This window comes from Klebsiella sp. AqSCr, from assembly GCF_008452795.1.
In the GTDB taxonomy this organism is placed as follows: domain Bacteria; phylum Pseudomonadota; class Gammaproteobacteria; order Enterobacterales; family Enterobacteriaceae; genus Klebsiella; species Klebsiella pneumoniae.
Genome location: NZ_MJDM01000004.1, coordinates 1 through 54,980, shown reverse-complemented (window position 1 = coordinate 54,980; position 54,980 = coordinate 1). Strand labels below are relative to the sequence as shown.

The 54,980-nt window shown below is 59.6% G+C and carries 58 protein-coding genes (1 of these 58 running past the window's edge); 28 read left to right on the top strand and 30 right to left on the bottom strand.

The features are described 5' to 3' along the window. Together sbcD and sbcC are read left to right on the top strand one after the other, a co-directional pair. On the top strand, positions 1-289 hold the 3' end of the coding sequence (sbcD, locus tag BHE81_RS02840; protein ID WP_023284724.1) for an exonuclease subunit SbcD. The gene continues 917 nt to the left of window position 1, outside the view; the window shows 289 of its 1,206 coding nt (coding positions 918-1,206); its start codon lies off the left edge, out of view; the stop codon is at positions 287-289. Further along, positions 286-3,423, top strand: a complete 3,138-nt coding sequence (gene sbcC / locus BHE81_RS02835) for an exonuclease subunit SbcC (RefSeq protein ID WP_023342975.1) — start codon at positions 286-288, stop codon at positions 3,421-3,423. Before sbcD ends, sbcC begins: the two co-directional genes overlap by 4 nt. A gap of 73 nt (positions 3,424-3,496) precedes the next feature. On the opposite strand, the gene mak is transcribed toward sbcC, so the two are convergent. Beyond that, complete coding sequence (gene mak / locus BHE81_RS02830) at positions 3,497-4,411, bottom strand: fructokinase (protein WP_023342976.1); 915 nt, start codon at positions 4,409-4,411, stop codon at positions 3,497-3,499. Positions 4,412-4,502: 91 nt separating this feature from the next. Between mak and rdgC the strand changes: the two genes are divergently transcribed. Continuing rightward, positions 4,503-5,414, top strand: coding sequence for a recombination-associated protein RdgC (rdgC, locus tag BHE81_RS02825; RefSeq protein ID WP_023342977.1), 912 nt, complete (start codon positions 4,503-4,505; stop codon positions 5,412-5,414). 71 nt (positions 5,415-5,485) lie between these two features. On the opposite strand, the gene ppnP is transcribed toward rdgC, so the two are convergent. The 4 genes from ppnP to aroL all read right to left on the bottom strand — a co-directional run bounded on the left by ppnP (position 5,486) and on the right by aroL (position 7,575). Further along, positions 5,486-5,770, bottom strand: a complete 285-nt coding sequence (ppnP, locus tag BHE81_RS02820) for a pyrimidine/purine nucleoside phosphorylase (protein WP_002890284.1) — start codon at positions 5,768-5,770, stop codon at positions 5,486-5,488. A 77-nt stretch (positions 5,771-5,847) separates the two neighbouring features. Then, positions 5,848-6,528, bottom strand: a complete 681-nt coding sequence (locus BHE81_RS02815) for an AroM family protein (RefSeq protein ID WP_072196906.1) — start codon at positions 6,526-6,528, stop codon at positions 5,848-5,850. A 250-nt stretch (positions 6,529-6,778) separates the two neighbouring features. Continuing rightward, positions 6,779-6,970: a YaiA family protein gene (locus tag BHE81_RS02810; protein ID WP_002890278.1), complete on the bottom strand. Its 192-nt coding sequence runs from the start codon at positions 6,968-6,970 to the stop codon at positions 6,779-6,781. A 71-nt stretch (positions 6,971-7,041) separates the two neighbouring features. Further along, complete coding sequence (aroL, locus tag BHE81_RS02805; protein WP_016946570.1) at positions 7,042-7,575, bottom strand: shikimate kinase AroL; 534 nt, start codon at positions 7,573-7,575, stop codon at positions 7,042-7,044. Positions 7,576-7,903: 328 nt separating this feature from the next. On the opposite strand from aroL, the gene BHE81_RS02800 reads away from it, so the two are divergent. Then, positions 7,904-8,614: a DUF2076 domain-containing protein gene (locus BHE81_RS02800; RefSeq protein ID WP_002890273.1), complete on the top strand. Its 711-nt coding sequence runs from the start codon at positions 7,904-7,906 to the stop codon at positions 8,612-8,614. On the opposite strand, the gene BHE81_RS02795 is transcribed toward BHE81_RS02800, so the two are convergent. Beyond that, positions 8,611-9,069, bottom strand: coding sequence for a YaiI/YqxD family protein (locus BHE81_RS02795; protein ID WP_023302244.1), 459 nt, complete (start codon positions 9,067-9,069; stop codon positions 8,611-8,613). The two genes, BHE81_RS02800 and BHE81_RS02795, sit on opposite strands and share 4 nt — an antisense overlap. A gap of 116 nt (positions 9,070-9,185) precedes the next feature. Here BHE81_RS02795 and proC point away from each other — a divergent pair, with 116 nt between their 5' ends. Beyond that, entirely contained in the window at positions 9,186-9,995 is an 810-nt protein-coding gene (gene proC, locus BHE81_RS02790; RefSeq protein WP_004177276.1) for a pyrroline-5-carboxylate reductase, read from the top strand. A 67-nt stretch (positions 9,996-10,062) separates the two neighbouring features. On the opposite strand, the gene BHE81_RS02785 is transcribed toward proC, so the two are convergent. The 5 genes from BHE81_RS02785 to BHE81_RS02765 form a co-directional block, all read right to left on the bottom strand. After that, a complete protein-coding gene (locus BHE81_RS02785; protein WP_002890225.1) occupies positions 10,063-10,380 on the bottom strand; it encodes a PsiF family protein in 318 nt (105 codons plus the stop codon). Between the two features lie 91 nt (positions 10,381-10,471). Beyond that, the gene (phoA, locus tag BHE81_RS02780; protein ID WP_024622895.1) at positions 10,472-11,902 is read right to left on the bottom strand and encodes an alkaline phosphatase; all 1,431 of its coding nucleotides are present in this window, start codon (positions 11,900-11,902) and stop codon (positions 10,472-10,474) included. Between the two features lie 89 nt (positions 11,903-11,991). Then, positions 11,992-12,252 carry an anti-adapter protein IraP gene (gene iraP, locus BHE81_RS02775; RefSeq protein ID WP_002890221.1) on the bottom strand — a complete coding sequence of 87 codons (261 nt, stop codon included), beginning with the start codon at positions 12,250-12,252 and terminating at the stop codon, positions 11,992-11,994. Positions 12,253-12,551: 299 nt separating this feature from the next. After that, positions 12,552-13,751 (bottom strand): multidrug efflux MFS transporter, encoded by a 1,200-nt coding sequence (locus BHE81_RS02770; RefSeq protein ID WP_110246389.1) that lies wholly within the window; start codon positions 13,749-13,751, stop codon positions 12,552-12,554. Positions 13,752-13,920: 169 nt separating this feature from the next. Continuing rightward, positions 13,921-14,604 (bottom strand): extensin family protein, encoded by a 684-nt coding sequence (locus BHE81_RS02765; RefSeq protein ID WP_004151347.1) that lies wholly within the window; start codon positions 14,602-14,604, stop codon positions 13,921-13,923. 99 nt (positions 14,605-14,703) lie between these two features. Here BHE81_RS02765 and ddlA point away from each other — a divergent pair, with 99 nt between their 5' ends. Further along, positions 14,704-15,801 (top strand): D-alanine--D-alanine ligase, encoded by a 1,098-nt coding sequence (gene ddlA / locus BHE81_RS02760; RefSeq protein ID WP_004151348.1) that lies wholly within the window; start codon positions 14,704-14,706, stop codon positions 15,799-15,801. Between the two features lie 32 nt (positions 15,802-15,833). Here the strand turns inward: ddlA and BHE81_RS02755 are convergent, their stop codons facing one another. Beyond that, a complete protein-coding gene (locus BHE81_RS02755) occupies positions 15,834-16,037 on the bottom strand; it encodes a DUF2754 family protein (RefSeq protein WP_002890215.1) in 204 nt (67 codons plus the stop codon). 252 nt (positions 16,038-16,289) lie between these two features. Here BHE81_RS02755 and BHE81_RS02750 point away from each other — a divergent pair, with 252 nt between their 5' ends. Next, entirely contained in the window at positions 16,290-16,592 is a 303-nt protein-coding gene (locus tag BHE81_RS02750) for a YaiY family protein (protein ID WP_002890210.1), read from the top strand. Here BHE81_RS02750 and BHE81_RS02745 read toward each other — a convergent pair. From BHE81_RS02745 to BHE81_RS02735, 3 genes are all read right to left on the bottom strand, one after another. Then, positions 16,589-17,695, bottom strand: coding sequence for a DUF1615 domain-containing protein (locus BHE81_RS02745; RefSeq protein ID WP_002890207.1), 1,107 nt, complete (start codon positions 17,693-17,695; stop codon positions 16,589-16,591). The two genes, BHE81_RS02750 and BHE81_RS02745, sit on opposite strands and share 4 nt — an antisense overlap. An 18-nt stretch (positions 17,696-17,713) precedes the next feature. Further along, positions 17,714-18,934, bottom strand: coding sequence for a peptide antibiotic transporter SbmA (sbmA, locus tag BHE81_RS02740; protein ID WP_004178724.1), 1,221 nt, complete (start codon positions 18,932-18,934; stop codon positions 17,714-17,716). A 117-nt stretch (positions 18,935-19,051) separates the two neighbouring features. Further along, complete coding sequence (locus tag BHE81_RS02735; RefSeq protein ID WP_072145332.1) at positions 19,052-19,564, bottom strand: isochorismatase family protein; 513 nt, start codon at positions 19,562-19,564, stop codon at positions 19,052-19,054. Between the two features lie 218 nt (positions 19,565-19,782). Between BHE81_RS02735 and ampH the strand changes: the two genes are divergently transcribed. The 4 genes from ampH (at position 19,783) to BHE81_RS02715 (ending at position 24,670) form a co-directional block, all read left to right on the top strand. Then, positions 19,783-20,943 carry a D-alanyl-D-alanine-carboxypeptidase/endopeptidase AmpH gene (gene ampH / locus BHE81_RS02730; protein WP_004147279.1) on the top strand — a complete coding sequence of 387 codons (1,161 nt, stop codon included), beginning with the start codon at positions 19,783-19,785 and terminating at the stop codon, positions 20,941-20,943. A gap of 106 nt (positions 20,944-21,049) precedes the next feature. Beyond that, on the top strand, positions 21,050-22,024 hold the full coding sequence (gene hemB, locus BHE81_RS02725; RefSeq protein ID WP_002890201.1) for a porphobilinogen synthase: 975 nt from the start codon (positions 21,050-21,052) through the stop codon (positions 22,022-22,024). 255 nt (positions 22,025-22,279) lie between these two features. Continuing rightward, the gene (locus BHE81_RS02720) at positions 22,280-22,771 is read left to right on the top strand and encodes an REP-associated tyrosine transposase (protein WP_004178721.1); all 492 of its coding nucleotides are present in this window, start codon (positions 22,280-22,282) and stop codon (positions 22,769-22,771) included. Between the two features lie 180 nt (positions 22,772-22,951). After that, positions 22,952-24,670, top strand: coding sequence for a lysophospholipid acyltransferase family protein (locus BHE81_RS02715; protein WP_020802619.1), 1,719 nt, complete (start codon positions 22,952-22,954; stop codon positions 24,668-24,670). A gap of 174 nt (positions 24,671-24,844) precedes the next feature. On the opposite strand, the gene tauD is transcribed toward BHE81_RS02715, so the two are convergent. The 7 genes from tauD to BHE81_RS28010 all read right to left on the bottom strand — a co-directional run bounded on the left by tauD (position 24,845) and on the right by BHE81_RS28010 (position 31,037). Continuing rightward, positions 24,845-25,696, bottom strand: a complete 852-nt coding sequence (tauD, locus tag BHE81_RS02710) for a taurine dioxygenase (RefSeq protein WP_019725514.1) — start codon at positions 25,694-25,696, stop codon at positions 24,845-24,847. Then, the gene (gene tauC / locus BHE81_RS02705) at positions 25,693-26,520 is read right to left on the bottom strand and encodes a taurine ABC transporter permease TauC (protein ID WP_004144603.1); all 828 of its coding nucleotides are present in this window, start codon (positions 26,518-26,520) and stop codon (positions 25,693-25,695) included. The genes tauD and tauC overlap by 4 nt, the downstream gene beginning before the upstream one ends. Beyond that, positions 26,517-27,284: a taurine ABC transporter ATP-binding subunit gene (tauB, locus tag BHE81_RS02700; protein ID WP_002890194.1), complete on the bottom strand. Its 768-nt coding sequence runs from the start codon at positions 27,282-27,284 to the stop codon at positions 26,517-26,519. Before tauB ends, tauC begins: the two co-directional genes overlap by 4 nt. 11 nt (positions 27,285-27,295) lie before the next feature. Next, entirely contained in the window at positions 27,296-28,258 is a 963-nt protein-coding gene (gene tauA, locus BHE81_RS02695) for a taurine ABC transporter substrate-binding protein (protein WP_002890192.1), read from the bottom strand. Positions 28,259-28,497: 239 nt separating this feature from the next. Further along, positions 28,498-29,430 carry a homocysteine S-methyltransferase gene (mmuM, locus tag BHE81_RS02690; RefSeq protein WP_004144601.1) on the bottom strand — a complete coding sequence of 311 codons (933 nt, stop codon included), beginning with the start codon at positions 29,428-29,430 and terminating at the stop codon, positions 28,498-28,500. After that, entirely contained in the window at positions 29,417-30,826 is a 1,410-nt protein-coding gene (mmuP, locus tag BHE81_RS02685) for an S-methylmethionine permease (protein ID WP_023302248.1), read from the bottom strand. Before mmuP ends, mmuM begins: the two co-directional genes overlap by 14 nt. A gap of 82 nt (positions 30,827-30,908) precedes the next feature. Further along, positions 30,909-31,037: a hypothetical protein gene (locus tag BHE81_RS28010; RefSeq protein ID WP_004217023.1), complete on the bottom strand. Its 129-nt coding sequence runs from the start codon at positions 31,035-31,037 to the stop codon at positions 30,909-30,911. A 62-nt stretch (positions 31,038-31,099) separates the two neighbouring features. On the opposite strand from BHE81_RS28010, the gene eat reads away from it, so the two are divergent. The 3 genes from eat to eutC are packed head-to-tail and all read left to right on the top strand — an operon-like array spanning position 31,100 to position 34,650. Continuing rightward, on the top strand, positions 31,100-32,479 hold the full coding sequence (gene eat, locus BHE81_RS02680; RefSeq protein WP_004177284.1) for an ethanolamine permease: 1,380 nt from the start codon (positions 31,100-31,102) through the stop codon (positions 32,477-32,479). A 9-nt stretch (positions 32,480-32,488) separates the two neighbouring features. Continuing rightward, on the top strand, positions 32,489-33,877 hold the full coding sequence (locus tag BHE81_RS02675) for an ethanolamine ammonia-lyase subunit EutB (RefSeq protein ID WP_004183139.1): 1,389 nt from the start codon (positions 32,489-32,491) through the stop codon (positions 33,875-33,877). Further along, positions 33,874-34,650, top strand: a complete 777-nt coding sequence (gene eutC, locus BHE81_RS02670) for an ethanolamine ammonia-lyase subunit EutC (RefSeq protein WP_023302249.1) — start codon at positions 33,874-33,876, stop codon at positions 34,648-34,650. Before BHE81_RS02675 ends, eutC begins: the two co-directional genes overlap by 4 nt. A gap of 439 nt (positions 34,651-35,089) precedes the next feature. On the opposite strand, the gene BHE81_RS28005 is transcribed toward eutC, so the two are convergent. Further along, on the bottom strand, positions 35,090-35,233 hold the full coding sequence (locus BHE81_RS28005) for a hypothetical protein (protein WP_004144596.1): 144 nt from the start codon (positions 35,231-35,233) through the stop codon (positions 35,090-35,092). Here BHE81_RS28005 and BHE81_RS02665 point away from each other — a divergent pair. The 5 genes from BHE81_RS02665 to BHE81_RS02645 are packed head-to-tail and all read left to right on the top strand — an operon-like array spanning position 35,226 to position 39,757. After that, complete coding sequence (locus BHE81_RS02665; RefSeq protein WP_004147267.1) at positions 35,226-36,332, top strand: ABC transporter substrate-binding protein; 1,107 nt, start codon at positions 35,226-35,228, stop codon at positions 36,330-36,332. The genes BHE81_RS28005 and BHE81_RS02665 overlap by 8 nt on opposite strands. Before the next feature lie 19 nt (positions 36,333-36,351). Continuing rightward, positions 36,352-37,251 (top strand): branched-chain amino acid ABC transporter permease, encoded by a 900-nt coding sequence (locus BHE81_RS02660; RefSeq protein ID WP_002890128.1) that lies wholly within the window; start codon positions 36,352-36,354, stop codon positions 37,249-37,251. Continuing rightward, on the top strand, positions 37,251-38,300 hold the full coding sequence (locus tag BHE81_RS02655) for a branched-chain amino acid ABC transporter permease (RefSeq protein WP_004144594.1): 1,050 nt from the start codon (positions 37,251-37,253) through the stop codon (positions 38,298-38,300). Before BHE81_RS02660 ends, BHE81_RS02655 begins: the two co-directional genes overlap by 1 nt. Continuing rightward, complete coding sequence (locus BHE81_RS02650; RefSeq protein ID WP_004151354.1) at positions 38,287-39,069, top strand: ABC transporter ATP-binding protein; 783 nt, start codon at positions 38,287-38,289, stop codon at positions 39,067-39,069. The genes BHE81_RS02655 and BHE81_RS02650 overlap by 14 nt, the downstream gene beginning before the upstream one ends. Then, positions 39,062-39,757: an ABC transporter ATP-binding protein gene (locus BHE81_RS02645; protein ID WP_002890126.1), complete on the top strand. Its 696-nt coding sequence runs from the start codon at positions 39,062-39,064 to the stop codon at positions 39,755-39,757. Before BHE81_RS02650 ends, BHE81_RS02645 begins: the two co-directional genes overlap by 8 nt. A gap of 116 nt (positions 39,758-39,873) precedes the next feature. On the opposite strand, the gene BHE81_RS02640 is transcribed toward BHE81_RS02645, so the two are convergent. After that, the gene (locus BHE81_RS02640; RefSeq protein ID WP_002890108.1) at positions 39,874-40,044 is read right to left on the bottom strand and encodes a hypothetical protein; all 171 of its coding nucleotides are present in this window, start codon (positions 40,042-40,044) and stop codon (positions 39,874-39,876) included. A 334-nt stretch (positions 40,045-40,378) separates the two neighbouring features. On the opposite strand from BHE81_RS02640, the gene BHE81_RS02630 reads away from it, so the two are divergent. Genes BHE81_RS02630 through BHE81_RS02615 form a run of 4 tightly spaced genes read left to right on the top strand, consistent with a single transcriptional unit; the run spans position 40,379 to position 43,436 of the window. Further along, on the top strand, positions 40,379-41,188 hold the full coding sequence (locus BHE81_RS02630) for an ABC transporter substrate-binding protein (RefSeq protein WP_002890106.1): 810 nt from the start codon (positions 40,379-40,381) through the stop codon (positions 41,186-41,188). A 1-nt stretch (position 41,189) separates the two neighbouring features. Then, positions 41,190-42,008, top strand: a complete 819-nt coding sequence (locus BHE81_RS02625; protein ID WP_004151355.1) for an amino acid ABC transporter ATP-binding protein — start codon at positions 41,190-41,192, stop codon at positions 42,006-42,008. Then, complete coding sequence (locus BHE81_RS02620) at positions 42,005-42,757, top strand: amino acid ABC transporter permease (protein ID WP_004178715.1); 753 nt, start codon at positions 42,005-42,007, stop codon at positions 42,755-42,757. Before BHE81_RS02625 ends, BHE81_RS02620 begins: the two co-directional genes overlap by 4 nt. After that, a complete protein-coding gene (locus BHE81_RS02615; RefSeq protein WP_004177292.1) occupies positions 42,747-43,436 on the top strand; it encodes an amino acid ABC transporter permease in 690 nt (229 codons plus the stop codon). The genes BHE81_RS02620 and BHE81_RS02615 overlap by 11 nt, the downstream gene beginning before the upstream one ends. Positions 43,437-43,439: 3 nt before the next feature. Here BHE81_RS02615 and BHE81_RS02610 read toward each other — a convergent pair whose 3' ends face one another. The 6 genes from BHE81_RS02610 to ecpR form a co-directional block, all read right to left on the bottom strand. Then, positions 43,440-44,150 carry a fimbria/pilus periplasmic chaperone gene (locus BHE81_RS02610; protein WP_002890061.1) on the bottom strand — a complete coding sequence of 237 codons (711 nt, stop codon included), beginning with the start codon at positions 44,148-44,150 and terminating at the stop codon, positions 43,440-43,442. Then, positions 44,119-45,762, bottom strand: a complete 1,644-nt coding sequence (ecpD, locus tag BHE81_RS02605) for a fimbrial adhesin EcpD (RefSeq protein ID WP_004183123.1) — start codon at positions 45,760-45,762, stop codon at positions 44,119-44,121. Before ecpD ends, BHE81_RS02610 begins: the two co-directional genes overlap by 32 nt. Further along, positions 45,752-48,277 (bottom strand): fimbrial biogenesis outer membrane usher protein, encoded by a 2,526-nt coding sequence (locus BHE81_RS02600; RefSeq protein WP_023302252.1) that lies wholly within the window; start codon positions 48,275-48,277, stop codon positions 45,752-45,754. The genes ecpD and BHE81_RS02600 overlap by 11 nt, the downstream gene beginning before the upstream one ends. A gap of 25 nt (positions 48,278-48,302) precedes the next feature. Next, the gene (locus BHE81_RS02595; protein WP_004144586.1) at positions 48,303-48,971 is read right to left on the bottom strand and encodes a fimbrial chaperone EcpB; all 669 of its coding nucleotides are present in this window, start codon (positions 48,969-48,971) and stop codon (positions 48,303-48,305) included. Between the two features lie 57 nt (positions 48,972-49,028). Next, a complete protein-coding gene (gene ecpA, locus BHE81_RS02590; RefSeq protein ID WP_002890053.1) occupies positions 49,029-49,616 on the bottom strand; it encodes a common pilus major fimbrillin subunit EcpA in 588 nt (195 codons plus the stop codon). Positions 49,617-49,690: 74 nt separating this feature from the next. Then, the gene (ecpR, locus tag BHE81_RS02585; RefSeq protein WP_004144585.1) at positions 49,691-50,233 is read right to left on the bottom strand and encodes an ECP biosynthesis operon DNA-binding transcriptional regulator EcpR; all 543 of its coding nucleotides are present in this window, start codon (positions 50,231-50,233) and stop codon (positions 49,691-49,693) included. Between the two features lie 848 nt (positions 50,234-51,081). Here ecpR and phnC point away from each other — a divergent pair. The 5 genes from phnC to BHE81_RS28000 all read left to right on the top strand — a co-directional run bounded on the left by phnC (position 51,082) and on the right by BHE81_RS28000 (position 54,971). Continuing rightward, entirely contained in the window at positions 51,082-51,924 is an 843-nt protein-coding gene (phnC, locus tag BHE81_RS02580; RefSeq protein WP_004177295.1) for a phosphonate ABC transporter ATP-binding protein, read from the top strand. Between the two features lie 22 nt (positions 51,925-51,946). Further along, a complete protein-coding gene (gene phnD / locus BHE81_RS02575) occupies positions 51,947-52,885 on the top strand; it encodes a phosphonate ABC transporter substrate-binding protein (RefSeq protein WP_002890002.1) in 939 nt (312 codons plus the stop codon). 66 nt (positions 52,886-52,951) lie between these two features. Continuing rightward, positions 52,952-53,824, top strand: a complete 873-nt coding sequence (gene phnE, locus BHE81_RS02570; protein ID WP_002890001.1) for a phosphonate ABC transporter, permease protein PhnE — start codon at positions 52,952-52,954, stop codon at positions 53,822-53,824. Then, complete coding sequence (gene phnE / locus BHE81_RS02565; RefSeq protein WP_004183119.1) at positions 53,821-54,705, top strand: phosphonate ABC transporter, permease protein PhnE; 885 nt, start codon at positions 53,821-53,823, stop codon at positions 54,703-54,705. Before phnE (BHE81_RS02570) ends, phnE (BHE81_RS02565) begins: the two co-directional genes overlap by 4 nt. Before the next feature lie 95 nt (positions 54,706-54,800). Beyond that, the gene (locus tag BHE81_RS28000; protein ID WP_087636940.1) at positions 54,801-54,971 is read left to right on the top strand and encodes a LysR family transcriptional regulator; all 171 of its coding nucleotides are present in this window, start codon (positions 54,801-54,803) and stop codon (positions 54,969-54,971) included. Positions 54,972-54,980: the final 9 nt, after the last annotated feature.

Here is a 54,980-nt window from a genome sequence, read left to right as displayed (position 1 = left end):
GCTGGATATCGAAATCACCACCGAGGACTATCTGCACGATATTCAACGGCATATTCAGGCGCTAACGGAGGATCTGCCGGTGGAAGTGCTGCTGGTGCGCCGCAGCCGCGAGCAGCGCGAGAAAATACTGCTCAACGCCCAGCGGGAGACGCTCAGTGAACTGAAGGTGGAGGAGGTATTCGAGCGCCGGCTGGCGCTGACCGAAATTGACGAGATGAAGCGCGCCCGGCTGCATGAGCTGTTCGCCCATACGGTGCATACGCTCACCGCGGAGGACGAAAACGCATGAAAATCCTCAGTCTGCGCCTGAAAAACCTCAACTCCCTGAAAGGGGAATGGAAGATAGACTTTACCGCCGAGCCGTTCGCCAGCAATGGCCTGTTCGCCATTACCGGCGCCACCGGGGCCGGGAAAACCACGCTGCTCGATGCCATTTGCCTGGCGCTCTATCATGAGACGCCGCGCCTGAACAAGGTCTCCCAGTCGCAAAACGACCTGATGACCCGCGATACCGCCGAGTGTCTGGCGGAAGTCGAATTTGAAGTAAAAGGCATCGCCTACCGCGCTTTCTGGAGCCAGAACCGGGCCCGTAACCAGCCGGATGGCAATCTGCAGGCGCCCCGCGTCGAGCTGGCGCGCTGCGCTGACGGCAAAATCCTCGCCGATAAAGTCTCGGACAAGCTGGAGCAAACCGCGACGCTTACCGGCCTCGACTATGGCCGCTTCACCCGCTCGATGCTGCTTTCCCAGGGGCAATTTGCCGCCTTCCTGAACGCGAAGCCGAGCGATCGCGCGGAGCTGCTGGAGGAGCTGACCGGCACGGAAATCTACGGCCAGATTTCAGCCATGGTCTACGAACAGCACAAAGCCGCTCGCCATGCGCTGGAGAAGTTCGAAGCCCAGGCGGCGGGCATCGTCCTGTTGACGGAGGCCCAGCAGCAGGCGCTGCAGGAAAGTTTGCAGGTACTTACTGACGAAGAAAAAGCCCTGCTGGCCCAGCAGCAGAGCCAGCAGCAGCAGCTACAGTGGCTGACCCGCCGCGACGAGCTGGCGCAGCAACAGCAGCAGGCCGCCACCCGGCAGCAGCAGGCCCGCCAGGCGCTGGCGGACGCCGCCCCGGCGCTGGCGAAGCTTGAGCTGGCCCAGCCCGCCGCCCAACTGCGTCCCCTGTGGGAGCGCCAGCAGGAGCAGACGGCAGGCCTGGCGCAAACCCGGCAGCGGATCAGTGAAGTAAATGCTCGCTTACTTGCCAGCACGGCGCTGCGCACGCGCATCCGCCAGGGCGCCTTGCGCGCTCAGCAGCAGCGTCAGGCTGAACTGGCCGATCTGGCGCAGTGGCTGGCCGCCCATGAGCGTTTCCGCTTATGGGGTCAGGAGATCGCCGGCTGGCGAGCGCAATTCTCGCAACTGACGCGGGATAAACAACAGCTAACGGCTCAGAGCACCCGCCTGGCCGCGCTACGCCAGAAGCTGGCCACGCTGCCAGCCAGCCCTCTCACCCTGAGCGCGGATGACGTTGCCGCAGCGATAGAACAGCAAACCCAATCGCGGTCGCTGCGCCAGCGCCTGATCTCCCTGCATGAGCAGCATCAGCTGCTGCGCAAGCGTCTGCGCCAGAACGCCGAGAGCGTCCAGCAGGCTCAGGCGGAGCAGGTAAAACTTAACGCTACCCTGACGCTGCGCCGGGAACAATATAAAGACAAAAACCAGCACTATCTCGACCTGAAGGCGCTCTGCCAGCGGGAAGAAACGATTAAAGACCTGGAAAGCTACCGCGACCGGCTCGAGGCGGGTAAGCCCTGTCCGCTGTGCGGCGCCTGTGAACACCCGGCGATTGAACAATACGCCTCGTTGACGCTCACGGATAATCAGCGCCGCCGCGATGCGCTGGAAAAGGAGGTCGCCGCGCTGAAAGAAGAAGGCCTGCTGATCCTCGGGCAGGTCAAGGCCCTGACGCAACAGCTCCAGCGTGACACCGAAGCGGCCGGGCGGCTCGCAGAGGAAGAGCAAGCGCTTACTAAAGCGTGGCAGGAGACCTGCGCCTCTCTGCACATCACGCGGGATATTGCGCAAGAGATAAACGACTGGATGCAGGAGCAGGAGCGCTACGAGCAGCAGCTCTATCAGCTCAGCCAGCGCCTGATGTTGCAGAGTCAGCTTAACGATCAGCAGGCGCTGGAGCGCCAGGCCGAGCAGCAGCTGGCGGCCACGCGCCAGGGACTGGAGAGCGCCCTGCAGGCCCTGGCCCTGAGCCTGCCGGCAGAAGGGACAGAAGCCGCCTGGCTGCACGCTCGCGAAAGCGAATTTGCCCAGTGGCAGGCGCAACAGACCCAACATGATGCCATTCAGCAGCAAATCGCTGCTCTGCGGCCACTGCTGGAGACGCTGCCGACCAGCGACGAGACAGAGGTTGAAGCTGAGTCGGCCATCCCGGACAATTGGCGCGAAATCCATGAGGAATGCCTGTCGCTGCACAGCCAGCTTGTCGCCCAGCAGCAGCAGGAAACCCAGGAAAAGGCGCGTCTGGACCAGTCGCAGGCGCAATTTACCTCCGCCCTGGCCGCCAGCCGCTTTAGCGATCGGGAGGCGTTCCTCGCCGCGCTGCTGGATGACGAGACCGCCCAGCGGCTGACGCAGTTAAAACAGACGCTGGAGCAGCAGCTTCAGCAGGCGGCCGCGCTCTGCGAGCAGGCGACCCGGCAATATGAGGCGCACCTGGCGCTGCGTCCGCAAGGGGTGGACGCTGACGTCCCCACCCTGCAAACCCAGCTGCACGCCCTGGCCCAGCGGCTGCGGGATAACACTACCCGCCAGGGTGAGATCCGCCAGCAGCTCAGGCAGGACGCAGAGAGCCGTCAACAGCAGCAGGCGCTGGGGCAGCAGATTGCAGAGGCGGCGCAGCTGGCGGACGACTGGGGCTATCTCAATTCGCTGATCGGCTCCAGCACCGGCGACCGGTTCCGCAAATTCGCCCAGGGGCTGACGCTGGATAATCTGGTCTGGCTGGCAAACCAGCAGCTCAACCGCCTGCATGGCCGCTATCTGCTACAGCGCAAGGCCAGCGAGGCGCTGGAGCTGGAGGTTGTCGATACCTGGCAGGCCGACGCCGTGCGCGACACCCGCACCCTCTCCGGCGGCGAAAGTTTCCTCGTCAGCCTGGCGCTGGCCCTGGCGCTGTCAGACCTGGTGAGCCATAAGACGCGGATTGACTCCCTGTTTCTTGATGAAGGCTTCGGCACCCTCGACAGCGAAACGCTGGACACGGCGCTGGACGCCCTGGATGCCCTTAACGCCAGCGGTAAGATTATCGGGGTGATCAGCCACGTGGAGGCGATGAAAGACCGCATTCCGGTGCAGATCAAAGTGAAGAAGATTAACGGCCTGGGCTATAGCCGGCTGGACAAAGCGTTTGCGGTGGAGTGAGGTCTGAATTATGGCGATGTCCCCTCACCCTAACCCTCTCCCGAGGGAGAGGGCCCGGGTGCGGGGAAGTGGTTCAGGTCCCCTGGAGCGGCCACAGCCAGGCCGCGCCGCGTACCCCGCTGGAGTCGCCGTGCATCGCTTTGCGGATCGGCGTTCCACACTCGCCGCCGAAGACCCACTGCTTCACCAGGTCCGGCACCGTCTGATACAGCCGTTCGACGTTGCTCATCCCGCCGCCCAGCACGATAACGTCCGGGTCGAGGATATTCACCACGTGGGCCAGCGATTTCGCCAGCCGCTGTTCATAGCGGCTCAGCGCCAGTTCAGCCTTTTCGTCACCTTCTCCCACCAGGCGCATAATCTCGCTGCCGGTTAACCCTTTGCCGCTCAGCCGCTGATAGTCGGTGGCGAAACCGGTGCCGGAGATAAAGGTTTCGATACACCCCTGTTTGCCGCAGTAGCAAGGGACTTCCGCACGGTAGCGTAGCTCATCGTCGTTCATCCACGGCAATGGGTTATGTCCCCATTCGCCAGCGTTACCATTGCCGCCGATATGCGCCCGCCCGTTGAGCGCCACCCCGGCGCCGCAGCCGGTGCCGATAATCACCGCGAATACCGTTTGCGCCCCCGCCGCCGCGCCGTCCACCGCTTCCGACACCGCCAGACAGTTGGCATCGTTAGCCAGCCGGACTTCCCGCTCAAGGCGCAGGCTGAGGTCCTTATCAAAGGGCTGGCCGTTGAGCCAGGTCGAGTTGGCGTTTTTCACCACCCCGGTATAAGGCGAAATTGAGCCAGGAATGCCCATCCCCACGGTACCCTGCTGTCCGGTCGCCTGCTCGGCCATCGCCACCAGAGTGGCGATGGTCTCGATGGTTTGCCGGTAGTCCTCCCGCGGCGTGGGTAACCGGTGGCGAAACAGCTGCTCTCCCTGATCGCTCAGGGCTATCACTTCGGTTTTTGTTCCACCTAAATCAATACCAATACGCACGCTCAGCTCCTCACCCCGATTAACAATGCAAGCATAGCGACAATTCGCTATCATGCCCGCCTGATTTAACGACAAAGCCGTGGAAATTATCATGCTGTGGTTCAAAAATTTAATGGTTTACCGTCTCAGCCGCGATATCGAATTGCGCGCCGATGAGATGGAAAAACAGCTGGCCGAGCTGACATTTACCCCTTGTGGCAGCCAGGATATGGCGAAAACCGGTTGGGTGTCGCCGATGGGATCGCACAGCGACGCGCTGACGCATACGGCAAACGGCCAGATCATTATCTGCGCGCGTAAAGAAGAGAAGATCCTGCCGTCGCCGGTGATTAAGCAGGCGCTGGAGGCAAAGATCCAGAAGCTGGAAGCCGATCAGGGCCGCAAGCTGAAGAAGACCGAGAAAGATTCCCTGAAAGATGAAGTGCTGCACTCGCTACTGCCGCGCGCCTTCAGCCGCTTCAGCCAGACAATGATGTGGATCGACACCGTCAACGGCCTGATCATGGTCGACTGCGCCAGCGCGAAGAAAGCGGAAGATACTCTGGCCCTGCTGCGTAAAACCCTCGGCTCGCTGCCGGTGGTGCCGCTGACCCTGGAGAATCCGATTGAGCTAACGCTGACCGAGTGGGTCCGCTCCGGCACCGTGGCGCAGGGCTTCCAGCTGCTGGACGAAGCCGAGCTGAAAGCGATGCTGGAAGATGGCGGCGTGATCCGCGCCAAGAAGCAGGATCTGGTTAGCGACGAAATCGCTGTACACATTGAGGCCGGGAAGGTCGTCACCAAGCTGGCGCTGGACTGGCAGCAGCGTATTCAGTTTGTGATCTGCGACGACGCGTCAATTAAGCGCCTCAAGTTCTGCGATGAACTGCGCGACCAAAACGAAGATATCGATCGGGAAGATTTCGCCCAGCGCTTTGACGCCGACTTTATCTTAATGACCGGCGAGCTGGCTGCCCTGATCCAAAGCCTGGTGGAAGGGCTCGGCGGCGAAGCGCAGCGCTAAGCGCCGCTTTCCTTCCTGCCGGGCAGGAAGGAAAAAACAACCCGGCGGCAGACGCCGGGCGTCACGCTGGCTTACAGATAGCGGCACAGATAAGAGGTTGGCTCAGCCACCTGCAGATGAAATTCGCTGTTGCCTGGCACATTGAAAACTTCGCCGGCAGCGTAAACTTTCCACTCAGTCTCACCCGGCAGCAGGACATTCAGCGCCCCGCTGACTACCGTCATCTCTTCCGGCTGCGCCGTACCAAAGGTGTATTCCCCTTCCGCCATCACGCCAACGCTGGCGCGACCGGTACTGCTGCTGGTGAAGCCAATGGATTTCACTTTTCCGTCAAAGTATTCATTGCTTTGAAGCATAAACAAGCCCTTCTGATCGTCGGTTAAAGGCTCAATATAGGGGGCGCTCCTTGCCCCTGTCACGCGAAATTAACACATTAGACCAATAGTTCTGCCGCCAGTCGGGAAACCAGCACATTCGACAGCAAAACCGGAACATCGAGGGCTTTTTGTAACACATCGCGATGATGCTGATAGTAACCGAGACAGTCGAGGACCAGCACGTCGGCGCCCTGCTCCAGCAGCGTTTTGCCGGCGGTTAATAGCTCGCTGTCGCTGCCGGTAAACGGATTGGCCAGCGCGTAGTATGGCGGCTTTTCCAGCGAGAGCCACTTTTGCCGCTGCATGGGCATGATCTCTTCCACCGGCACGATCACCCCTACCTGGTGCCCATCGACGATCGATGCCACCAGCGGCGGGATGATCCGCTGCGGCTCGAGGAGGATCGCGTGGTGGGTGGTAAAACCGGTCAGCTGTTCGGAGCTGAGCAGCAGGATCACATCATAATGTTGTCGATCCAGCATCGCGATCGCGCTGCGGACATCGCGTTCAATTTTCTGTCGCGACACCATCACCAACTGGTTATTACTGAGCAAGGTCAGGAGTCCTTTCTCGCCGTCACCTACGGCGTACTCGGCCATTACCTCGTCAGGCGTCATCTCGCCCAGCAGGCTGATGTGGGCGATCTGTTCTTCCCTGATATGTTCGGTCAGGAGCGGCAATACTCCCGCCAGCGGCACAACGCCGATGGTCAAAATTGCCATCGTTGCACTACTCATATCATGTACCTTTTCACAACCACTGCTTCAACACAGGCTTTCCACACACAGCATCCGCCCCCCTGGTGAGTAAAAATCAACCGTCGAGAAGCGTAGCAGCTCCACGCCGCGGTTGAATGTAAAGATTGCCGGGCGGCGGCGCCGTGCCTGAAAAATCCGTGTGTTAGATATTCATTAGTACGACTGATAAATAAAAAATGTGAGATACGCCCGATATTGCCAGCATGGCGGGCAATTCGGGCTCAGGGGGTTACGACTTGTCAGGATCTTCATAACGCCGTTTGGCATCCACGGCTTCCTGCTCGGTAGGATGTTCGCTGATAAGCGAATCAGGCTCAGGATAATCCGCACGGAGCTGATACCAGGTCACCGTCTGACCCTGAGGACCTTTCTCTACCGCAACCACGCGCGCTTCTCTCGGATAGGGGGGCCTGTTTGGCATAGTTCTTCCTTCTTCTGGTAGCAGAACTATTAAGTATAGGCGCCCCTCGCCGCCTTAATGTAAGTAAATTCTTAACTTACCGTGGTTGCCGTCGCGCTGCATAGCATGGACATAATCTGCTCCACCACCCGATCCGGCGAGGCCGTGGCATCCACAATATGGTGGGCAGCGTCCCGGTATAACGCTTCGCGCTGCGCCAGCACCTCGCCCACTTCCTCGCGCACCGGTTTTCCGGTCAGCGTCGGCCGCTGTTCGGCTTTCGGGTAGGCTTCCAGACGGTCAATCAGCGCCGACACCGAGGCCTGCAGATAAATCACCACGCCATTCTCCCGCATAAACTGACGGTTACCTTCCGCCAGCACAATGCCGCCGCCGGTGGCGATTACCGTATTCGGCAGGGTCACGGCCTTCAGCGACAGGGTCTCCAGTTCGCGAAAACGCGCCCACCCTTCCGCCTGCACGATCTCAGCTACCGTCCGCTGCTCATGGGCCTGTAGCCGATGATCGGTATCGGAGAACTGAAAATGCCGCGCTCGCGCCAGCGCATGGCCGACGGTGGTTTTACCGCAGCCGCGTGGCCCAATAAGAAAGATAGGCTGTGTCATAACCGAAGACCCCCTGGTTCCGTCTGTCGCAAAAAAATGAAAACGAAAGCACGTATTATCGCTGTATGTCCCGCAATGCATACGTAAAGAAAAAATTACACAACTTCTTTACACCCCATTACCATGGTGAGAAGAGGGGCTATTAATGTAAACTTATCATTGCATTTAGTGTTTAACCAGCTTTACTTTCCGCTTGGCGTTATTTTTTATCCACCGCTGGCGTAAACGGTAACACATTTATGCATAGCTTTACGAAGCAACATATTTACAACATCATGTTTCAGAAGCACCCTGATGCCTATTCGACAGTGTGACAGAGGAATGTAACATGCAATCTGAAGAACAACGCCTTATTGATGGACTGTTTTCCCGGCTGAAAGAGGCTGAGGCGCACAGCGCATCGCGCGATGCCAGCGCCGAGGAGCGGATTGCCCAACACGTGAGCGCGCAGCCGGCGGCCCCCTACTATATGGCGCAAACCATTCTTATCCAGGAAGCCGCGATTAAACAGCTTAACGATCGCATCCAGGCGCTGGAGAGTCAGGTCAGCCAACTGCAGGCGGCAAAGCCCAGCAGCGGCGGCTTCCTCTCCGGCCTGTTTGGCGGTGGCGGCTCGTCACGCGGTTCTGACCCTATCCCGGGCGCGGAGCAATATGGTCGCCCGCAGGCCAGCGCTCAGCCGCAGTATACGCCACCACCGCAGCAGAACTATGCCCCGCAGGCTGCCGCACGCGGCGGCGGCTTTATGGCGGGCGCGCTGCAAACGGCCGCTGGCGTGGCAGGCGGCGTGGTGCTGGGCAATATGCTGACCAATATGTTCAGCGGCTCGCACCCGCAGGAGATAGTCAATATCATCGAAGAGAAGCCGCAGCCTGATGCCGCCTCCGCGCAGGACAGCATCGCGCAGGACACCACCGCAGGTGACGATCCGTTCCGCCAGGGAGACGATCAGTTCCTTGCCGACAATACCTGGAACGACGACTTCGACGCCGGCTTTGGCGACGATGATTTTGGCAGCGATGACGATAGCTGGGTTTAACCCTGGCGACGCTTAACCGCCAGCAACCACTTCTCCAGCTCGGCGGCAAACTGTTGCCGATCGCGCTGCGATAAACTATCCGGGCCGCCGGTCTGAACGCCGCTGGCCCGTAATGTCTCCATAAAATCCCGCATCGTCAGCCGCTCGCGGATCGTCGCCTCGCTGTAACGTTCCCCGCGCGGGTTCAGCGCCGCCCCGCCCTTCGCCAGCACCTCCGCCGCCAGCGGGATGTCGGCGGTGATCACTAAATCTCCCGCCGCGCACTGACGAACGATTTCGTTATCCGCCACGTCAAAACCATGCTCAACCCGCAGGGTGCGGATGAAACGCGACGGCGGCACGCGCAGCGGCTGGTTCGCCACCAGCGTCAGCGGAGTCTGGGTCCGCTCTGCCGCGCGGAACAAAATCTCTTTAATCACGTTCGGACACGCGTCCGCATCCACCCAAATGGCCATGCCAGCTCCTGTTACCTGCAATAAGTGACGCCAATGTTACCTGCTTTTCTCCCCCAGGAAAGCGCCAGGATGGTAAGCTAATCAGATCGTAACGAAAAAAGCAGAGGGGAATGGTGATGGATAAGAAAATTGGCTTTATCGGCTGCGGCAATATGGGTAAGGCCATTCTGGGCGGGCTGATCGCCAGCGGTCAGGTACAGCCGGGACAAATCTGGGTCTACACCCCGTCGCCGGACAAGGTTGCAGCTCTGCGCGACCAGTATGGCATCAACGCCGCCGACAGCGCCCAGGAAGTGGCGCAGATTGCCGATATCGTCTTCGGCGCGGTTAAACCGGGGATCATGACCAAAGTGCTGGGCGATATCGCCTCCAGCCTGAATAAAGAGTCGCTGGTGGTCTCTATCGCCGCCGGCGTTACGCTTGAGCAGCTGGCGCGCGCCCTTGGCCACGATCGCAAAATCATTCGCGCGATGCCGAATACGCCGTCGCTGGTTAACGCCGGTATGACCTCCGTCACGCCTAACGCCCTGGTGAGCAGCGAAGATGTTGCCGAAGTGCTGACTATTTTCCGTTGCTTTGGCCAGGCGGAGCAAATTGCCGAGCCGATGATCCATCCGGTGGTGGGGGTAAGCGGTTCGGCGCCGGCCTATGTCTTTATGTTTATCGAAGCGATGGCCGATGCCGCCGTCCTCGGCGGAATGCCGCGCGCTCAGGCCTATAAATTCGCCGCCCAGGCGGTGATGGGCTCCGCCAAAATGGTGCTGGAGAGCGGAGAACACCCAGGGGCGCTGAAAGATATGGTCTGTTCCCCTGGCGGGACCACCATCGAAGCCGTGCGCGTGCTGGAAGAGAAAGGGTTCCGCTCGGCGGTAATCGAAGCCATCACCCAGTGTATGGAAAAATCAGAGAAACTGAGCCGCTCCTGAAGCTGAGCCGGCGGGCTTCAAGCCCTGAGAGGTTAAAGAACAAGGGAGCGCGAGCGCTCCCTTTTTTTCAGGCTTTCTTCAGGCAGCTACTCATGAAGGTACTGCGTTCATCGCCCTTCAGTGATTTCGCCGTGGCCGCTTTGCTGCAGTCGCTCATTTTCTGCTGCTGAGGGGTGAGCGCCTTTCCCTGCGAGGTCGTGGTCTCTTTTTTCAGACACTGGCTCATAAAGGTTTTGCGCTCCTCACCTTTCAGCATTTTGGCTGACGCTTGCTGATTGCAGTCCGTCATCCTTTGCTGCTGAGGAGTGGGCGTTTTTTCTGCCGCGCCAACCGCGCTGATAAAGATCAAGCCAAACAGTAGGGTCATCAATAAAGTTATTTTCATCGCACCATCCTTCTGTGAGTGGAACGTTGTAAGTCTGGACGCAGATAGAAAAAAAACCAGCCGGTGACGCAATTTCGCCACCGGCAGCGACTTATTTGAGACTCAGGGCAGCTTTCATGGTCGTGAACAGGTCGGTCTGATCGGTCAGGCCTACGACGTTAGCCGCATGCGGACCGTAGGCCGCAATGCGCAGTTGGGTGCCGGTGTGCTCCATCGACTCTTCCTCAGAGTTGCCGTAGCTCATCACCATCACCGCGCCATCGTGCGTGTTCAGAGCCTGGGTCAGCCCCGGGGCTTTGCTATCCGCCGGGATGATCTGGCTGGCATGCGCATGGTCGGCGGTGACGATCACCAGGGTATTACCGTCTTTTCGCGCGAATTCCAGCGCCTTCTGCACCGCTTCGTCAAGATCAACCGTTTCGCCGATCTGGCCGCACGGATTGGCCGCATGGTCCTGCTTATCGATGGACGCGCCTTCGACTTGCAGGAAGAAACCTTTCTCGTTGCGACTCAGCAGGTCAATCGCTTTCTCGGTCATCTGCGCCAGCGTCGGCACCGAGGCGTCACGCTTCGGGTTTGGCGTACAGGTCACCGGCGGCTTATCGATATTACCGTGATAAGACGCCTTCGGCCCTTCCCAGCGTACCGGCATATTGCCATCGGCAAAGAGTCCCAGCAGCGGTTTATCCTGACTGGCTTCCGTCGCGGCGGCAAGAGAAGCCGCGTCGGTCACAATCTGGTAGCCGCGCGCTTGCGCCTGCTCGCGCAGGGTTTTGCCCTGCCACTCGCCCGCCGTCGCCGTTTCGGCAAAGGTCTTCGCGCCGCCGCCCAGGGTGACATCCGGTCGGGCGTTCAGCAGCTGTTCGGTAATGGAGCCTTTGCCCCCTTTTTCCAGCGCATTGCTGGGGCATTTTTCGCTGGTAACCGTCGGGCCGTAGCATTTACGCGATGTCACATGCGCCACCAACGCCGCGGGGGTGGCGTCCTGCAGCTCGGCGGTGGAAACGTTGCCGGTGGTCAGCCCCGCCGCTTTCGCCAGCTCGAGGATGGTCTGATGCGAATTCTCATGAATATCGACGCCCAGCGCGCCGTTATAAGTCTTCACGCCGGTGGTCCAGGCGGTGGCGGAGGCCGCCGAGTCGGTCACGTAGTCCGGTTTCCCGGTTTTTTTATCTAGCGAATAATGCGTGTACTGCCCGGTTAACGGCAGAGCATCAATTCCTTTAAAGAAACCGCCCGCCCCCTCGGCATAGTTTCGCGCAGCGGTAATTTCCGAATCACCCATGCCATCGCCAATCAGCAGAATAACGTTTTTAGCTGGCTTATTGATTAACGAGGCGCGCAGCGCTTCGGTTTGATCGCCTGTTAAACGACGCGCGCCGCCAGGAGTGGTGATATCTCCCTGCGCAGCGCGATTTTCCAGAACCGGCGCAGCAGTAGTTTCTGCATGAATAACCGGCGAGCCCAGTAGAGGAATCAGGGCAATAAACAGGGCGCTTAATTTCACTTTTGTCATCTCCATGTAAAAAATACTTAAAAAAACAAAACGAGGGAGACTTTATAAAAGGGAGATGACAGAAAAATGACGGCATCCTTGTCGTGTCACAAAGACTAGCTACGAGGATGCCGCAACAGCTTCTTTAGATATTGCTGCAGCAGCATCGCATCATGGTCGTTGACCGGCGGACAGGGCGTCACCTGGTCAATCGCCTGTTCAATATCCTGAATCAATGCCTGCTGGGCATCATGCTCCATATGGCGCAATAATGCGGTGACCACGATCTCCAGCGCTTCAACCTGCACCGTCAGTTCCTTTGCTTCTTCTTCCTTTTGCGCCAGTTTAACCAGTAACTCAGCAATGAGATTCTTCATAGCACCAGTTCCTTATGCGAGGCCTGTTTTGATTGGGATGTCATACGCGATGACGGACCTCAGAATTACTTAAATTAAGAATCATCGCAACACCCAATATACAGCGAAACGTTTTACCACAATAAAATACCACTATAAATAGTATTGTTTAATCATGACCGGGGTTACTTATAACCAGATTGCCTGGAAAATAATAAAATGGAATAGCGTTCACGCCATGACGATAACAAAAAGTAATAGTAAATCCGCTGACGGCGAATAATGCTGACGGTATCGCAATAAATACCGTCAGCAGAGGTTCAGGCGTTAGCCCAGCGGGTTTGGCGCAGCATCCACGCCAGTTGCCAGAGGTTAATGAAAACGATAATGGCGGTGGCAATAAACACCCAGCGGAAGCCGGCCATGGCTGACACAGAGGCGCCAATTAGCGGCCCGGCGACGTTGCCCAGATACATAAACGACTGGTTATAGCCAAAGATACGCCCGGTGACGCTGTCGCTGCTGTACTTCAGCAATAAGGTCTGCACCGCCGGGAGCATCGCGCCATCGGCAAAGCCGAGCAGAAAACGCAGCGTACCCAATTGCAGCGGGGTGGTGACAAAGGACATGGCGAAGAACATCACCACCGCGCAGCAGAGCGTCGCCAGCAGGATCCGCGAGGTGCCGATGCGGTCGCCAAGCTTACCCAACCGTGGCGCAGAAATCAGTGCCGACACGCCGGGCACCGCGGCGATCATCCCGGCCAGAAAAGCGATATTGTTGCTGTCCGGCGCCATCGACTTAATAAACAGCGCCAGAATCGGGCCGATTGAGCCGTTGCACAATTGGATCACCAGGGTGGTGAAGAACAGGCTGATCACTAGCCCCGGATAGGGCAAAGAGGCAAAGACTTGTTTCCCGGTGAGACGCTCGCTTTTGCTGACCTGCGGGCGAACGCCCTCTTTAATCAGAAACAGGGTCACCAGAAAACTGATGGTCAGCAGGATCGCCGTAATAAAAAAGACCATCCGCAGCCCGACGTGGTCCGCCAGGAAACCGCCCAGCAGCGGACCGCCGATCACCCCGCTAATTTGCGCCGTCGACAGCGTGCTTAGCGCCCAGCCGCTGCGCTCGCGCGGCACCTGGGAGGCCACCAGCGCCATGGCGTTGGGAATATAACCGGAGGTTAAGCCCATGATCGCCCGCAGGATAAACAGCTGCCAGACGTTGGTGGCGAAAGCCTGCAGTAAAATGGCAATCGCCATCCCCAACGAGGCGCGCAGCAGCATGAGCTTGCGGCCTTTACGGTCCGCCAGGCTTCCCCACATTGGCGAGACGATCGCCGAGACAAGAAAAGTGACGCTGAAGGTCAGCCCCGACCACATCGATAGCGCTTTATGCGAGGTGACGCCGAGCTGGGAGACGTAGAGGGGTAAAAAGGGGAGAATTTGACTAATCGCCAGGCCGGTAAAAAAGCAACCAAACCAGACGGAGATGAGATTAACCTTCCAGGATTCCATAACTACGCGTATTCATTAATGATTTGCCAATTATTATCTAGCTTAGCAATTTCATCCCACTGGTGTACTACCATAGATGCGCTGGCGGTGAGTTTGGTGTTTTATGGCTGCGGATGAGAGCCTGACGAAGCATTTTCTGGTCATTTAGGCTGCTCATAGCGCTTTATGCTCAAAAGCAGAAGCCCTGCCCGCGCATGCCGAAATGAAAATGGTTGGCGTGAGCCGCGTTGTACTCTGGCCCCAGCGCGTTACCGAAGTAATGGCAACTGCTGCTCAACAGCGCCGCCAGCCAGGGGCGCGAAGTCTCGCTCCGCCAGCCCTGCAGGACGCTAACGCGTCTACCGTCCGCCAGACGGAAACCGCTGACGTCCAGCGCGTCCGCCGTGGCGTGTTCACTGCGCCGCGCCTGTTGACGATGGTAAATATTGCGGCAGGCAAAGCTGCCGAGATGATCGATCTGACGCAGATCGCTCGCCATCAGCTGCCGGGTCAGCGGCTTCGCCTGCTGCTCGATGTACAGCGCACTGCTCAGCGCCAGCGGGCAGCTGGCGAGAAAACTACTGCTCAGCTGCACCGAGCCAAAATTCGCCACCCGCACCACGTTACGCAGAGGGCAGCTTCCCTCGCTGTCGGCCACCGGCCGGCTGGCGATAAGCCGCCGGCGATTGGCTTCCGCCAGCAGGGAGGCGCACTGGTCTGCCGTCAGCCTGCGCAGCTTAAACGACGTCAGCCAGCCCGGGGGATCGTCCAGCGCCAGCGGCGCCAGCGGATTCAGGTGCGGCGGCAGATTGCGGTATCCCAACAGGCCCGCGCCGAGCAGCCCGGCCAGCACCAGCAGCGTCTTTCCTCTCACGCCCACTCCCGTCAATTGATCAGGTAAATATTATGGCAGCCAGGCAGCGGTTTCACATGGTATGTTATGCCCTTTGATGTTATCTGGATGGAAGTTGAAATGGCAAAGATGAGGGTTGGGATCGTTTTTGGCGGCAAGTCGGCGGAGCATGAAGTGTCGCTGCAGTCAGCGAAGAATATCGTGGAAGCGATTGATAAATCGCGCTTCGATGTGGTTCTGTTGGGTATTGATAAACAGGGGCTGTGGCATATCAACGACGCCGGCAACTACCTGCTCAACGCACAGGATCCTGCCCGCATTGCCCTGCGCCCTTCCACGGTGACTCTGGCGCAGATCCCGGGCCGCGAAGCGCAGCAGCTGATTAACGCCGAAAGCGGCCAACCGCTGGCGGCCATCGATGTGATTTTCCCGATCGTCCACGGCACGCTGGGTGAAGATGGCTCCCTGCAGGGGATGCTGCGCATGGCGAATCTGCCGTTCGTCGGCTCCGATGTGCTGGGCTCTGCAGCCTGTATGGACAAAGACGTGACCAAACGTCTGCTGCGCGACGCCGGGCTCGCCGTCGCCCCGTTTATCACACTCACCCGCGCCAACCGCGCGCAGTTCAGCTTTGCCGATGTCGAAGCGAAGCTGGGCCTGCCGCTGTTCGTTAAGCCGGCTAACCAGGGATCGTCGGTTGGCGTCAGCAAAGTTAAAAACGAAGAGCAGTACCATCAGGCGGTGGCCCTGGCCTTCGAATTTGACCATAAAGTGGTGGTGGAGCAAGGCATTAAAGGGCGGGAAATTGAGTGTGCGGTGCTGGGTAACGACCACCCGCAGGCCAGCACCTGCGGTGAAATCGTCCTCAACAGCGAGTTTTACGCCTACGACACCAAGTATATCGACGATCAGGGCGCGCAGGTGGTAGTCCCGGCCGCTATCGCCCCTGAGATCAACGACAAAATTCGCGCTATCGCGGTGCAGGCCTACCAGACCCTGGGCTGCAGCGGCATGGCTCGTGTCGACGTGTTCCTCACCGCCGACAACGAGGTGGTGATCAACGAGATCAACACCCTGCCGGGCTTTACCAACATCAGCATGTATCCGAAGCTGTGGCAGGCCAGCGGTCTCGACTACACCAGCCTGATCACCCGCCTGATTGAGCTGGCGCTGGAGCGCCATGCCGCGGACCGGGCGCTGAAAACCTCCATGAACTAAAACGCGTTTTACCCCGCCTGGCAGCGGCGGCCTCAGGCCTCTTCTGCCGGGCGGCGGCGGATCACAAAGCCCGCAATCCAGAAGCTAATGACCCAGGTGATCAGACCGACGGCGTAGGATTGCCACCCCTGTGTTTCAAACCCCAGCAGCCCCACCACGCCATTAAGAATAAAAATCAACCCCAGCGCCACGGCGTAGTAGTGCCAATCGCGGCGAATTTTATCAGTGAGCTTCATGCGGCCTCCAACAGCAAAAAACGCATCTTCGCATAGCCGCCCGCGGCGGTCTGTAGCGATATGGAGAATGTTGCTGGATTGCGACGCCGCTCTCCCTTTTGTGCTCCTGTGGCGCGGTTAACACAACGGCGAAAACAGGATTATTCCTGGACGGCAATTACCAGCAATCTGATACTGATGATGGCCCCTGACTGCCAGAATACCTGACATAGAGCTGGAGAAAAAACCAGCAGCGCAGATGTGGGAGGGCCTATGGCTGAATTCAGTTTTTCAAAATCGCTTTTGGGAAATAAAAAAAGGGGCGCGCTGACCGGCAGCCATGTCGCCTACGGGCTGTTCGTGTTGATCTGCTGCTGGGCCGGCGCGCAGATGCTCAGCATGCTGATCCACGCCCCGGGGGTATTTGAACGCCTGATGCAAGCCCAGGACGCCAGCCGTCCGCAAGTCGACATCAGCCTCGCCGTGGGTACCCTCTTTGGTCTGATCCCTTTCCTGATCGGCTGCACGTTCATCGGGGTACTGGCGCTTATCGTGCGCTGGCGTCAGCGCCGTTAACGCCGCGCCATACAGTTTGCCCGCCGCTCATCAACCCGTTTCGCAAACCACGCCGTCGTCAGATTTCGGGTGATTTTTGGACTCTCCAGCTGGATCCCTGGCAACATCTCCCGCGGCAGGGTTTTGCCCGTCTTTTTCTCGGCGAGACGGAAAACCTGCTGATAGAGATCGGTCTTCTCAAACGCCAGGCTGTCGCCCTTTTTCAACTGACGATGGATCTCGCTGTCGCTCATCCCCAGCTGGCTCGCCAGGCGACGCACCGCCAGCTCGGTGCTGCCCGGCTCCTCGCTGTCGTAGCGGATAAGGTCGCCGTCGAGCGCCAGTTTTACCCCGCTGGCTTTCACCACCGCGTTCTGGAAGGCGGCGTTACGGCTGGCATACCAGCCGGCGTTGAAGTCGGCAAAGCGGTACAATGGCGCACTATAACTGGCCGGATAGTTCAGCAGATGATAGGTGCCAAACCACAGGCCACCGCGCAGACTGAAGACCTCCTGGCGCACCGTGCCGTTCATTTTCCACGGGTAGCCGGAGGTGTGCTGCTCGGCAAAAGCAATGCTGACCTGCATCGGCCCCCCGGTGTGCACCGGGTTAAGGGAACCGAACAGCTTCTGCCCCATCGGCACCATCCCGATAAAGTCATCAAAAATGGCGCTCAACTGCTTTTCCGTCTTCACATTGTCCAGACGGTCGCTATAGCTTTTACCGTTTGGCGAGGTGATCTTCAGCGCGGTATGGACCAGAAACGGCGGAATGTGCATTTTTTCCGCCCGGCGGTCAATTTCCTGCCAGGCGATTTTATTCAGCCCCGGCACCACCGGATCGGACTGATAGTTAGACTCTTGCTGCGCGACCGCCAGCACCGAGCAGACGTTTTCTTCCGTCGGCGCCAGCTTCTGGCTGTCAAACGCGGTAGCGATGGCTTGCGCCCAGGCCTCCCGATCCTTGACGCTGGCCGGCATTTTCTGCCGCACCACCGATGCCACGTCAACAGGCTTCTCGCCCTCTTTCAGCGCCGGGGCCTGCTGGCTGGTACAGGCGCTCAGCGCCATGGCCGCCAGCAGCGTCAATGAAACGGGAATAATGCGCGATAAACGTGCGGCCATTATGCTTCCTTGTCTTGATTAACGTAATGTCGGGATCGCTTCCTGCAGCGGTTTGCCGTCCAGCTCGCGTTCAAAACTGCGCAGACGTTTGTAGATGGACATCAGTTCCACCAGCGTTGTCCACGAGCTGATCAGGTACTGGAACGAGCCGCGCACCTGGCCGAAGACGTTGGTAATTTGCGTCATCAGCCCGAGGGTAATCGTACCGGCAACGATCGACGGAAACAGCAGGAAAAGGCCGAAAACGTTATCCACCTGCAGATAGAGGATGCGGGCGATATTGAAATACATATAGTGGAAATAGAGACGGAAATAGTTGCGACGCACCGCGCGGAATAGCTCGCGCACCGTCGGCGGCGTGGCGCGAGTTTCATCGTCCTCGCCGTAAACCAGCTCTTTACGATAGGCCGCTTCCACGCGCTGGTTTTTAAACTCCAGGCCCGGCAGCTTAATCCCCACCACCGCCAGCAGGCCGGTACCCATCAGCGACCAGACGATAGCGGCAATCACCAGGCCATACGGCAGATGGCCGACGATAGGCAGGTCGGGAACATGTTCGGAGAGCGTCACCAGCACCGGCAGGAAGGCGATCAGGGTCATCACCGCGTTGATAAAGCTCACGCCCATATCTTCGAGGGTGGAAGCAAAACGCATGGTATCTTCCTGCACACGCTGCGCGGCGCCTTCGATATGGCGCAGATGCTGCCAGTGGGCCATATAGTGCTCGTTCATCGCCGTGCGCCAGCGGAAGACGTAGTGGCTGACGAAGAAGTTGTTCATCACGCCAATAATCACCGCGATGATCGCGATGCCGAGAAAGACGCCGATTTCCTGATAAAACTGGTTGATGCTGACCTTATGCGGGGTGGCCAGCGCGCTCTGGATCAGGTCGTAGAACGGCGCATACCAGGCGTTGATCGCCACCCCGACTTCCACCAGAAACCAGGTGACGAAGATGATGAGCGAGGTGCCGAGAATCGACCAGTACTGCCAGCGGTGCGGGCAGTAGACAAACCAGAACAGCGCGAACACGCCGACGCAAAACAGATAGTAAGCGTAGAACACCAGATAGTTGAGCGACCAGAAGCGCGCCGCGCTGATCGCCACATTTTGCGATGCCCCGGTGACCCGCAGCAGCCAGTCGCCGCCGCCCGCCTGCCAAAAGATCACGGCCAGCATCGACCAGATAAAGGCAGAAATAAAAAACGGCCCCGGTTTGGGGAAAAAAGATTTAAACATCATTGTCTCCTGCTAACTTCTTATCGTTCTGCTATTGCTGTGTACGACGCATACGTCGGCCGCCGCGTGGATGAGCCCTCGCGGGACAGACGAATGATAAGACCGGATATCAACAGCTTAGTTCTGCTGCCATGCGTGCAGAATTGTTTCTGTGGGTTTCACCTGTAAAGGATTGCCAGGAATGGTCAGCGTACGCCACACCTCATTGTAGTGGGCGATAAGCGTCGCGGCCTGCGCGGCGGGGCGGTCGGCGGTGGTGTGGGCATCTTCCGCGATAACAATACCGTACCCGCGGCTGGCGCCATTTTTAATGGTGGTATCGAGGCAGTAGTCGGTGGCGCAGCCGCAGATGACGAACTGCTGAATGTCGTGTTCGTCCAGCACCTGCGCCAGCGAGGTGTGATAGAAGGCATCGCAGGCGGTTTTGGTGACATACAGCGCGCCAGCCGGCTGCTCCAGCTCAGGAAGCAGGGCGAAGCCTTCGCTGCCGGCTTCGAGGCCGCCGGCTTCATCATGCTGAATGAAAATAACCCTGTCCGCCGCGCGCACCAGACGATTAATTTGCGCGACGCAGCGCTCGCGCGCCAGACGCGGCGTGGCGAACACACCGTTTTGCATATCCACGACCATCACTACCCGTTGAGCCGTCATTGTTCTCTCCCACGAACCTTCAGCCAAACGGTCATCATACGCGCCGGCGAAAAAAGCCGGTATCCGAAAGCGTAAAAAAGTCTTTTTTACGCACCGTTACCTTTTTCCTGCAGGAATGTCGTGAATCCCGCTTTGTTCTGCGCCACTTCGTAGTATAAATACCCTCTTCTTTTTATTTATTTAATGGATGATCTCCGTTGAAACGTAGTTTGCTCATTTTTGCTGCGCTGTGCGCGGCGTCGTGGACCTCGGTGCAGGCCGCACAGCCTACCGTTGACCCGGTTTTCGCCTCGGATGTGGTCGATCGTTACGCCAATCATATCTACTACGGCAGCGGCGCCACCGGCATGGCGCTGGTGGTTATCGATGGCAATCAGCGTGTTTTTCGCAGCTTTGGCGAAACCCGCCCGGGGAATAATCAGCACCCGCAGCTCGACTCGGTGATCCGTATCGCCTCCCTCAGCAAACTGATGACCAGCGAGATGCTGGTGAAGCTGCTCGACCAGGGGGTGGTGAAACTCAACGATCCGCTGAGTAAATACGCCCCGCCGGGCGCCCGGGTGCCTGACTGGCAGGGAAAACCAATCACCCTGGTTAACCTCGCGACCCATACCAGCGCCCTGCCGCGCGAGCAGCCTGGCGGCGCCGCTCATCGTCCGGTGTTTGTCTGGCCGACCCGCCAGCAGCGCTGGAACTGGCTCTCTACCGCGACCCTGAAGACCGCGCCGGGGTCACAGGCGGCCTACTCCAACCTGGCCTTCGATTTACTGGCGGACGCGCTCGCCACCGCCGCCGGCAAACCGTATCCGCAGCTGTTTGAAGAGCAGATCACCCGGCCGCTGGGGATGAAGGACACCACCTTTACCCCGTCACCGGATCAGTGCCAGCGGCTGATGATCCCGGAAAAAGGCGCCAGCCCATGCAACAACACCCTGGCGGCGATCGGCAGCGGCGGAGTCTACTCGACGCCGGGGGATATGATGCGCTGGATGCAGCAGTTCCTGTCATCCGATTTCTATACCCGCAGCCAGCAGGCCGACCGGATGCAGACGCTGATTTATCAGCGTAACCAGCTGACCCGGGTGATTGGTATGGACGTGCCGGGCCGCGCCGACGCGCTGGGCCTCGGCTGGGTGTATATGAAGCCGAAGAACGGCCATCCGGGGATTATTCAGAAAACCGGCGGCGGCGGCGGGTTTATCACCTATATGGCGATGAATCCGCAGGCTAACGTTGGCGCCTTTGTGGTGGTAACCCGCTCGCCGTTAACCCGCTTCAACAATATGAGCGATGGCATCAACGACCTGGTCAGCGAGCTGAGCGGCGCACAGCCCAACATGCAGACGGCCAGCCAGTAAGCCCGGGGAAGGTTTCGCCGATGCGCCATAACGATCGTTTTGGCGAAACATCCCGCTGCCATTTCAGTTACACTATCGTCTTTCATTTCACAAAATCAGGCAAACCATGACAGATTTAATCACTCGCCCCCGCCGCCTGCGTCAATCCGCTGCGCTGCGCGCCCTGTTTGAAGAGACAACACTGAGTTTGAACGACCTGGTGTTGCCGATCTTTGTTGAAGAAGAAATTGATGATTACAAAGCGATCGAGGCCATGCCCGGCGTGATGCGCATTCCGGAAAAATATCTGGCGCGCGAGATCGAACGCATCGCCAACGCCGGGATCCGCTCGGTGATGACCTTTGGTATTTCTCATCACACCGATGCCACCGGCAGCGATACCTGGAATGAAAATGGTCTGGTGGCGCGTATGTCGCGGATTTGTAAGTCCACGGTGCCGGAGATGATCGTCATGTCCGATACCTGCTTCTGCGAATATACCTCCCACGGCCACTGCGGCGTGCTGTGCGACCACGGGGTGGATAACGACGCGACCCTCGAAAACCTCGGCAAACAGGCCGTTGTCGCCGCCGCCGCGGGGGCGGATTTCATCGCTCCTTCCGCCGCGATGGACGGACAGGTGCAGGCGATTCGCCGCTCGCTGGACGCCGCCGGCTTCACCAATACGGCGATCATGTCCTACTCGACCAAGTTCGCTTCTTCCTTCTACGGTCCGTTCCGCGAAGCGGCCGGTACCGCGCTGAAGGGCGATCGGAAAACCTATCAGATGAGCCCGATGAACCGCCGGGAGGCCATTCGCGAGTCGCTGCTCGATGAAGCCCAGGGCGCCGACTGCCTGATGGTGAAACCGGCTGGCGCCTACCTGGATATTCTGCGCGATATCCGCGAACGCAGCGATCTGCCGCTCGGCGCCTATCAGGTCAGCGGTGAGTACGCGATGATCAAATTTGCTGCCCAGGCGGGCGCTATCGATGAAGAGAAAGTGGTTCTGGAAAGCCTCGGCGCTATCAAACGCGCAGGCGCCGACCTGATCTTCAGCTATTTCGCCCTCGATCTGGCCGAGAAAAAGATCCTCCGTTAAACCCGCCCTTCCCCGGTGGCGCTGCGCTTACCGGGGCTACCAAACCTCATCTCCGGTGCGCTGTATTTATCGCGACCACCACACCGTAGCCCGGATAAGGCGCTTGCGCCGCTATCCGGGGACAGGCGCTAACCAATATCTGTAGCTAAAACTTTGCGCGCCGCTTTCCACCTTCTGCGCCTTCTCCTTGGCGTACCGGATTTCGCCTTCTAACGTGTTAAACCACATCATAAATACCGAATTCCAGGAGATCCTGTGGTGGCTTATCGACGTTATTACATTAAGGGGGGAACCTGGTTCTTCACTGTTAACCTTAAAGACCGTAGAAGCATGCACCTAACTGAAAACATAGAATTATTGCGCTACTCTGTCGCCGTTGTTAAACAACATCGCCCCTTTATTATTGATGCCTGGGTGGTGTTGCCTGAACATCTGCATTGCATCTGGACACTACCTCATAATGATGACGATTTTTCTTCACGCTGGAGAGATATCAAAGGCTGTTTTAGCAGAACGTTAAAACGACAACCCCTCTGGCAACCGCGCTTCTGGGAGCATGCCATACGCGATGAAGATGATTACCGCCGACACGTTGATTACATCCATATCAATCCACTTAAGCATGGCTGGGTCACCCGGGTGATCGATTGGCCATTTTCAACCTTTCATCGCGATGTCCAGCGCGGGCTATATCCCCCAAATTGGGCTGGCGATAGCTTTGATCTTAGCTGCGGTGAACGCCGATAGCCTCTCCCCGGTGGCGCTGACGCTTACCGGGGCTACAAATCGGCGCCAACCGTAGCCCGGATAAGGCGCTTGCGCCGCTATCCGGGGAACCTCGCTTGCTGCGACCGAAACTTCACCCAACTGTAATCTGAACGACATCTCCACCTTCTACTGTCTGGGCAGGACGGAGGAGGAGCCACTATGTTTAGTCTCGACAACGTACTCGATGACCTGTGGCCTCAGGCGAGGCCCGCCCCCTGGCAAAAGAAACTGTTAAAAAAGCTATTTTATGAGGAAGAGTTTCAACAATTTGCCGACCGTCACCGCCACCTGAAGGGGCTTGATACGGTCGAACAGGTGCTGGAATACCTCAATATCCGCTGCGCCATCCCGGCGCACGATCTCGAACAAATCCCCGAATATGGCCCGCTGGTCATTATCGCCAACCACCCCACCGGCACCCTCGACGGCCTGGCGCTCCTGTATGCGGTATCCCGCGTGCGCCGCGATGTCAAAGTGGTCACCAACCGCATGCTCACCCACCTTGAGCCCCTGAGCTCGCTGTTTATCCCGGTAGATAATATTCATGGCCGCACCGCTAAAGCGGCGCTGCAGCAGATGGACCAGCAGCTGCAGGCCGGCGGGGTGCTGATCTTCTTCCCGGCGGGGGAAGTCTCCCGCCTCACCCGTCGCGGCATCCGCGATAAAAAATGGCACTCCGGCTTTATTAAGCTGGCGGCAAAATATCGCGCCCCGCTGCTGCCGGCGTGGATTGACGCCCGCAACAGCGCCCTGTTTTACGCCAGTACGCTGGTCTCCGACAACCTGCCGCTGCTCCTGCTGATGCAGCAGATGTTTCGCCGGCGCAACAGCAGCCTGCCGGTGCGCATCGGCCAGCAGATCCCCTGGTCGAGCTGGTTCGATGCCCAGTCCAGCGCTCGCGAGCTTACCGGCCGCTGCTATCAGCACCTTGAACAGCTGCGCAAAGGGCTGCCGGGGCGGTTTAAAACCGAAAGCGCCATCGCCCGTCCGGAAGACCGGGCGCTGCTCAAACGCGAACTGCACAAGGCCGAATGCCTGGGCCGCACCGCCGATGGCAAAGTGATTTACCTCTGGCAGCGCAACGGCCAGGAGGACGCGCCGCTGCTGCGCGAGCTGGGACGTCTGCGGGAAATCGCCTTCCGCGCGGTCGGGGAAGGCAGCGGCAAACGGCGGGATATCGACGGGTATGACGACGACTATCTGCATCTGATCCTGTGGGATGAAGAAGACCTCGAGATCGTCGGCGCTTACCGCTTTATGCCGACGGCCATCCAGTTGGCAAAGCGCGGCCTGGAGGGGATCTACAGTTACAGTCTGTTCCATTACGACGGGCGGATGGACGATGTCCTGCAGCACGGCATTGAGCTGGGGCGCAGCTTTATCCAGCCGCGCTACTGGGGGCGTCGCGGGCTGGACTACCTGTGGTCCGGCATCGGCGCTTATCTGGCGCGCTATCCGCACTATCGCTATCTGTTTGGTCCGGTGTCGATTTCTGGCGGATTGCCGCCCGCCGCCCGCGATCTGCTGGTGGCGTTCTACCGGATGTGGTTCCCGGCGACGCATCCGCTGGCGGAGTCGCGTCGCCCTTATCCGGCGTCGCTGCCCGACGTGCTGGCGCAGTTTGGCGGGGAGGATTACAACGACGACCTGGCCCGGCTGAAGTCTCTGCTCGGCAATCTCGGCTGCGCGATCCCCCCGCTGTATAAGCAGTACTCGGAAGTGTGCGAGCCGGGCGGCGTGCAGTTTATCGATTTCGGCAGCGACCCGGATTTCAACAACTGCGTGGATGGTCTGGTGCTGGTGGATCTCACCTACCTGAAGGCCAATCGCTACCAGCGCTATATTGGCGCGCATCTGGGTGCGCAAAAATCGGCATAAACGCTTTTTCCCGGCTTGCGGCGCGTTGCGCCTTAGCCGGGCTATGGTTCACCGTTTCCGACGGTTCGGTAGTCCGGAAAAGGCGAGTCAGGCGACGCCTCCGGGAAGCAGCGGGCAATGCAGCATCCGCCTTTCTCCGCGGCTCGCGGCTGATGCCTTAACCGGCTACAAGCCTTACCCCGCCCGGTAATACGGCTTATCGCCGAGGATCGTCGCCCGGTGCATGATCCGCCGTTGCGGCAGATAGTCGGCGTTGGCGTAATGCTGCGTCACCCGGTTATCCCAGATAGCGACATCGTTCGGCTGCCAGCGCCAGCGCACCTGAAACTCCGGTTTAGTGACATGAGCAAACAGGAAGTTCAGCAGCGCTGCGCTCTCTTTCTCACTCACCTCGACAATTCGCGTGGTAAACCCTTCATTAACGAACAGCGCCTGCTTGCCGGTCACCGGGTGGGTACGTACCACCGGATGCAGTAGCGGCGGATGCTTCGCCACCGCTTCCTGCCAGCGCCGATGCTCGGCTTCGGTCTTGTTGTACTTATACTCCTGGAACGATTTGCGGAAATCGTGTTCGGCATGCAGGCCGCTCAGCAGCTGCCGGAAGGGTTCTGACAGCGCTTCCCAGGCGGCGATGCCGCTGGTCCACAGGGTGTCCCCGCCGGTCGTCGGCAGCTCTTTCGCCGCCAGAATGGCGCCGGCGGGCGGCGTGTCGATAAAGGTGACATCGGTATGCCAGTTGTCATTATCCGGCGGATTATCGTTGTGGGTATCGAGGACGATAATCTCCTCCACCCCTGGGGCGTGAGGGTAGACCGGATGGATATGCAGGTCGCCAAAACGCAGCGCCAGATCGCGCTGTTGCGCCGGGGTGATATTCTGCTCGCGCAGGAATACCACCTGATGACGCAGCACCGCGTGATACAGCTGTTCAAACTGGTTGTCGCTCAGCGGACGGGTTAAATCTGCCCCGTTCACCTGCGCGCCAATATACGGCCCCAGCGGGGTAATGCTCAGACGTTCACTCATTGTACTTCTCCATGCCAGGGCGTCAGGCGCCGCTGCAGCGCGCGCAGACCCAGTTCCAGTAAAAAGGCGATAATGGCAATCACCGCGATCCCCGCCAGCACCACATCGGTGGCGAGAAACTCGCCGGCAGACTGCACCATAAATCCTAATCCGCGGGTGGCGGCGATCAGCTCTGCGGCCACCAGCGTTGACCAGCCCACCCCGAGACCAATGCGCAGCCCGGTGAGGATCTCCGGCAGTGCGCCGGGCAGGATCACCAGCCACAGCACCTGCGCCCGGCTGGCGCCCAGCGAACGGGCGGCGCGAATCCGCACCTGCTGCGCGCTTTTTACCCCTGCCAGCGCCGACATGGCTACCGGCGCGAAAATCGCCAGGTAGATCAGCAGGATCTTCGAGGTTTCACCGATGCCAAACCAGATCACCATCAGCGGTAAGTAGGCCAGCGGCGGTACCGGACGATAGAGTTCGATCAGCGGGTCGAGGATCCCGCGCACCGTCGAGTTGAGCCCCATGGCGATCCCCACCGGTACGCCAATAAGCACTGCCGCCAGCAGGGCGATAACGATCCGCGTCAGGCTCGCCGCCAGGTGCTGCCAGAGCGTCGCATCCATAAAGCCCTGTGGCCCGGCGATGGTGATAAGCTTCTGCAGCACCTGGCCCGGCGGCGGCAGAAACAGCGGGCTAATCAGCTGCAGCGCCGCGACCGCCCACCAGACGGCCAGCAATACCGCCAGGGTCGCCACGCTGAGGGTGAGCTGGCGGGAGAGCGGCCAGCGCCACTTCAGCGTCGACTGACGCGGTTTGTCGTTCAGTACCACGCTCATGAGAAAGCCTCCCGTTGATCAAACACCCGGCTCAGAATGTATTCCCGCTGTTCAATAAAGCGCGGGTCGGATTTGATGCTGCGGCAGGATTCGCCCGCGACAAAGCGACGGCTGAAATCAAGCGGCAGCCTCTCCACCACTCGTCCCGGCCCCGGCGACAGCAGCACCAGCTCGGTCGCCATAAAAATGGCCTCTTCAATATCATGGGTGATCAGCAGCACCTGTTTGCCGGTCTCATGCCACAGTTTCAGCAGCAGCGTCTGCATCTGCTCGCGGGTAAAGGCGTCAAGCGCGCCGAAGGGCTCGTCCAGCAGCAACAGCTGCGGATTCGCCGCCAGCGCCCGGGCGATGCCCACCCGCTGGCGTTGACCGCCGGACAGTTGCCAGATAAAGCGCTTTTCCGCCCCTTCGAGCCCCACCTTCTTCAGCATCTGCGCCGCCGCTTGCCGGCGCTGCGCTTTATCCACGCCCGCCAGCTGGAGGCCCAGCGCCACGTTATCCTGCACATTGCGCCACGGCAGCAGACCTTCATTCTGGAAGACCACCCCGCGCTCTGCGCCCGGCCCGGCCACCCGCTGACCTTCGAGGGTGATGCTGCCGTGCTGATAGGGCACGAATCCGGCAATCAGGTTCAGCAGGGTAGTTTTACCGCAGCCCGAAGGCCCCAGCACCACCAACAGCTCCCCACTCTCCAGCGTCAGGTTGATATCCGCCAGCGCCGGTTTACCGCCGTAGTCGGCGGAAAGATGCGAGATTTGCAGCATCGCCGCCTCCTTTACTTCACAAAGCGGTCAGTAACGTACTGACGATAATCGGTTCCCGCCGCAGGCACTTTGCCCTGCTCTTTCAGGAAGCGCGCGGTATCGACGATGGCCTGATTGACCGGCCCGTTCAGCGCCTGCGCCTGCTCAGCGGCGGTGAGATAGGTATTGCCCTTCACCAGCCCGGGGACATCGGCTTCCGGCACGCCGCTCAGGCGCGCCAGCTTGCTGATGTTGTCCGGCTGTTTTAGCCATGCCTCCGGGTTGGCGATGTAGGGCTGCTGGGCGTCGATGGCGCTTTTAGCAAACGCTTTGACGATCTCCGGATGCTGCTCGGCGAAGTCCTTACGGACCACCCAGACGTCAAGGGTCGGCGCGCCCCACTCCCCAACCTGAGAAGAATCGGTCAGCACCTTGCCCTCTTTTTCCAGTTCGTTAACCGCTGGCGCCCAGACGTAAGCGCCATCGATATCCCCGCGCTGCCAGGCGGCGATAATCGCCGGCGGCTGCAGGTTAATAATCTGTACCTGGCCCGGCTTGATGCCCCAGTGTTTGAGCGCCGACAGCAGGCTGTAGTGGGTGGTGGAGATAAACGGCACGGCGATGCGCTTGCCGATCAGATCTTCCGGTTTGGTAATGCTTTTCTTCACCACCAGCGCTTCGGAGTTGCCGAGCTTTGAGGCAAGCAGGAACACTTCAATCGGCACCTGCTGGCTGGCGGCCACCGCCAGCGGGCTGGAGCCAATATTACCGATCTGCACATCGCCGGAGGCCAGGGCGCGTACCACGCTGGCGCCGCTGTCAAATTTCCGCCAGTCGACGGTCGCCCCGCTGGTTTTGGCGAAGGTGTTGTCCGCCTGGGCGACTTTCGCCGGCTCAGCGGAGGTTTGATACGCCACGGTAACGTTGACCGCCTGCGCCTGGAAGGCGGCGACAGCCAGCGCCGCCAGAAGAGTAATTCGCGATGTGAATGCCATAATGTCTGCTTCCCCTGAGTTGTTATAGGTGCAGTATTTCCGGCATCAGGATGGAGATGAAGTAATTAAAAATTCTGGCTAATAGCGAATCGTTTTTAGAACAAAAGCGGGAAAGGATAGTTGGTTTTGTGCGGTGAGTTAGTTGCAGATGGTTGGCGCCGGGCGGCGGCTACGCCTTACCCAGCATCCGGTTCGCGCAATATGTAGGCCGGGTAAGCGCAGCGCCACCCGGCAAAAATTTAGCGCTTCGCGTTAAGCGCGGCGATGTCCTTCGGCGTGGTGCGGCAGCAGCCGCCGATCAGCTTCGCCCCGGCCGCCAGCCACTGCGGCAGATAATCCGCCAGGCTGGCGCAGGCTTCGCCATGATGGTGCCAGGTCTTGCTCACCGCATCATAATGTTCGCCGGAGTTAGGATAGACCACCAGCGGCAGGGCCGTCAGGCTGTGCAAATGCGCCAGCGCCGCGGGCGTATTTTCCAGGGCGATACAGTTGATCCCCACCGCCACCACCTGCGGGTTATCCGCCAGGGCGGCCATCACCTCGCGCAGCGGCGTGCCGTCGCTGAGATGTTCGGCGTCACGCAGCGTGAAGGAGTACCAGGCACGGGCGCGGGGATACTCCTGCAGCAGGGCCGCCAGGGCCTGGATCTCAGCGAATGACGGCAGGGTTTCACAGGCCAGCAGGTCGGCGCCGGCATCCAGCAGCGCTTCGACGCGCGGGCGGTGGAAGGCCTGGAACTCTGCCGCGCTGCGCTGATAATCGCCGCGATACTCCGAGCCGTCGGCGAGAAACGCGCCATACGGCCCCACCGAACCGGCCACCAGCAGCGTACCGGCCTGCGGGTTCTCGGCGAGGTACGCCTCGCGCGCTTTGCGCGCCAGCTCGACGCTTTTGCCGATTAGCGCCCGGGACTGCGCCTCATCCAGCCCGCGCGCGGCAAAGCCCGCCGGAGTGGCCTGATAGCTGGCGGTGATCGCCACCTGCGCCCCGGCGCGAAAGTAGTCGAGATGCACATCGCGGATCAGCTGCGGGTTCTCCAGCAGCACTTTCGCCGACCACAGGCTGTCGGCCAGATCGCAGCCGCGGGCCTCCAGCTCGGTGGCCATGGCGCCGTCCAGCAGCACGAAAGGCTGGGCGGCAAGCAGGGCGGTAAACGGATTAGTCTGCGACATGTTGGGGCTCCTGAGTCATATTCCGTGAACGAGTAAGATACCAGGCACCATAGCACAGGGCCACAAAGGGGATCCCGCACCACAGCGCAATTCTCTGGCTCGGGTCAAAAGCGAGGCCCACGCAGGCCACCAGGCACAGCACAAAGCCCAGAACAGGCACTACCGGATACCAGGGAGCGCGATACTGCAGATCGTTCAGCGCCTTACCCTGCTGCAGATGGCGGCGGCGGAACATAAAGTGCGAGGCGCAGATGCTCAACCACACCGCCACCACCGCAAAACCGGAGATCGCCGACAGCGCGACAAACACCGTATCTGGCGCCACCACGCTGGAGAACAGCGCCAGCACGCCGCCCAGCATACTCACCGACAGGGCGGTCACCGGCACGCCCCGTTTATTGACTTTGGCAAAGCAGGCCGGCAGCGTCTTCTCGTTCGACAGCGACCACAGCATCCGCCCGGAAGCGTACAGGCCGGAGTTAGCCGCCGACAGGATCGCCGTCAGGATCACGAAGTTGAACATGTCCGCCGCATAAGGGATGCCCACCTTCTCAAACACCAGCACGAAGGGGCTTTTCTCCACTCCCGCCTGCTGCATCGGGATCAGCGCCGCCAGCACAAACACGGTGCCGATAAAGAAAATAATCAGCCGGGCGATGGTGGTGCGGATGGCAACCGGAATAACCTTATGCGGGTTTTCCGTCTCTCCGGCGGCAATGCCGATAAGCTCCGTCCCGGAGAAGGCGAAGTTCACCGCCACCATGGTCATCAGGATCGGCAGGCCGCCGTGCGGGAACCAGCCTTCGGCGGTGATATTGCGCAGGCCCGGCGCCGGGGAGCCATCCTGCATCGGAATGATGCCGAAAATGGCCGCGCCGCCGAGAATAATAAACGCAACGATGGTGATCACTTTCACCAGCGAGAACCAGAACTCGCCTTCGGCGAAGAAGCGCGTCGAAATGATGTTAAGGCCGAAGATCACTGCGCAGAACACCACGCACCAGATCCAGACCGGCACCTGCGGGAACCAGTACTGCATGCAGAATCCCGCCGCGGTGAAGCTCGACCCCAGCGCCACCGTCCACGTTAGCCAGTAGAGCCACGCCACGGTATAGCCCGTCGCCGGGCCAAGATAGCGCGCCGCGTAAACGTGGAAGGCGCCGGTCTCTGGCATCGCCACCGACAGTTCGCCAAGGCACTGCATCACCAGCCAGACCACCAGGGCGCCAATCAGATACGCCAGCAGCGTCCCGGCCGCGCCGGTGGTGGAGATGATATAGCCGGTATTGAAGAATAAGCCGGTGCCAATCACGCCGCCGAGCGACAGCATGATCAGATGGCGCGTTTTCATGGTGCGCTTCAGCTGCCCACCTTGTTGTTGTGTTGTGCTTTGCATTTTATTTTCTCACGCCAGCCCGCTTGCCCGGGTCATGCTGCGTATAAACGTATAGACATCTAAACATCCAAAAGAAGAAGTGTTATACCGTGCCGCCGCTGAAAAAGCAAAGCCGCTGCACCAGGGCGCGCGCCGATAGCGTGCAGCCTGCCCCATTTTTGCGCAGCGCCAGCGGGCGCGCCACGGACTGACGCCTTATCGCGGCAGGCAACGTTCTGGCACTCTCTTTGCAGCCTGTCGTTCAGCACCTTTCTATCTGGCGAGGCAATACGTATGACAGAGCACACCACCACCTTAAAAAGAACGCTCGGTAGTTTTCGTTTATGGGGGATCGCCGTCGGACTGGTGATATCCGGGGAGTACTTCGGCTGGAGCTACGGCTGGTCGCAGGCGGGCACGATGGGGTTTATGGTCGTCGCCCTGGCGGTCGCCGCCATGTACTGCGCCTTTATTTTCAGCTTTACCGAGCTGACCACCGCCATCCCGCACGCTGGCGGCCCTTTCGCCTATGCCTACCGCGCCTTCGGGCCCACCGGCGGCTTTATCGCTGGTTTTGCCACCCTGATTGAATTCGTCTTCGCCCCGCCGGCCATCGCCATGGCCATCGGGGCCTACCTCAACGTGCAGTTTCCGGCGCTGGATCCGAAATGGGTCGCCTGCGGCGCCTACGTGATCTTTATGACGCTCAATATTCTCGGCGTCGGCATCGCCGCCACCTTCGAGCTGATCGTCACCCTGCTGGCCATCTTCGAGCTGCTGGTGTTTATGGGCGTGGTCGCCCCCGGCTTCTCCTGGAGCCACTTCACCACTAACGGCTGGGCGGGCGCGGACAGCTTCAGCGGCCTGGCGCTGCCGGGGATGTTCGCCGCCATTCCGTTCGCCATCTGGTTCTTCCTCGCCATTGAGGGGGCCTCCATGGCGGCCGAAGAGGCCAAAGATCCGCAGCGCACCATTCCCCGCGCCCTGGGCGGCGGCATTCTGACGCTGACGGTGCTGGCGATCGGCGTGATGGTCTTCGCCGGCGGCGTCGGCGACTGGCGCGCGCTGTCCAATATTAACGATCCGCTGCCCCAGGCGATGAAGACGGTGGTGGGCAACGGCAGCGGCTGGCTGCATATGCTGGTGTGGCTGGGGCTGTTTGGCCTCGTCGCCTCCTTCCACGGCATCATTATGGGCTACTCGCGGCAGATCTACTCCCTCGCCCGCGCCGGCTATCTGCCCGCCGGGCTGGCCTCCCTCAACCGCCGCACCCGCACCCCGCATCTGGCAATCCTCGCCGGGGGCGTGGTGGGGATCGCCGCGATCTTCTCCGACTCGCTGATCACCATCAGCGGCATGCCGCTGACCGCCTGCATCGTCACCATGTCGGTATTTGGGGCTATTGTTATGTATATCACTTCCATGGCGGCGCTGTTCAAACTGCGCCGTAGCGAGCCGAAGCTGATCCGTCCGTTCCGCGCCCCGCTCTACCCGCTGGCGCCGGCCTTTGCCCTCGGCATGGCGGTGCTCTGCCTGGTGGCGATGGTCTGGTATAACCTGCTGTTGGCGCTGATTTTCGCGGCGATGATGCTCGGCGGCTACCTGTGGTTCCGCAAAACCGCAGCGGCCCGTGAACGGGCGCCAGTGGATCCTCAACTGCGCACGGTCTCCTGAGGAGGCGGCATGTATAAAACCACGCTATCGGGCCAGGTATGGCGCTTTGATAGTCTGAAAACGCTGATGGCGAAAGCGTCGCCGGCCCGCTCCGGCGACGCCCTCGCAGGGATTATCGCCACCTCAGCCGAAGAGCGGATGGCGGCGAAAATGGCCCTCGCCGAGGTGCCGCTGACCGACATTCTCGACAACCCGCTTATCCCTTACGAGCAGGACGAAGTGACTCGCCTGATCCTCGACACCCATGATGCGCAGGGCTTTGCCGCCCTGCGTCACCTGACGGTCGGCGATTTTCGCGACTGGCTGCTGGATGATGCTACCGATACCGCCACGCTGCAGCGGGTCGCCCGCGCCATCACCCCGGAGATGGCGGCGGCGGTCAGTAAGCTGATGCGCAATCAGGATCTGATCCTTGCCGCCAGCAAATGCCAGGTGGTGACGCGCTTTCGCAACACCATCGGCCTGCCCGGCCACCTCAGCGTACGCCTGCAGCCCAACCATCCCACCGACGACCTGAAAGGCATCGCCGCCAGTATGCTCGACGGGCTGCTGTACGGCGCCGGGGACGCGGTGATCGGCATCAACCCGGCCAGCGACAGCTTACCGGTGCTGGCGCAGCTGAACGTCATGCTGGACGATATTATTCAGCGCTTCGCCATCCCTACCCAGTCCTGCATTCTGACCCATGTGACCAATACGCTGCAGCTGATTGAGCGCGGCGCGCCGGTGGATCTGGTGTTCCAGTCGGTGGCCGGTACCGAAGCGGCCAACAGCGGCTTCGGCATCAATCTTGCCATGCTGCAGGAGGCCCGCGAGGCGGCCCTGAGCCTCAGGCGCGGTACCCTCGGCAACAATGTGATGTATTTTGAGACCGGCCAGGGGAGCTGCCTGTCGGCCAACGCCCACCACGGCGTCGACCAGCAGACCTGCGAGGCGCGGGCTTACGCCGTCGCCCGCCACTTTGAACCGCTGCTGGTCAATACGGTGGTCGGCTTTATTGGTCCGGAGTATCTCTACGACGGCAAGCAGATTATTCGCGCCGGGCTGGAGGATCATTTTTGCGGCAAGCTGATGGGCCTGCCGATCGGCTGCGACGTCTGCTATACCAACCACGCGGAAGCGGATCAGGATGATATGGACACCCTGCTGACCTTGCTGTGCGCCGCCGGGCTCACCTTCCTGATCGGTGTGCCCGGAGCGGACGATATCATGCTCAATTACCAGAGCACCTCGTTCCATGACGCGCTGTACGCCCGTCGCCTGCTGGGCTTAAAGCATGCCCCGGAGTTCGCCGACTGGCTGGCGAAAATGCAAATTATCGATCCGCATGGCGCGCTGCGGCTCACCGACGCCCGCCATCCGCTGCTGTCCGTCCTGCCGCAAGGAGCCTCCGTATGAACCGTCCCGATGCCTGGAACCCGCTGCGTGAATTTACCGATGCGCGGATCGCCCTGGGGCGCAGCGGCGCCAGTCTGCCGACCCGCGAAGTCCTCAACTTTGGTCTGGCCCATGCCAGAGCGCGGGATGCCATTCATCAGCCGTTCGCCAGCCAACAATTGGTGGCGCCGCTGGCGGCGCTCGGCCTCGAGGCCCTGACGGTGCACAGCGCCGCGCCGGACCGTCATACCTATCTGCGGCGCCCGGATCTCGGGCGGCAGCTCGCCGATGAGTGTCGCGCCGACCTCGCCGCCAGCGGCGTCCGCCCCGCCGACCTGCTGCTGGTGATCGGCGACGGCCTCTCTTCCTGGGCGGTAGAGCGCCAGGCGGTGCCGTTGATCCGCGCCCTGCTGCCCTATCTGCGGACGCTGGGTATCGGCCTGGCGCCGGTGGTGCTGGCGCATCAGTCGCGGGTGGCGCTGGGGGATGATATTGGCGAAACCCTGAAAGCCCGCGCGGTGGCGATCCTGATTGGCGAACGACCGGGTCTCTCCTCGCCGGACAGCCTCGGCGTCTACCTCACCTGGCAGCCTCATCGTCAGCGCCTGGAGTCTGAGCGCAACTGTATCTCCAATATTCGGCCGGAGGGATTAAGCCATGACGCCGCCGCCTTTAAACTGGCCTGGCTGCTGGAGCAGGCTTTTTGGCGTCGGCTTACCGGGGTGGGTCTGAAAGATGAAAGCGATAATCCGGCGCTGCATGGTAAAATAAAACCGTTGCCCCCTTTAAAATAATAAGTCACGCGAGCAGCAGAATAGATTTTTAATATTATCTTGTGCACCTGACTTTATATTCCGCCGCGTGCTGAAATTGCCCGGCGGCGCTTCGCTGGTACGGGTCTACGGAAGCCGTGCCAGCGGTTTATATGGCGTATTTTTCAGGCCGGGTAAGGCGCCAGTCGCCCCCCGGCAAAATGCTTTCACCGTACCAAAAACCGTGTTGTCGCCAGCCTTATGCCCTTCCCTGCAGGTAATAAGAATATTGCATGAGTAAAAACGAAACGGACGTTGTAAGGTAAATCAGCGCATTAAAAATACCCGTCATACTTCAAGTTGCATGTGCGTTGGCTGCGTTCTCTCCCCCAGTCACTTACTTCTGTAAGCGCCTGGGGACTCGCTTACTTGCCGCCTTCATGCGACTCGAATTATTTAGGGTATATATCTCGTTATCTATTCAACATAACAGCCAATAATTCGCCGGATACGCTGGCGCATTATTCCTCAATGTTATGCAGTCATTGATGGTTAAAGATAAATAATCGACCGACGGAGAAATACCAATGAAATCGTTTTCCGGGAAAGCGTCTTTAATGGCCACGCTGGTTGCCGCGCTGGTCGGCGCCAGCAGCGCGCAGGCAGCGGAAATTAAAATCGGGGTGGTATTACCCCTGAGCGGCGCCCTCAGCGGCTATGGCCAGCCGTCGCAGAAAGGGCTGGACATTATTCAGGCCATCACCCCGACGTTAAAAAATGGCGATACCATCAAGCTTATCGTTATCGATGATAAAAGCGACAAAGTCGAAGCAGCCAACGCCATGCAGCGCCTGGTCTCCAGCGATAAAGTGGATGCCGTGATCGGGGAAGTCACCTCCTCCAACACCCTGGCGATGACCAAAATCGCCGACGACAGCAAAACGCCGCTGGTCTCCTCCACCGCCACCAACGACCGCGTCACCCGCAACCATCCCTACGTCAGCCGGGTCTGCTTCTCGGACAGCTTCCAGGGGGTGGTCGGGGCCAATCTGGCCTCCCGCGATCTGAAAGCCAAAACCGCCGCCATCGTGTTTGACAGCAGCAACGACTACTCCGTCGGCCTGGCGAAAGCGTTCCGCACCCAGTTCCTGAAAAACGGCGGCACCATTCCCATCGAGGTCCAGGCCCCGGGCGGCAGCAAGGACTTTAAAGCCCAGCTGGCGAGCGTCAAGGCGAAGAATGTCGACATGATTTACATGCCGATCTACTACACCGAAGGGGCGCTGATTGCCGTGCAGTCTAAACAACTGGGGCTCAACAAACCGGTGGTGGGCGGCGACGGTCTGGCCGCGGATCAGGTCTTCTTCGATGTCGGTAAAGACGCGGTCAACGGCTATATGACCACCGATTATTACTCGCCGAACGCCAAAGAGCAGACCCCGGCGGGGGAAACCTTCATCAAAGCCTGGGAAGCCAAATACCAGCAGCCGACCCATACCTGGGGCGCAATGGCGGCGGACGCCTATAACGTCATCGTCAACGCCATGAACCAGTGCAGCGATCCCCACGATCGGGTCTGCGTGAATGAAAAAATCCGCGCCACCAAAGATTTCCAGGGGGTGACCGGCACGCTGACGTTACAGAACGGCGATGCCATTCGCAGCGCGGTCATCAACGAAGTGAAAGATGGCAAGCTGGCGTTTCGTACCGTGGTTAACCCTTAAGTTGTGACGAGGCTACAAAATGGACGGCGCCATTTTTCTCCAGCAAGTGGTCAATGGAATGAGTCTTGGGGGCATGTACGCCCTGATTGCCATCGGTTATACGATGGTTTATGGCGTGCTGCGGCTGATCAACTTCGCCCATGCGGACGTGATGATGGTCGGCGCGTTTAGTACGCTGTTTTTATTTTCTTCGGTTGGGCTACCCTTCGGGGTAGCCGTTTTCCTGACCCTCGGGCTGTGCGGCCTGTTTGGTATGCTGATTGACCGGGTCGCCTATCGTCCGCTGCGTCAGGCCTCGAAAATCTCCATGCTGATCACCGCCATCGGCGTCAGCTTCTTTCTCGAAAACCTGTTTAACGTACTGTTTGGCGGCAGCTCGCGCTTCTTCTCCGCCCCTGACTTTTTCAACCAGACCCGGGCCTTCGGCAGCGTCATCATTACCAACGTGGCGTGGATTGTGCCGCTGATCACCGTCCTGCTGCTGCTGGCGATCCTCTGGCTGCTGTACCGCACCCGCTATGGGATGGCGATCCGCGCGGTGGCCTTTGACGTCAACACCGTGCGCCTGATGGGCATTGACGCCAACCGGATCATCTCCCTGGTCTTCGCCCTCGGCAGTAGTCTCGCGGCGCTCGGCGGCGTGTTCTACTCCATCAGCTACCCGACGATCGATCCCCTGATGGGCGTGCTTATCGGCCTGAAGGCCTTCGCCGCCGCCGTGCTGGGCGGGATCGGCAGCGTCACCGGCGCGGTGCTGGGCGGCTTTATCCTCGGTTTTACCGAAGTGGTCGCCGTGGCGATCTTCCCCGAACTGGGCGGCTATAAAGACGCTTTCGCCTTCCTGTTCTTGATTCTGGTCCTCTTGTTCCGCCCGGTCGGCATTATGGGCGACGAACGTCTGGAAAGGAGCCGTTTCTGATGCTCAACGCGACGACGACCGCCGGGGCGCAGCTGCGCAACCTGGTCATTATTGTCATCTGTATCGCGCTGCTGGCCGGAATCAACGTGGTTTTCAATGACTACATTGTTCGTGTCATCAGCACCATTTTTATCTTTATGATCCTCGCGGTCAGCTACAACCTGATCAACGGCGTGACCGGCCAGCTGTCGCTGGAGCCGAACGGCTTCGTGGCGGTGGGCGCCTACGTCACCGCCCTGCTGATCCTCTCCAGCGATAGCAAGGTAGACATGTTTGAAATGGCCGCCCCCAGCCCGTGGATCCTCAGCCTGCACGCGGGCTTCCTCCCTGCCCTGCTGATAAGCGGCCTGTGCGCGGCGGCGCTGGCGGTGTGCCTCGCCGTGCCGGTCTTCCGGGTACGTGGCGACTACCTGGCCATTGTCACCCTCGGCTTTGGGTTTATCATCAAGATCCTCGCCATTAACAACCCGCAAATCACCAACGGCGCCATCGGGCTGAACGATATTCCGCAGCAGCCGCATCTCCTGTTCTGGTGCGGGCTGTTCGCCCTGCTGGCCACCGGCATGATCCTCCAGCTGGTGTGGTCGAAGTATGGCCGGATGATGAAAGCTATTCGCGACGATGAAGATGCGGCGATCGCCATGGGGGTCAACACCTTCCGCATTAAAACCTGCGCCTTCGCCACCAGCGCCTTCTTCGAAGGGATCGGCGGCGGTCTGCTGGCTTCCCTGCTGACCACCATTTCCCCGGGGCTGTTCGACTTTATGCTCACCTTCCAGCTGCTGATTATTATCGTCCTCGGCGGGCTCGGCAGCACCACCGGCGCCCTGCTCGGCACCGTGCTGGTGGTCGGCAGCGGCGAGTGGCTGCGCTTCCTCGATCAGCCGCTGCAGTTCTTCGGTCACGATCTCGGCGCGTACCCGGGCCTGCGAATGGTGGTCTTCTCCCTGCTGTTGCTGATCATCATGCTCTTCGCCCGCGAGGGGCTGCTGGGGAAAAAAGAGATTTGGCAGACCGGAAGAAGGAGCGGCGGCTATGGCGGAAAATAACGTTATCCTGCAGGTGCAGGATGTCACCATGCAGTTCGGCGGCCTGCGGGCCATCGACAACGTCAGCTTCCATGTTGACGAGGCGGAGATCTTTGGCCTTATCGGCCCTAACGGCGCGGGCAAAACGACCCTGTTTAACGTCATTACCGCCAACTATAAACCCACCAGCGGCAGCGTCACCCTGGCGGGCACGTCGCTGAAGGGGCTGAAGCCCAACCAGGTGGTGAACGCCGGGATCGCCCGCACCTTCCAGAATATCCGCCTGTTTAACTCCATGACGGTGCTGGAGAACGTGATGGTCGGACTCGACCGCGCCAGCCGCTATTCGCTGCTGGAGGCGGCCCTGCATATTGGTCGCTACTTTCCGGCCGAGCGGGCGGCGAAAGCCAAAGCGATGGCCATCCTGGAGGATATCGGCATCGCCCACTTCGCCCATATGCAGGCCACAAACCTAAGCTATGGCAACCAGCGCAAAGTGGAGATCGCCCGCGCGCTGGCCACCGCGCCGAAGCTGCTCCTGCTCGATGAGCCGGCCGCCGGGATGAACCCGAAGGAGACCGAGGATCTGGCGGAGCTGATCTTCCGCATGCGCCATGACTATCAGCTAAGCGTCCTGTTAATCGAGCACGATATGCCCTTCGTCAACCGCCTGTGCGAGCGGGTGATGGTTCTGGAGTACGGTAAGCCGCTGTTCAGCGGCCTGATGGCCGAGGCGATCCAGCATCCGGACGTCATTTCCGCTTATCTGGGAGAAGCCAATTATGCTTAACGCCCGGGAACTGAAGGTCTTTTACGGCGTGATCCAGGGTCTGAAGGGCGTCGATATCGATGTCTATGACCGGGAAATCGTCACCCTGATCGGCAGCAATGGCGCCGGTAAAACCTCCACCCTGAACGGGATCGTCAACCTGGTGCGCTCCAGTGGGCGCGTCAGCTTCCTCAACGACGATATCTCACGCAGCCAGACCCACCAGATCGTGCGTCGCGGGCTGGCGCTGGTGCCGGAGGGACGGCGCGTCTTTACCAACCTGACCATCGAAGAGAACCTGCGCATGGGCGCTTACAATAATCTCGCCGGCTACGCCCGCCTGCGCGATCGCATGTACGCCCTCTTTCCGCGGCTCAAGGAGCGGCGCCATCAGATGGCGGGCACCATGAGCGGCGGCGAGCAGCAGATGCTGGCCATCGCCCGGGCGCTGATGAGCGAGCCGGTGTTATTGATGCTGGATGAACCGAGCCTCGGGCTGGCGCCGAAAATTGTCGGCGAGCTGTTCGGCATCATTAAGCAACTGCGCGAAGAGAATATGACGGTGCTGCTGGTGGAGCAGAATGCGACGGCCGCGCTGGCGATCGCCGATCGGGCGTATGTCCTGGAGAATGGCCGGATCACCTTGTCAGGCGCGGCGCGGGAGATGCTGACTAATCCGGAAATTAAGCGGATGTATCTGGGGGGATAGGCATGGTCAAAACTGCCTGGGCTGCGGCGGCGCCTCCTGCGAGGCCGCAACCTCAGGCAGTCTCTTGCTACACAAAGCACACCTCGTTCCAGTAGGCTTCTCGCGTCCTGCGTCGCTCAGTATGTCTTATCATGACGGAACCACCGGGTTTCCACGTTGCCAATGTCCACGCCGTAGAGGCTGGCTACCGGCAGGATCGCCTCCATGACGCGCTGGGTATCCTGCTGTCCGGCTTCACCGTTGGACAAAAAAGCCAGCCAGCCCGTTAACCGTTGCCACAATGCCACTTTCGTTTTCTCCTCTGTCGGGAAGCGAATCGCCTGGGTCTATTTCAACCACAGTTGGCCGGGCGCGGGAAATATTAATTCCGAATTTGCAATCCTGGCTGGCGCATATTACCCCCGGTCCTATCCCCCTCTCCCTGGCCCTCTCCCTGAGGGAGAGGGGATCGCCCGGCAGTCGTTGCCGTCCTGGTAAAACGCCAGCGGCGCATAAAGAATACCCATAGGTTTGTTAAGTTCTTTTTGGTTATAGATAAGAATTTTTTCTTCTTTGCCGCCGACGGGCAATTTGTGGGAGCGTGATGTCCACAAAACAAAACAGGGATTCAGGGGAAAAACTATGCGCAATAAAACCACAAAAATCGCACTGGCGCTGGGTATGCTGCTGCTCGCCTCGCAGGCACAGGCGGACCAGTTGGCTGATATCAAAGCCGCTGGCGTCGTAAAAGTAGCCACCTTCGACGCCAACCCGCCGTTCGGCTCCGTGGACGCCAAAACCCACCATATCGTCGGCTACGACGTCGACTTTGCCCAGGCGCTGGCGAAAGCGCTCGGCGTCAAACTCGAGCTGGTGGCCACCAACCCGGCCAACCGTATTCCGCTGCTGCAGTCCGGCAAAGCCGACCTGATCGTCGCCGACATTACCATCACCCCGGAGCGGGCCCAGGTTATTGATTTCTCAACGCCGTATTTCGTCACCGGCCAGCAGTTCCTCGTGCCGGCCGGCTCTCCGGATAAGCTCGATGAGTACAGCAAAGCGCGCATCGGCGCGGTGAAAGGCACCACCGGCGAACAGGCCCTGCACCAGCGTTTCCCGCAGGCTCGCGTCCTCTCCTATGACGATATTCCGCTGGCCCTGACCGCCCTGCGCAACGGCAACGTCCAGGCCATCACCCAGGACAGCACCATCCTCGCCGGTCTGCTGGCGGAAGCGCCGGATAAAGCCAAGTTTAAAATTCTGCCCGACCTGCTCAGCAAAGAAGAGATTGGCGTGGGCGTGAAGAAAGGCGAACCGGCCCTGCTGAAGGCCGTCAACGATGAGCTGGTGAAGCTGGAGAAAACCGGCGAAGCCGCGAAAATTTACGATGTCTGGTTTGGCCCTGCCACCAAAACGCCGCAGCCGCGCGCCTTTACCATAGAAGCGAAATAATATGTTCTCGGGTTTACTCTCCCACTCCGCGGCTCCGGCCGCGGATTTTTCACGTCTGCAGCGCGCCAGCATTACGTTCCGTGATGTGGCCAAGCGCTACGGCGATCATCAGGTACTTAACGCCATCAACCTACAAGTCGAGCCCGGCGAAGTAGTGGCGATCCTCGGCCCTTCCGGATCGGGAAAATCGACGCTGATCCGCTTGATCAACCAGCTCGAATCCTTAAGCGGCGGCGAGATCCTGATCGACGGCAAACCGACCAGCCGGCTGAGCGGCAGCGCCTTGCGCCAGCTGCGCAGCCGCGTCGGCTTTGTCTTCCAGCAGTTCAACCTTTATGCCCACCTGACGGCGCAGGAGAACATCACTCTGGCGCTGGAGCGCGTTCATGGCTGGGAAAAAAGCGCGGCTCAGGCGCGGGCGCTGGCGCTGCTGCGTCAGGTCGGACTGGAAGAAAAAGCGCAGCAGATGCCGGCGCAGCTCTCCGGCGGCCAGCAGCAGCGGGTGGCCATCGCCCGCGCCCTGGCCTCCTCGCCGCAGATTATCCTGTTCGATGAGCCCACCTCGGCGCTCGACCCGGAGATGATCGGCGAAGTGCTGCAGGTGATGAAAACCCTGGCCCACAGCGGGATCACCATGCTGGTGGTGACCCACGAGATGCAGTTTGCCCGCGAAATTGCCGACCGGGTGGTGTTTATCGACGGCGGCGACATCCTCGAAGTCGCCCCGCCGGCTGAGTTTTTCGCCCATCCGCAGCATGCCCGCGCACGGCGTTTTCTGCAGAAGGTGCTGGATCCGCTGCACCAGGAGAGCCTCGAGTGACGCCGATGCTTGACTGGCACGGCGTCCTGAGCGGGCAGCCGTTGCAATGGATTATCTCTGGTTTTCTCACCACCGTCTGGGTCAGCGTCGCCGGGATCCTGCTCGCCACCCTGCTGGCGGTCCTGCTGCTGGCCCTGCGCCTCGGCGGCGGACGCGCGGGGCGCGGACTGGTGGCCGCGTGGGTCTCGTTGTTTCGCAATACCCCGCTGCTGGTCCAGCTGCTGTTCTGGTACTTTGCCGCCTGGAACCTGCTGCCGCTGGCGGTGAAGGAGGTGGTGAACGACGAACACGCCTGGTCCATTCTGCCGGGCAACGTCTGGTGGCTGACGCCGGAGTTCCTCTGCTCGATGTGGGGGCTGGGGGTCTTTACCTCCGCCTTTCTGGTGGAAGAGATCGCCTCCGGACTGCGCGCCGTCAGCCACGGGCAGCGGGAAGCCGCGCTGTCGCAGGGCTTTACGCCGTGGCAGGAGCTGCGCTTTATCCTCCTGCCGCAGGGGCTGGCCAACGCCTGGCAGCCGATTGTCGGCCAGTATCTTAACCTGATGAAACTCTCATCGCTGGCCAGCGGCATCGGCTTTGCGGAACTGACCTATCAGGTGCGGCAGATTGAGAGCTATAACGCGCACGCCCTGGAGGCGTTTGCTGTCGGCACCGCGCTGTACCTGGCGCTGGGGGTGGCGATGGGCGTGGCGCTCACGCGTCTCGGCCCGGGAAGAAAACTGCAACGGAGCGCCCGACATGAACGCTAATCTGGCGGTGATCGCCGATAACCTCGATTACCTGCTGTGGGGCCGGCTGGCGGAGGGCCAGCCCGGCGGCGTGGCGCTGACCCTACTGATGGCCATCGGCGCCACCCTGCTGGCGCTGCCGGGAGGCATTGCGCTGGCGGGCCTGGCCTGGCGCTACGGCGGGCTGGTGCGGCGTCTGCTGTTTCTGTGGGCGGAAATTATCCGCGGCATCCCGCTGATATTTGTCATCTTCTGGCTGTGGTATCTGCTGCCGATGCTGACCGGCGGCGATCTGCCCGGCGCGGTGACCGTGACCCTGGCGCTGGCGTGGTTTACCGCCGCCTCGGTGATGCACTCGGTGCTGGCCGGGCTGCAGTCGCTGCCGAAAGGACAGTATGAGGCGGCGCTGACCCAGGGGTTCGCTCCCGGGCAAACGCTGCGCCTGGTGCTGCTCCCGCAGGCGCTGCGCAACGTTCAGCCGTCGCTGGTGGGGATCTTTATCGGCCTGCTGAAGGACACTTCGCTGGCGTTTATCGTCAACGTCCCGGAGCTGACCACCGTGGCCGGCCAGGTCAACAACCGGGTGCAGATCTATCCCCTGGCGATCTTCGTCTTCACCGGCGCGGTGTACTACCTGCTGTGCTGCGGTCTGAGCCTGCTGGCCAGCCGGCGCTTTACCCGCCGCGCGGCCACCAGATAAGGCTCACTCCGCGGGACGGGGCTTCAGCGGACAGGTATCGCTGATCTTAATAAATTTGTCGTTATAGACCAGATAGTGGTTCCCCGGCTGGCGCAGCGCCGGCTGGCGAACCACGTCCCCGGGACGCAGATACCAGGCGTCCCCCTCCTCTTCGGTCGAATCGCATCCGGGCTTAATCAGCAGCTTAAACCAGGTATTGCCGGTGTTGCTCACCGTCCCGGCCACCTTATCGAAAGACCATTTAAACTGTACCTCGCGCGGGCGCACCACCAGAATGGTATCCATCACCACCACCGGCTCCATGCTGACCTCGCCGCCGGTCGGGCTGCGCCTCGTCAGGTTGCGGGTGGGGATTTCGCGAAACGAGACCCGATAGTAGCGCTCGCGGTTATCCCGCGGCCCATGATAGTAAAATTTAAAATACTCGCTCTCACCTGCCTGCAGCACCAGCTGGCGGGGGGCGAACAGCAGTTCGCCATCCACCGGCCGGGAGCGGACTTCGCTGCCGCCCGGGCGATCGATGGCGCTGACGGCGATGCGGTACAGCCGCGCGCTTTTATTGTTGTTGACCACCCGTTTGCTGGCGAAATCCGCTTCAGCCGGCAGGGAAAAGGTCAGGTTGCCGACCGAGATCGCCTGCGCCAGCGGCGCTGCCAGCAGGCAGCCCACCGTCAGCAGGGCCTTAGTTAATGTTGCGCCACGTCGCCTGGACATGAATCTCTCCTGAAGCGCTGACTTCGCCAAACCAGCCGTTATCGTCTACCGTCCGCAGCGAAATGGCGTTATCCATCGGAATCGAAAATTTCACCGTGGTCTTATCCATCTGCCCCACTTCGCCGGAGATATCGGTCCATGGCGTGGTCAGCCACAGCGCATCGGTCATATCCCGCCAGCTGTCATCGCACCCGGCATCGTAGGTCTGCGTCGTGCCGCTGCGGGTGATAAAAGAGAGCGTCGCCGGGAACGGCACTTTCGCCGTACCGTCATCAGAGCTGAAGAGACAGTAGGAACGCCCGCCAATCACCTGCGCCGGTCCGCTCACCTTGATCAGCACTTCATCGGCGGCCGTTTTACCGCTGGTGGTGACGATGTAGCCGAAATCGAGCGCCGGTTCGCCGCTGCCGACATACCCCTCGCGCGACGGCGCCGAGGTATATTCGTCGGAGATAATGCTGATGCTGAAATCACGGGGCTTGATAATCAGCGTGTTGGAGGTGGAAAACTCATACCAGCCCGACTCCGGTGAGGTGGTGTTCTGAAAGCGAAAGTTGAACAGATCCTTGGTGTTGATATCGCTGATCCCGAGGTTCACCATCTGCTTAAAGAAGTTGCTGGAGAAGAAAACATAGATCGAGTCTGAGCTCTTCATCTCGTTGAAGGTGTAGTAATAAGCGGTATTGCTCACCGGCTTCCATGAGCTGCCATTGAGGCTGAACTGCATATCATACGCCCCGACGGCCGAGGCCAGCGACGAGTTGGCGATTGCGGGGAAAATATGGATCGAGGTATTACTTAACCCGTTGGTCTGCAAGGTATAGTTGACCATCTTACAGCTTAATCCTGAGCGGCTGTCAATGGTCTGCGTCCGACAGTCGGCATTCCCTTCGCCCAGGGTCGGCACGCCGTCGCTGTTGATAAACACCTCTGCCAGCGAGTGGGTGTTAATCAACCGCAGGTTCGCAGCTTTGGTGTGGGTGACGTTGCGCACATACCAGTTGCCGGAGGCCTGATCCTTACAGCGCGCGCCGCTGCTGGCATCATAGTTCACCGAGGTCTGACAGGCATTGATGGTCATCGTAAAGCTGCCGCCGACTGGCATCTGCTGCAAATATTGATAAAACGCGTCCGACATCATGCCGTGCATCCACTTCGCGCCGCCGCTGGTCACCGTCGCGCCATAGAACCCGCTGGCGTCGGTGGTTTGCGGCAGGATCAGGCTGGTGGCCATATCGCACCCGGCGTACCAGTTGATGCAGCGCAGGCCGGTTAAGGGGTGCGAAACCGGCGAGTTTTCCAGCCACATATCAAACTTCCAGTTGGCATTGAGCACGGTGTTATAGCCGTTATCGATATAGCCAAGGCTCTGCTGATAGATGGTCCCGGAGCCGGTGTATTTTAAGCCGGTCCAGCGGTTAGCGCCGGTCATACGCGGATCCAGCACCCCGCCAGGGGTGACGAAAAAGTTGTCGTCGGAATTGTTTTCAACAAACACAAACTCGCGCGCCGGCGCATCCGACCAGGTGGTCTTGGTCACCGCCGCCCGGAGCGCGGCTACCGGCCAGAGCAGCGCGAGGATCGCCAGCGCCATCAGTGCATTAACTCTCATTCTCTTCTCCTGTCTGCTGCACCGCCGCCCACGACGAGAGGCCGCTGCAGACCACATCCCCGACCCAGACGGCGCCGCGCGCCTGGCTGAGCTCCAGCGCCACTTCGCAGGTTTTATTGCCGCCGTAGCTAAAATCGATAGTGGGGTATTTCTTATCCACGTCCATGACAAACTCGCCGTTTTCATCGGTGCGGGTACGGCCGATATGGTTGTTAATCCGCGCATTCGCCAGCAGCGTGCCGTCTTCTGCACGAATACGACCGGAGACGGTGACCATCTGCTTCACCTCTGGCTCAATCACTGCGACGTTGCCCGGATAAAGGGTCAGATGACTCTTACGCCCGCTGACGATGTCGTAGCTATCGAGGGAGTTTTTGCTGTTCTGCAGCTCCACCTCATAGCGGCCATAGGGAGAGAGCGGCAGGTAGTTACGCTTGCCGCTGAGCGGGAAAATCCGCCCGTTAACCCTGGCGCTAATCTGACCATCGTCCTCCAGCCCGGTGTTGAAGATCACTCCGGCGTTACCGTCGGTTCGTCCGCTGGCGGCGATGTTTTTGCCCTGCCAGCCGACGCTGCCGCTGGCGGTGAGGTTAGTGTTGACGTAGCCGTCCGCCGCGCTGTTGACGTTCAGCGTGCCGCTGGCGTAGCGGGCGTCGAACTGAGCATACGCGCCGCCGCTGAGGGTTTTGTCATCCCCGGTATCGCCGGAGATGGCCCGCGACAGATTGGCGCCGATGGTGCGAATGGTGCCTTCATCAAACTGCTTGCGCGCTGAGAGGTTCGCCATGGTGTAGCCGTTCTGATGGGTCATCCCGGCGCTGAACCAGTTACCCAGCGGCAGCGACAGATCGAGGGCGATATATTTCCCGGTGTTGGCGCTGCTGTCGCCATTGTTATAGCGCTGGATCCCCGCCCGCAGGCCGAGCGATCCAAAGGCGCCGCTGTAGACCGTCTGATAGTAATCCGCGGTGTAGTAATGGCTGTTGTAGCGGCGGTCATCGTTGTAGCTGACGCTGAACGTCCCCAGCTTCGACCACAGCGCGTTCAGGTTGAGGGTGCCGCCGATCGCCCGGTTGTCGGCATCGCTGCGCCGCAATTGATCGCCAATGCGGGTTCTCTCCTGGTTGACCCACACTGAACTGAAGCCCCCCGGCAGCGTGGCGCTAATGCTGCCGACGCTGCTCCAGGAGCTATCGCTGGCCAGCATATTCTGCAGGTTAACGTTGATAGACTCGCCCAGCGGTAGCGTCAGGCGGGTTTCCCCCACCGCCTGGTTGTCGTAGCCATAGCCCGTTGCCGCCCAGCTCAGGGTGCTGAGCGACCCGGAGGTCGAAAGGCCTGCCAGCCAGCTCTCTTTTGCCGGCCGGGTCTTTTTTCCGCTTTCCGACCAGCGATCCATATGGAAACTGCCGCCCCATACCTGCCACGCCAGCGGCGCGCCGGCGCCGCGTCCCCGGCTGAACAGCTTATTGACCCGCTGGGTGCGTTTGCTGACCTCCCGACCATTGACGATCACCTCCACTTCCACGTCGTAAATACCGTACGGCAGGCCGCGGGTATCCACTTCATGGTTGCCCATAGCGAAGTTCTGGACGCTCAGCAACCGACCGTCACGGGTGAGATGCACCTCGCCCGCCGCCGGCAGAAAGGCGATCACCGGCGTGGCGGACTGGCTGTTGTCGAAGACGGTGGAGCTGGCCTGGTTCCCCCAGGAAAGGCCGTAAATCTTACCGGCCGAAATAGCGGTCATCGGTCCCAGGGACTGCAGGTTCCAGGTGTCAAGCATCCCGCCGGCAAAGCGGTGGCCGGCGAAATCGCGCTCATACATGGCCTTATATAATTCACTGTCCTGCTGACCGCTGCCGATGCCGTATAGCGAGCCGTCGAGCACCACGTGATGCTCCCGCAGCGCCGTGACGTTGTTCAGCGACAGGTAGCTGGAGGTGTTGCTCCCGCCGTTACGCATCTGGTTGTTATAGACGCCGAGGTTATAGCTCAGGTTGCTGCTGAGAGCGTTGACGCTGGACTGACCGATATCTTCGCTGCGCGAGCGCAGGACGGTGCCCAGCGCCTCGCGCTTGACCACCAGCTGCAGCAGCAGCTGGCGCAGGCTGAGATCCAGCTGTGCGCTGTCGGTCAGGGGAATGGTGAGCGCCTCGCTGAACGGGGCGTTGGCCAGGCCAATCAGCTGCTGGCGGGTCTGTTCGCTGACGCTGGCGTTACCTTCGCTCTCCTCCAGCTGGATCTGCCGAACGCGCAGCTGGCCGCCGTCCAGCCAGATAAAGGCGCTGCCGATCCGCTGATCGTCCCGGGTGCTCTGGCTGCCGGCGAGATGAATATAGAGCGGGACGCTCATGCCGTCCTGCAGCGCCTGGCTGAAGGCCTGCGGAATAATCACCCCGCCAATCTGCTGCGCGCCTGCGGCAGCAGCGCTGACGTCGGGCTGAACGAACAAAAAGATCATGCCGAAGGCAAGTCGCGTTTTCAGTCCTGGGGTAATCCATCGTTGAGGCATCGTCGTTATCCATCTGCACAGCTGTCTATTTCACGGGAACAAACTGCTCACCCTGCCAAAGCGCCACCCGTCCTTTTTTATCCGCCGTGTCCACGCGCGTAAAACGGCGCGATTTACCCGGCATCAGGTAGTAATTTTCTTTACACTCCTTACCATCGGCGGCCTTCAGACAGGGGCCGTAGGCGAGGATCCGCAGCGTCGCATTCCCGGTGTTAGTCAGAGAGCCGTTGGCGTACTGAAAGCGATAGTTCACCTGCCGGGGCGCCACCACCAGGATGGTGCCGATGCGGGCGGAAGCAGTGGCCACCGCGCTGCGGTTGGCGTTATCGCGTTGGGCATCGCTGAGCGCCTGATCGAACCAGACAATGCGATAGTAGCGCTCTTTGTCATCCGCCGGGCCTTTGTAGAAGAAGCGGATCACATCGCTGGCCTGGGCGGGTAGCAGCAGGCTGGCGGGAGTGAGCAATACCTCATCCGGTTTGTCCATCGGGATAACCTGCCCGCCGTCCAGCGGGGAAGAGAGCCGTTCGAGATGGATATTGATCAGTCGACCGCTGTCTGTGCTGTTCTTGATCGTTTTGCTCAGCGTGCTGCTGCCGCTGTTCATAAAGGATGAAATATCGCCGACATCCAGCGCCTGCGCCGGCGACACCCCGGCAAGCAGCAGCCCGAGGGCCAGAAGGTGCTTTTTCATAACAATTCCGTCCGTGAAAAAAGCAGGGGGGATCCCCCTGCTGGTGCATCAGAAGGATCAGCTGGTCCAGGTGGCGTCGAACTGTACGCTGACGTCGCCGCTCCAGATCCCTTCCGGCAGAGTGCTGTAATCGGTCACGGCGGTGGTGCCGTTGGTGGTGCCGCTGATGATGGAGAAAGTGAAACCATCCTGCGCTGTGGTACGGCCGCTGGCGTTGTAGCCATTAGCCAGCGCGCTGAGGTTGCCGCCCATAATATTGTTGGCGGTATCGATCATCACGGTATCGCCAGTTTTTTCCACCGCGGCGCCGTTATAATCCACGCCCACGCTCAGCGTGGAGCCGGAGGTATCCAGTTGGGTTAAGGTGTTGGTGATAAGACGCGAGGTCAGCTTAAAGGCGGTCGCCGTTGTGTCCCCCTCAATCGCCACGTCAAACAGACCTTTCTGCGAGTTAAAGCCTTTAATGCCTTCGGCGTACTGGAACGCCAGGCTGCCGAGCGGGGTCACAACCAGCTTGCTGGTGGTGTCTTTTTTAGCGGTCGCAGACCAGGTCGCTACAGCCTGAGCCGTTACGTCAGCAGCCTGCGCCACGCCCATACCGGTAAACGCCGTTACCAGAGCTATTGCCAGAACCTTTTTTTTCATCGCTTTTTCATCCTGAGTTGAATTAAGGACATGATGTCCCGGTGAACCATTTAAAAAACAGAATTGCCTGGGTGTTACTGAACTAACTTATATATTTTGGAATACAGTTTGGCCTCAGCATTACGCCGATGGGTATACACTGTCTTCACGCTACAATTTTCAATTCTGGCGATCGATTTCGGCTGCATGCCCTGGGCGGTCATGCGGATAATTTTCATTTCCCGATCTGTAATTTTATCTTTCTTAATATCTTTGCGGAGAAACCTGCCATTAATTACATAGGCCAGTTCTTTTCGAATATCGCGACTCAGACCAACATATACCACCCCGCGAATATCGCTATTGTAATACCAGTAGTTCGCTAAGGCCTCTGATTTCCTGGCCGCAATCAATACGACCTGTTTCCCCTTTACCGCGGATAGCCATTCGCTGTCGCGCCTGATAAATTCGTTTAATGAAGCCGTATTGAGATTGATAAACACAAAATCTTTTCTGATTTTCTCCAGTGAGAGATAAATTAATTCGTCGATGTCTACAATCAGTTCGGACAGTCCTTTATAGAAATAGGAGTCATCGGCAGACCAAATATACTTATCGGAACAGCTTTTATATTCCATATAGTTTTTAACCTCATAGTCCTTGAAGTAATCATTTTTACAACGTCACTGCTTGCCAGGCCTATAAAGTTTACTGGCGTATTCGTTTCCTTTAATAAATCGCCATTAAATAAGACACGCATTACTTATCAATATTGGATAAGCGGGGGATTAAACTATAATTATTTTCTGCTTGGCGTTGAATTTAAGTTTTTTCCTATGGAGTGTCAACATGCGGAAAGGCAATGAATTTCGCGCCCAGGTCAATATTTACAAAAACTGAAAATATCAAATTTTTGAGCGCCAGAAAAAGACATTTATTTTCATAAGGTTATTGGTAATATAACCGTCAATTCTTATCTGCGCTTTATATTATCCAGGATCTTCGCCCTATTATGTTAGGAATATTCTTAATGGAACTCTTGAATGGCTTATCAAATAAACCGGATTTAGCACAAAAGAAAGGATATAAATCTACAAATAAACAAAAACCAGGATGATTCACCAACACATAAGACTCATGAATAGATTAACCTGCCGCACAAAATAGTTATGTATATGTTAATACATGCGGGATGTTGAATGCTAAACAAAGGCAGACGCATTATCTATTCGATTAAACGGTCTTCTTCATCAAGATTAAGCGAAGATTGCCGAAGGCTGCCTACGCCTACGAACCGGTCTGTCTCCGCGCCCTCCAAAGCATAGCGGCTTTTCGGCGCTTCGCCAGCCGCCAGCATGCCGCACGCGTTGAGCCGCTGGCCGTCGCTCTTTCACGCCAGTTCACGCTTTGTTCGCAATACCGTCATCGAAATTTCATATAAAGACCTATTAATAGTGGCCAGTTAATGACGAACCTGGACACTCTTATGAACAGCTCTCTTGCCGCGGTGGCCGAAACTGATTTCCAGCCGTTCACCGATCTCGCTGCCGGCCGGCAGCGGAAGGTCTTAAGCGTGCGTAATCTGAGTAAAGCTTATCAAGCCCAGCACAAAGTGCTGGACGGCATCAGCTTTGATCTGCACGCCGGGGAAATGGTCGGGGTCATTGGCCGCTCCGGCGCCGGTAAATCGACGCTCCTGCATGTCCTCAACGGCACCCACAGCGCCAGCGGCGGAGAAATTCTTAGCTACCCGGAAGTCGGTACCCCGCACGATGTCTCACAGCTGAAAGGCCGCGCGCTCAATGCCTGGCGTAGCCACTGCGGAATGATTTTTCAGGACTTCTGCCTGGTGCCGCGCCTCGACGTGCTCACCAACGTCCTGCTGGGCCGCCTCAGCCAGACTTCAACCCTGAAATCGCTGTTTAAAATCTTTCCCGCAGCCGACCGGGCGCGCGCCATTGCGCTGCTTGAGTGGATGAACATGCTGCCGCACGCGCTGCAGCGGGCGGAGAACCTCTCCGGCGGGCAGATGCAGCGGGTGGCGATCTGCCGGGCGCTGATGCAAAACCCCGGGATCCTGCTGGCCGACGAGCCTGTCGCCTCGCTGGATCCGAAAAACACTCAGCGCATCATGGATGTGCTGCGCGAGATTAGCGAGCAGGGTATCAGCGTGATGGTAAACCTGCATTCGGTAGAGCTGGTCAGGGCCTACTGCACCCGGGTTATCGGCGTCGCCAGCGGCCAGCTTATTTTTGACGATCACCCCTCCCGGCTGACGCAGGATGTGCTGCAGCGGCTGTACGGCGATGAAGTTAGCCAATTGCATTAATTTCACTCACACGGGCAACATAATGAAAAAATATATGACTGGCGCAGTTCGTTTATCCGCAATGGTCGCGGGCATGATGATGGCATGGCAGGCAGCGGCGGCGCAGCCGAAAGAGCTCAATCTGGGCATTCTTGGCGGCCAGAACGCCACCCAGCAAATCGGCGATAACCAGTGCGTGAAGGCCTTCCTCGATAAAGAGCTGAACGTGGATACCAAACTGCGCAACTCTTCCGACTATTCCGGGGTGATCCAGGGCCTGCTGGGGGGCAAAGTCGACGTGGTGCTGAGCATGTCCCCCTCCTCCTACGCCTCGGTTTATCTCAATAATCCGAAAGCGGTGGATATCGTCGGCATCGCCGTGGACGACAAAGATCAGTCTCGCGGCTATCACTCAGTGGTGATCGTCAAAGCCGACTCCCCCTACAAAACGCTGGACGATTTAAAAGGCAAAGCCTTCGGCTTCGCCGATCCGGATTCCACTTCCGGGTATCTGATCCCTAACCATGCGTTTAAAGAAAAATTTGGCGGTAACGCCGACAACAAATACAACAACACCTTCTCCAGCGTCACCTTCTCCGGCGGCCATGAGCAGGACATCCTCGGCGTGCTGAATGGCCAGTTCGCGGGCGCGGTCACGTGGGCCTCGATGGTTGGCGATTACAACACCGGCTACACTACCGGCGCGTTCAACCGCCTGATTCGCATGGATCATCCGGATCTGATGAAGCAGATCCGCATTATCTGGCAATCGCCGCTGATCCCGAACGGTCCGATCCTGGTGAGCAATGCGCTGCCGGCGGACTTTAAGGCGAAGGTCGTGGCGGCAGTGAAAAAGCTGGACACCGAGGATCACGCCTGCTTTATCAAAGCGATGGGCGGTACTCAGCACATCGGCCCGGGCAGCGTGGCTGACTTCCAGCAGATTATTGATATGAAACGCGAGCTGGTGAGCGCTCGTTAATCCTGCCTCAACGCCGCCTGCTTGCCCCAGGGTAAGCGGCGGCGCTACGTTGAAGATCCCCGACGCATGAAGACGACCCACACCGAATTTGAACGCTATTACCAGCAGGTACGCTCGCGGCAAAAGCGCGATGCCGTCTGCTGGTCGCTGCTGCTGCTGGCGCTCTATTTTGCCGCCGGCAGCGCCGCGGAATTTAATCTGCTGACTATCTGGCACTCGCTGCCCCACTTCTTTGACTATATGGCAGAGACCATTCCGCCCCTGAGCGCCGGCAACCTGTTCGCCGATGTGCAGACCAAAGGGTCGCTGGCCTGGTGGGGCTATCGCCTGCCGATCCAGCTGCCGCTGATCTGGGAAACCCTGCAGCTGGCGCTGGCCTCGACCCTGGTGGCGGTCGCCATCGCCACGGTTTTCGCGTTTCTTGCCGCCAATAACGCCTGGTCCCCGGCGCCGGTGCGCTTTGCCATTCGCGTGCTGGTGGCGTTTTTACGCACCATGCCCGAGCTGGCGTGGGCGGTGATCTTTGTGATGGCGTTCGGCATCGGCGCGATCCCGGGCTTTCTGGCGCTGATGCTGCATACCGTCGGCAGCCTGACCAAACTGTTCTACGAGGCGGTGGAAAGCGCGCAAAACAAACCGGTACGCGGCCTGGCGGCCTGCGGCGCGTCCCCGCTGCAGAAAATTCGCTTCGCCCTGTGGCCGCAGGTGAAACCGCTGTTTCTCTCCTACGGCTTTATGCGGCTTGAAATCAACTTCCGCTCGTCGACCATTCTCGGGCTGGTGGGCGCGGGCGGCATCGGCCAGGAGCTGATGACCAACATCAAGCTCGACCGCTACGATCAGGTGAGCATCACCCTGCTGCTGATCATTCTGGTGGTGTCGGCGCTGGACATGCTGTCCGGTCGTCTGCGCCTGTGGGTACTGGAGGGGAAAAAATGAGCGTCTGGCACATGCAACCGGATATCGCCGCCAGCCGGCGGCAACATAAGCAGCTCTATCAGGTCCAGGGGCGCTACCTGCGCTACGTCGGGCTGGTGGCGCTGGCCTGCCTGCTCTATTACGTCTGGTTTTTTCTGCAGTTCGGCGTCAGCGGCGAACAGCTGACCACCGGCCTGCAGCAGATTGGCCGCTACCTGGCGCGGATGTTCGTCTGGCACGACTTCTGGAACTGGCCGTTCGGCTATTACTTTACGCAAATCGGCGTCACCCTGGCCATCGTCTTCGCCGGGACGCTGACCGCCACGGTGTTGGCGCTGCTGCTCTCCTTCTTCGCCGCCCGCAACATCATGCGCGGCGTGGTGCTGGGGACCCTCGCCCTGCTGATGCGCCGCCTGTTTGATGTGCTGCGCGGGATCGACATGGCTATCTGGGGGCTGATTTTCGTGCGTGCGGTCGGCCTCGGGCCGCTGGCAGGGGTGCTGGCGATCATCATGCAGGACACCGGCCTGCTGGGACGGCTGTACGCGGAAGGACACGAAGCCGTGGACCGATCTCCCGGGCGCGGGCTGACCGCCGTGGGCGCGAATGGCCTGCAAAAGCATCGCTTTGGCATTTTTACCCAGTCGTTCCCGACCTTCCTCGCGCTGAGCCTGTATCAGATTGAATCCAACACCCGCTCCGCGGCGGTGCTGGGCTTCGTCGGCGCCGGCGGTATCGGGCTTATCTATGCCGAGAATATGCGTCTGTGGAACTGGGATGTGGTGATGTTTATCACCCTGCTGCTGGTGGCGGTGGTAATGATCATGGACACCCTTTCCGCCTGGCTGCGCCGTCGCTATATCGGCGGCGCCGTGGTGCCGCTGTATCAGGGCGGACGCTAGCGCGCCTTTGCGCCGGATGGCGGCTTCGTCTTGTCCGGCCTACTCGTCCGGCTCTGACTGTCTCCAGGCCCGGCAAGCAACGGCGCCGCCGGGCGATGGCATCAGGCACGGAGCTGCGTTTATGCCGGGTGGCGGCTACGCCTTACCCGGCCTACAACCCCAAATCACCGCTGGCGCAGGGGCTGCTGAAACTGCCGGTGCTGGCGGCCTCAACATCGCTGAGACGTTCCCGGAAGGCCGGGGCAGCCCGCATGGATGCGGGCTGAGGGCCGTGT

What these genes read in the sequence shown, in the direction of transcription:
- ppnP (WP_002890284.1), bottom strand. Translation starts at nt 5,770, where the DNA reads ATGCTTCAAAGCAATGAATACTTTGACGGAAAAGTGAAATCCATTGGC.
- BHE81_RS02610 (WP_002890061.1), bottom strand. Translation starts at nt 44,150, where the DNA reads ATGTCCAGGCGACGTGGCGCAACATTAACTAAGGCCCTGCTGACGGTG.
- phoA (WP_024622895.1), bottom strand. Translation starts at nt 11,902, where the DNA reads ATGGAGATGACAAAAGTGAAATTAAGCGCCCTGTTTATTGCCCTGATT.
- eutC (WP_023302249.1), top strand. Translation starts at nt 33,874, where the DNA reads ATGAACCGTCCCGATGCCTGGAACCCGCTGCGTGAATTTACCGATGCG.
- BHE81_RS02660 (WP_002890128.1), top strand. Translation starts at nt 36,352, where the DNA reads ATGGACGGCGCCATTTTTCTCCAGCAAGTGGTCAATGGAATGAGTCTT.
- BHE81_RS02735 (WP_072145332.1), bottom strand. Translation starts at nt 19,564, where the DNA reads ATGGTCGTGGATATGCAAAACGGTGTGTTCGCCACGCCGCGTCTGGCG.
- BHE81_RS02665 (WP_004147267.1), top strand. Translation starts at nt 35,226, where the DNA reads ATGGCCACGCTGGTTGCCGCGCTGGTCGGCGCCAGCAGCGCGCAGGCA.
- BHE81_RS02595 (WP_004144586.1), bottom strand. Translation starts at nt 48,971, where the DNA reads ATGAAAAAGCACCTTCTGGCCCTCGGGCTGCTGCTTGCCGGGGTGTCG.
- BHE81_RS02755 (WP_002890215.1), bottom strand. Translation starts at nt 16,037, where the DNA reads ATGAAGCTCACTGATAAAATTCGCCGCGATTGGCACTACTACGCCGTG.
- mmuP (WP_023302248.1), bottom strand. Translation starts at nt 30,826, where the DNA reads ATGCAAAGCACAACACAACAACAAGGTGGGCAGCTGAAGCGCACCATG.
- rdgC (WP_023342977.1), top strand. Translation starts at nt 4,503, where the DNA reads ATGCTGTGGTTCAAAAATTTAATGGTTTACCGTCTCAGCCGCGATATC.
- BHE81_RS02715 (WP_020802619.1), top strand. Translation starts at nt 22,952, where the DNA reads ATGTTTAGTCTCGACAACGTACTCGATGACCTGTGGCCTCAGGCGAGG.
- BHE81_RS02615 (WP_004177292.1), top strand. Translation starts at nt 42,747, where the DNA reads ATGAACGCTAATCTGGCGGTGATCGCCGATAACCTCGATTACCTGCTG.
- tauA (WP_002890192.1), bottom strand. Translation starts at nt 28,258, where the DNA reads ATGGCATTCACATCGCGAATTACTCTTCTGGCGGCGCTGGCTGTCGCC.
- BHE81_RS02600 (WP_023302252.1), bottom strand. Translation starts at nt 48,277, where the DNA reads ATGCCTCAACGATGGATTACCCCAGGACTGAAAACGCGACTTGCCTTC.
- BHE81_RS02750 (WP_002890210.1), top strand. Translation starts at nt 16,290, where the DNA reads ATGGCTGAATTCAGTTTTTCAAAATCGCTTTTGGGAAATAAAAAAAGG.
- BHE81_RS02770 (WP_110246389.1), bottom strand. Translation starts at nt 13,751, where the DNA reads ATGGAATCCTGGAAGGTTAATCTCATCTCCGTCTGGTTTGGTTGCTTT.
- mmuM (WP_004144601.1), bottom strand. Translation starts at nt 29,430, where the DNA reads ATGTCGCAGACTAATCCGTTTACCGCCCTGCTTGCCGCCCAGCCTTTC.
- ecpA (WP_002890053.1), bottom strand. Translation starts at nt 49,616, where the DNA reads ATGAAAAAAAAGGTTCTGGCAATAGCTCTGGTAACGGCGTTTACCGGT.
- phnD (WP_002890002.1), top strand. Translation starts at nt 51,947, where the DNA reads ATGAAAAAATATATGACTGGCGCAGTTCGTTTATCCGCAATGGTCGCG.
- BHE81_RS02815 (WP_072196906.1), bottom strand. Translation starts at nt 6,528, where the DNA reads ATGAGTAGTGCAACGATGGCAATTTTGACCATCGGCGTTGTGCCGCTG.
- BHE81_RS02625 (WP_004151355.1), top strand. Translation starts at nt 41,190, where the DNA reads ATGTTCTCGGGTTTACTCTCCCACTCCGCGGCTCCGGCCGCGGATTTT.
- phnC (WP_004177295.1), top strand. Translation starts at nt 51,082, where the DNA reads ATGAACAGCTCTCTTGCCGCGGTGGCCGAAACTGATTTCCAGCCGTTC.
- BHE81_RS02675 (WP_004183139.1), top strand. Translation starts at nt 32,489, where the DNA reads ATGTATAAAACCACGCTATCGGGCCAGGTATGGCGCTTTGATAGTCTG.
- ddlA (WP_004151348.1), top strand. Translation starts at nt 14,704, where the DNA reads ATGGCAAAGATGAGGGTTGGGATCGTTTTTGGCGGCAAGTCGGCGGAG.
- tauB (WP_002890194.1), bottom strand. Translation starts at nt 27,284, where the DNA reads ATGCTGCAAATCTCGCATCTTTCCGCCGACTACGGCGGTAAACCGGCG.
- BHE81_RS02800 (WP_002890273.1), top strand. Translation starts at nt 7,904, where the DNA reads ATGCAATCTGAAGAACAACGCCTTATTGATGGACTGTTTTCCCGGCTG.
- BHE81_RS02650 (WP_004151354.1), top strand. Translation starts at nt 38,287, where the DNA reads ATGGCGGAAAATAACGTTATCCTGCAGGTGCAGGATGTCACCATGCAG.
- ecpD (WP_004183123.1), bottom strand. Translation starts at nt 45,762, where the DNA reads ATGAGAGTTAATGCACTGATGGCGCTGGCGATCCTCGCGCTGCTCTGG.
- tauC (WP_004144603.1), bottom strand. Translation starts at nt 26,520, where the DNA reads ATGAGCGTGGTACTGAACGACAAACCGCGTCAGTCGACGCTGAAGTGG.
- BHE81_RS02795 (WP_023302244.1), bottom strand. Translation starts at nt 9,069, where the DNA reads ATGGCCATTTGGGTGGATGCGGACGCGTGTCCGAACGTGATTAAAGAG.
- phnE (WP_002890001.1), top strand. Translation starts at nt 52,952, where the DNA reads ATGAAGACGACCCACACCGAATTTGAACGCTATTACCAGCAGGTACGC.
- iraP (WP_002890221.1), bottom strand. Translation starts at nt 12,252, where the DNA reads ATGAAGAATCTCATTGCTGAGTTACTGGTTAAACTGGCGCAAAAGGAA.
- sbcC (WP_023342975.1), top strand. Translation starts at nt 286, where the DNA reads ATGAAAATCCTCAGTCTGCGCCTGAAAAACCTCAACTCCCTGAAAGGG.
- ecpR (WP_004144585.1), bottom strand. Translation starts at nt 50,233, where the DNA reads ATGGAATATAAAAGCTGTTCCGATAAGTATATTTGGTCTGCCGATGAC.
- proC (WP_004177276.1), top strand. Translation starts at nt 9,186, where the DNA reads ATGGATAAGAAAATTGGCTTTATCGGCTGCGGCAATATGGGTAAGGCC.
- BHE81_RS02810 (WP_002890278.1), bottom strand. Translation starts at nt 6,970, where the DNA reads ATGCCAAACAGGCCCCCCTATCCGAGAGAAGCGCGCGTGGTTGCGGTA.
- BHE81_RS02745 (WP_002890207.1), bottom strand. Translation starts at nt 17,695, where the DNA reads ATGGCCGCACGTTTATCGCGCATTATTCCCGTTTCATTGACGCTGCTG.
- phnE (WP_004183119.1), top strand. Translation starts at nt 53,821, where the DNA reads ATGAGCGTCTGGCACATGCAACCGGATATCGCCGCCAGCCGGCGGCAA.
- BHE81_RS02785 (WP_002890225.1), bottom strand. Translation starts at nt 10,380, where the DNA reads ATGAAAATAACTTTATTGATGACCCTACTGTTTGGCTTGATCTTTATC.
- BHE81_RS02645 (WP_002890126.1), top strand. Translation starts at nt 39,062, where the DNA reads ATGCTTAACGCCCGGGAACTGAAGGTCTTTTACGGCGTGATCCAGGGT.
- aroL (WP_016946570.1), bottom strand. Translation starts at nt 7,575, where the DNA reads ATGACACAGCCTATCTTTCTTATTGGGCCACGCGGCTGCGGTAAAACC.
- BHE81_RS02655 (WP_004144594.1), top strand. Translation starts at nt 37,251, where the DNA reads ATGCTCAACGCGACGACGACCGCCGGGGCGCAGCTGCGCAACCTGGTC.
- BHE81_RS28000 (WP_087636940.1), top strand. Translation starts at nt 54,801, where the DNA reads ATGGCATCAGGCACGGAGCTGCGTTTATGCCGGGTGGCGGCTACGCCT.
- tauD (WP_019725514.1), bottom strand. Translation starts at nt 25,696, where the DNA reads ATGAGTGAACGTCTGAGCATTACCCCGCTGGGGCCGTATATTGGCGCG.
- sbmA (WP_004178724.1), bottom strand. Translation starts at nt 18,934, where the DNA reads ATGTTTAAATCTTTTTTCCCCAAACCGGGGCCGTTTTTTATTTCTGCC.
- BHE81_RS02630 (WP_002890106.1), top strand. Translation starts at nt 40,379, where the DNA reads ATGCGCAATAAAACCACAAAAATCGCACTGGCGCTGGGTATGCTGCTG.
- hemB (WP_002890201.1), top strand. Translation starts at nt 21,050, where the DNA reads ATGACAGATTTAATCACTCGCCCCCGCCGCCTGCGTCAATCCGCTGCG.
- eat (WP_004177284.1), top strand. Translation starts at nt 31,100, where the DNA reads ATGACAGAGCACACCACCACCTTAAAAAGAACGCTCGGTAGTTTTCGT.